Genomic DNA, 57,671 nt, shown 5'->3' on the forward strand with positions numbered 1-57,671 from the left:
TTATTTAATGATATTTCTAAAGTATTTATAAATGGTGTAGGTGTGTTAGTTCGGTTGACAATTTCTTTAATTTTATCACTTTCGTCAAATTCAGCAACATTAAAAAACAGTTTCATTCTTTTAAAAAATTCCTTTTGCGTTAATGTAGTGATTAATTTAGTTTCAAATAATGCCTTTGCAAGTTCTGTAAACTGTAAGGGTGTACCTTGCCAATGTAAAGTATTATCTTTCTGTATGGGTGTAGGTTCATTTATTGCATCCGAATTTTGGCCCTGTGCCGGAATCTTGGCAAATTGTGCAGGAATGATGGATGAAGTTATACGAAAGTCTGCACCTTCATTTTTTAAAGATTTGTTCGTTTTTTCCGTTAAAAAATAATCGTACATATTAAGTACTTCCTCGATATGTTCACAAGATTTTAAAAAAACCCCTTCTCTCTTTTCTTTTGGGTAATGAAAATCTAGTAGTTCGATAAATGCTAAATACAAACCAATTCTATCCGTTACTAATTCTGGGTTGCTTTTGAGTTCTTCCGATGCTGGATAATACTCGTAACGCAAAGAAAAATGATCTGTGATAGATAAATAGTTCTCGGCGTTTTCAATAAAAACCCCAAACTCAGTGAACAACAAATTAAAAAAATCTAATATTTCTGGCCTTCTTTTATCAGAACCTCCAAATTCTTTTAGTATTTTGATATTTATTTCGTCGTATAAAAATGCATCTATATTGTCTTGTGGTGTTTTTATTATATCCATTTTTTGCCTGTTACTTTATTTTTTTTAACATATCTCAAACCGTTAGGCATAATCAAATTATTTGATTTTTTAATTATACCTTACGGGTTTATCTAGTTGTTAATTGATTGACTTATTGAGATTAGATAGTAAATTTTCCTCTCTAAATATTTTGATTAATTTCTTCCTAGCACTATCGGTATAAACCGTATTATCAAGGCAATAAATTTGATCATCCGTTAAACCGGCAATCTCTTTGTTTATTACTGTAAATTGTTTTTTTAGTTTTTTCAATTGCTCAACGTTGGTAACTGTTTTTAAATACTCTTTTTGAATTTGGTTTAGATTTCTCAAGGTTTTGTGTTTTTTTAGGTTATGAATTATTATTGTTATTTCTTTTCTTGGCTGCTTTGTTTGCTCGATGTTCTCTTCTGTCTTGAATTATTTGCTCTGTCTTAGAAAGTTTCTTCGGTTTCGAAGTCGGAGCAACAATAAACTGTGTCGGTCCAATTTGAGCCAAAATTGATTTAAGAACTTCAACTTGCTGTTCGTTTAGGTCAATTGTATATTTCATTTCTTTTGTGCCTTAGTTTATTAGGGTTAATTTTTGTGTTTACAAATAGGGGGTATAGGTTATATACTGTTTTACGGGTGTTACTTTTTAAAACGAAAGTCTTTCTATTATGGGTGGGGGGTCTTTTTTTTGGTTTTTCTTTTCAAATTTATTTTAAATTCTCTTGTGCTTTAGTTAGATAGTCTTATACTGCCCTTATTTCTATAAATATAGATAACAATTGTTTAATAGTGGTACAATTTAGCCCAACTGCTTTTATTGAATTGATAATTAATTGTACAATGCAAACCGTTTATTTATTGCTTGTAGTATATAATCTTTATTCTTTATACTGTTGAGGTGTCTATACCCATTGTTCGCATCCGCCACCGTTGGGAAATAGTCTATAGTTTGTTTGATTTCGGTGTTTATTGTTTCAATGCGTTTTAGTTGTTAGTTCCGCTTTTTATTACTTTCATTTCAGGTTTTTTGTCTTTATGCATATCGTTGTAAAACTTCATAAACAAATCGGCGTTCTCGTCTGTGTCTTCCGGAGCCTGAATGTAAATTCTGAAAATAGACTCTTTGGAATGTCCGCTGATACCCATTAAAACCGGTGTTGGTATTTTTTTGTAATAGTTAGTACAAAAACTCCTTCTGAAGGAATGGGTTGTAATTAGTTTGTATTTCTCGTACGCGTTAAATACTTTTCGTCCTGTTTTTGCATCAAATATTTTGCCATCTGTCATTGCGTTTATTTTGGCAGTTTCACAGACCTTTTTAATATGTTCGTTTAGTTTTTGGGTTGTGATTTTATAAGGGAAACTATTTTCTATTATGTCAATAACGTGTGGGGCGATAATTCCAATGGTAACGGGATTCTTTGTTTTCTGTTGTATTAAGTCTAAATACATATTTCCGCCTTTGTATCTAACATTGTCCGGTGTGATATCGAGTAAATCCCCGCCACGCTGTCCAATCTCGCACCCTATCAATAACCATTTACGGGCGTTTTGGTGGGCTTCGCTTTTTATGTCTGCTTTCCTAATGTCGTGCAGTTCGGCAAAAGATAAAGTTTGTATGTATCGGTCGTCGTCGCTTTCCGATGCTATGATTATTTGTTTAGCATACGTATTAACTTGTATTCCTTTGTTCTCCGCTTCGATGCAAGCCGTTTTAATGTTCGCTATGTGTTTTGAGGCTGTGTTTACAGCGTACTTTTTGGTTTTGAGTAACCAATGTTCGAACTTATCAATTAATGCCTGATTTACGTCTGTAAAGTGTATTTGTTTCTTGCTTTTGCTTTGGTATTCTTTAAGGATATTTTTTGTTGCTATGTAACTGTTTTTTCTGCTTAACGAAAGTCCGTGTTTATAACCTCCTTTTACTTTTACTTTTCGAGTGTCGGCGGTGTCGATTATGTTTTGAATGTAATTTGTAATAATTCCCTCGTCGGTTTTTTGTACACGTTCAAAACAATTATTGATTTTTGATTCGAGCCAAAAGGAGTCTATTACTATTCCTTTGCCTAAATCTGTGTTGAGGTTTTCGAAAATGTAAGATTCTAACTTTTTAAGGTTGTTGAATATTATTTTATTTTCGGCGGTGTTTTGTTTGGGGCGGTCGGTGTCTTTGCTCCAATCTTTCGGGATAATAGAGAACCCCGAATTTAACTCAATGACGTTTCCACGTCCTGTGGACAAATAAACCTTTATAGAAACGTTTTTATTTGCCTTACTTCTTAATCTAAAATTTACGGTTGCCATGTTTTGAACTTTTGAACGGTTGAACAAATCAAAGATATACTATTTTGTAATACATTTCACAAACTTGCCAAACCGTTGCCAAACCGTTTTAAGATTATATTCAATTATATTCAATTTCGTTTCTATTGGTTAGGTAGGCTGTGAAGTCTTTTAAACCATTGAAATTATTGGGTTTGTGGTGCTTTTTTGTAATGATTTAGAGATGTGGTTAAAAATGTACGATTGAGGGGTTTCAATTCCGGCTCCGGGTACAAAAACCGCTTCGAAAGAAGCGGTTTTTTTGGTTTTAAATGTTTTTTTTCTCTAAAAACATTCATTTTAACAATGTTAATCACTTGATTATCCTTTCAGTGAAAGTGTTTTCATTTCCAAGTGTTTTTTTGTGATATTCAAAATGGAGTCAGAAAATTGTATCGATATCGCTATCTATATAATTTTATTTTCGTATCCTTGTAAGTGTAAATAAAACACTTAATCATGAGAAAAATAGTTCTAATAGCTTTCTTGGCGCTGTCCTTGACTTCATTTGTAAGCAAACCAATCGGCTATTCTTTTGTCAACTCCAACAAAACAATAAAAATTGAATTTAGTCTCAACTCAAAGAAAACGCCTTCTTACAAAGTTTTCTCCAAAAATAAATTGGTCATCAATACTTCTGATTTGGGGATTATTAGAGAAGATGCCAATTTTTATACCGATTTAAAAATTGTGGCCGTTTCTAAATCGAAACCCATTCAATCCAACTATTCGATGTTGCAGGGGAAACGAAAAAAAATCGCTTATTCAGCAAATCAATATACCGTTAGCTTGCAAAACAAAAAAGGGGAAGCAATGGATATTATTTTTCAAATATCCCATGATGGAATTGCGTTGCGATACCATTTTCCGGAAACTTCGACAACAATCAAAAAAATAGTCGAAGAGAAAACCACTTATAATTTTGACACAACCACAAAAGCGTGGTTGCAACCCATGTCTAAAGCGAAAACAGGTTGGAAAGAAACCAATCCTTCCTATGAAGAGCATTATGCGATGGGCGTTCCCGTAAATACAAAACCCTCGATTGGAGAAGGTTGGGTGTATCCGGCTTTGTTTCAAGCCAATGATACTTGGGTTTTGATTTCCGAAACAGGATTGCAAGCCAATTATTGCGGCAGCCGATTGGTATATAACGATACTGCCAAAGCAATGCAGGTAACTTTTCCTCAAAAAGAAGAAATTTTCCCTAACGGTGCTTTGAATCCTGAATCTGTTTTGCCGTGGTACACGCCTTGGCGCATCATTACTATTGGGTCACTCAAAACGATTACCGAAAGTACAATGGGAACAGATCTAGCCGATCCGTCAACGGTTGCCGACCCTTCGTTTATAAAAAGCGGTATTGCCTCTTGGAGCTGGGTTTTACTAAAAGATGAATCGGTTAATTACGAAACTACTCGTAAATTTATTGATTATGCCGCTGCTATGAATTGGCCGTATTGCTTGATAGATGCCGATTGGGATACCCGCATTGGTGATGAAAAGATGAAAGAATTGTCGGCTTACGCCAAAGGTAAAAAGGTGAAATTACTCGTTTGGTACAACTCATCAGGATCCTGGAACAGTACGGAATACCATCCAAAAAGTAAATTGATTACTCATGCTGACAGAGTTCGGGAGTTTACCAGACTTAACGAAATGGGAATAGCAGGAATCAAAGTTGATTTCTTTGGTGGCGACGGACAATCGATGATTGCGTATTACCATGATATGCTGACCGATGCTGCGGCGCATAAATTAGTGATTAATTTACACGGCGCAACTTTACCCAGAGGTTGGCAACGCACCTATCCAAATTTGCTGACGACTGAAGCGGTAAAAGGATATGAATACATTACTTTTTTCCAAGATATTGCTGATTTAGCCCCAACACATTGTGCCATGCTTCCTTTTGCCCGAAATGTTTTTGACCCAATGGATTTCACACCCATGGTTTTGGATTCTATTCCAAATATTACCCGAAAAACAACTCCAGCATTTGAATTAGCCCTGCCCGTTTTATTCTTATCCGGAATTCAACACATCGCCGAAACGCCTGACGGAATGGCTAAAATGCCTGCTTATGTAGTCGATTATTTAAAAGATATTCCAACCAATTGGGATGATTCTAAATTTATTGCGGGTTATCCGGGTAAGTACATTATTATGGCCAGAAAGAAAGATAATACTTGGCATATCGTTGGAATTAACGGGGAAACCACTGCCAAAGAAATAGAAATTGATTTATCTTTTGTAACTAATTCCAAAGGTTTTAGTATTGCTGAAGACGAAAACGGATTTCAGCAGAAAACAGTATCAAAAAGCACCAAACTAAAAGTCACTATGAAACCCCATGGTGGGTTTGTCGTGAAGATTTAGTTTTTTTAGGAGCTATTTCCCGCTTTACACTGCAATCTTTTTATAATGCTGTCAGGGTAAACCCTGACAGCATTATAAAAAGGATTTCCGTTGCAATCAGGGCTAGAGAATCCTGCAATGTCCAATACCTTTATTTCTAATCTAGATTTTAAGTAGTGTTAGTGTCAAATGACTCCAACACATGAAGAGGCTATTTTTATAATTTGTAAGAAAATTTTAATATATTTGAAAATAGATAAAGCGAAACAAACCTTCGTCAATCTACCCATTTTTGGGTGTACATGCGAAGGTTTGTTTCGTGTATATACAAGTTGGCAGTAATTTTACCAGAAATAATGCGAAAAAATGAAAGATTTTATAATTAACCTAATATGTGGTTCACTTGGCGGACTTGTAGTGTACTATATTCAAATAGCAAATGAAAAAAAGAAAAAGAAGAATCATATTAAAGAAAGAATAGAAGATAGTAAAAAAATAATTCCTCAAGATTTTATTTATTCAATCCATATTGGTATGTCAATGAATAAAATAGAAGAAATAATTGGATTACCTCTTTTCTCGCATACTATTGACGAAAATGAATTATTTGGTAATGACCTAATAATTAATATAAATGAGTATCGATTTGAAAATTGTTTTATAAAAATTATTCATCAAAATAACCAATTATCAGCAATCATTATTTCTAGCTATAATGATAGTAAAATAGAATTAATTAAACCCGATTCTGAACTTGAAAAACCGATAATTGGAAAATTTTGTGTAGATGGTACTTTTGACAATGAAAACGAAAGCAATGAAATAATTCACGAAATTAGTATGAGGGATAGTTGGTTTGGAATAATTGAATATCACGGAAGATTTGGAGGATACAACTACTATTGCTATTATGGAATATTACAAGGAATTGATGATTTGGAAAATTTAAAAATTGAACAATTTAAAGGCCAAATAATAGAAGCATTTGGTTTATCTTCAAATCCAGAATTATTTAAATATTATTCATCAACATTTTAAAAAAAAACTACTGCCAACACACGCTACAAGCAATTTGGGCAATAGGCTTAATTTGAAGTTGGTTTTGTATTTGGAAGATTTGGCAAATCCGAAAATAGGGCTTAATTTAGTCCCAAACTACTTGTAGCGCGGGGACGTTCAGGCTGTGAAAAAACTACTTCAAATTTAGAAAGTATTCGAAGGGCTACCAAAGAAAAATCTCAAATATGAGATTCTCAAGAGGTTCAATTTAGTTTTTTCACAGACTGAGGTTGTAGGCAATTTTTGAACTTCCGAACCAAAATCGAACAATATAGATGAATGAAAATAATAGTCAGAATGCCGTAAACGCCTTACTTGAAGAATATGTTAGGACAATTGGACAGCTTAAAGATGTTATTCGTCAAATTCCAAATTCTTATTTAATCAAAACTGTCGATTTTACAACTGAAAATTCTGATTGCAAATCCATACAGACTTTGCTTTCACATATTATTAATTCAGGATATGCATATTGCGTGTATATTCAAAAGTTAAAAAATGAGAATGCAGAAAGACCAAAAAAGCTTTTCCATTTAGCTATTGCGGATTACGAAACTGATCTTGATACATTAGTACAATATACTTATAAGACTTTTGAAAAAATATCGGATTTTGAGCTAGAAGAATTTGACGATGACAAAAAGATAATTACGTCTTGGGGACAAATATACGATATTGAACAAATGATGGAGCATGCAATTGTTCATGTGCTAAGACATAGACGTCAAATCGAAAAATTTTTAATCCTATTGGATAAATAATAAAAGTGCCTACAACACTGGCTAAGCTCCATTGCTGCATTTTGCAAACCGAGGACCTTATCTTTTCCAATAAACTTTCTAACTTGCAGAAAATACTCTGCTAAACAAGCCGCAACGCGAGCATAGCCGAGTGACGTTTGTAGGCAATGCTAACACCTGTTCAAGAACCTAACGCAATGTTTTATATTAAACTAAAATGAACATCAACCTTTCTTCTAACTTATTTCTTTGGTTACTATTAATAACTTTACCAGAAATGGTATTTTCTCAATCGGCTGACTTTACCATTCAAAATGTAAAGTTTGAAAGTCAGGGTATCACTCTTTCAGGCTCAATTTTAACGCCTAAAAAAATATTTGCAGCAGTTGTAATTGTTCATGGGTCTGATCCTGTAAAAAGAGAAATGGAATTTGCTAAACGTCTTGCCAAAGAAGGTATTGCGGTATTGACATATGATAAACGTGGAGTTGGAGAATCTGGTGGTGTGTATGTAGGACCATCTGTTGGCACGAATAATATTGACACTACCAATCTTAATTTATTATCTCAAGATGCAAATGCAGCAGTAAATATATTTCGAACTTATTTGAAAGATAAAAAAATACCTATTGGATTAGTTGGTTTCAGTCAAGCAGGATGGATAATACCAATTGCTGCAAGCAAAAATCCACAAATAGAATTCATGGTTTTATTTAGTTGCCCGACAATTACAACCCTAGAACAACTGCGATTTCAGTTTTACACCAACGGAAATAATAACTTTTGGGAAAATCATATGGAAGCAGAAGCTCGTGAACATATCAAAAATGATTCTGACAGGTATCAGTTTACAGCAACTGATCCGAAAAATTCTTTGAATACACTTTTAATTCCGGGGCTTTGGCTTTTTGGCGAGAAAGATATCCAAATTCCAGTAAAGTTATGTATTGAGCAACTAAATACATTCAAAGTTCAAGGCAAACCTTTCGAATATACCTTGTTTTCAACATTAGGTCACAATACTTCTTCTGTCGATATTACAGAAACTGTTGATATTTCCATTCAATGGATAAAACAGAAAGCTTTGAATATTAAGAAGTTTAAATCATCAAAATAAAGCACTGCTTACAACAGCTAGAATTTCGTTGCGTGCGTAGCGCGAACAATGAAATTCCTGTTGAACGGAACCGATTGAAGGTCCGTTAACACAATGGATTTTCCGTAAAATTATGATAGAGAATTTCAAGAGGATTTATTGTCCGCAAGCTAGCGCGAGCGTCCCGCTCGTGAACACTCTCAAAAGTAAATGGCTATAAATTTTAATAGGCACGGTCTGTAGGCTCTCATTTTTTATGGAGAAAGTCATTTAACCCAACACTAAAATAGCAGTTTAAAAATTGCCAAATGCCATAAAAAAACCCCGAAAGTTTTACTTTCGGGGTTACTAACTAGTTCCCTATTTAAACCAAACCAATCAACTTATTTATGGGATAGAAACTAATCTACACGTAGTTAGTAAATTTTATTTAACCGAGAATTTAAAGCTTGTTTTTGTTTTATAATTTTCACCTGGATTCAAGACCGTGGTTGGAAAATCTTTTTGATTTGGAGAATCCGGATAGTGTTGTGTCTCTAAACAAAAACCAGTTCTGCGAGCATACGTTCCGCCATTTCTCATGGGTAAAGTTCCGTCTAAGAAGTTCCCTGAATAGAACTGTATTCCCGGTTGGTCGGTGTACACTTCCAATAATCTTCCGCTTCCTGCATCATAAGCCGAGGCTGCAAAACGGTCTCCTTTGCCTTGATTGTTCAGTACCCAACAATGGTCGTAACCCAATCCGTTTTTCAATTGTTCGTCTTTCGCTTCGATTTGTGCACCTACTTTTTTTGGTTTTCTGAAATCAAAAGGTGTATTGGTTACATCGGTCAATTTTCCTGTTGGAATAAGTGTTGCTGCAACCGGAACTAATTTATCTGCATCAATAGTGATTTCATGATCTAAAATTGGTTTAGAAAAATTAGAAGACAGGTTAAAATACGAATGCTGTGTTAAGTTTACCACCGTTTTCTTATCTGTAGTCGCTTCATAAACCACGTCTAATGAGTTTTCATTGTTCAACGTGTAAGTAACAAAAACAGTTAAGTTTCCAGGATATCCTTCTTCCATATCTTTACTCACATACTTCAATTTTAGAGAGGCATTGTCTCCGGATTTTGCTTCTTCGGCAGTCCAAACCACTCTATGAAACCCTTCTGGTCCTCCATGCAAAGCATTAGGATCGTTGTTGACAGCCAAAGCATATTCTTTTCCGTCCAAAGCAAATTTTCCCTTTGCAATTCGGTTTCCGTATCTTCCGATAAGGGCTCCAAAATAAGGATTGGGTTTCATGTATTGTTCCAAAGAATTAAACCCAAGCACCACTTCTTCCGATTTTCCGGCTTTGTTTGGTACTTTCAAGGAAGAGATAATTCCACCATAAGTGATAATATCCACTTCCATTCCTTTTTGATTTTTCAGCTTGTAACTGTCAATTTTTTCGCCTTTTGGAGTCGTTCCATAAGCTGATTTTTCGATAGTTACCACAGCTGTAGCTTTTGCTTCTGTAGTAGTTTCTTCCACTTTTTTATCGCTTTTGCATTGAATATTCATACTGGCCAAACTTACTATGGAAATCCCATACAGGCAACGTTTTAATACATTCATAATTACTCGTTTTTTTAGTTAATATCGCAGTCAAAAGGTAAAGTTTTTTAAAGTCATAAAGTCTTAAAGTCGAAAGTCATAAAGTCTTAAAGTAAAAAGGAGTACTATGGTAAAAAGCATTTTAAAACCAGTCTGTTGCATCATTTTGTCTAATTAAAATACGACATTACACAATCGTTGTTACTTAGAACTGTGTTTTCCAACTTCCGACTTTATGACATTCGACTTTAAGACTTTCGACTTAAATTACATCCCGTGCTGAAACAAATGATAATAGGCTTCGTTTGCATTAATCTTATCCTTAAAATCTCTGATGGTTGTTTTCTCATCAATAACAAGCAATTCTATTCCTGCAATATCGGCAAAATCTTCCATATATTCAGTTGTCAAGACTTGGCTGTAAACCGTATGATGCGCACCACCGGCTAATATCCAGGTAGTTGCTGCGATATCAAGGTTAGGCTTGCAATCCCACAATACTCGTGCAACAGGAAGTTTAGGCAGGTCTGCCATAGGCGCTACTGCTTCTACTTCGTTTACAATTAATCGGAAACGGTTTCCCATGTCAATCAAGGAAGCATTAATGGCATTTCCTGCAGCTACATTAAATACCAAACGAACCGGATCTTCTTTTCCTCCAATTCCTAATGGATGTACTTCACAAGAAGGTTTTGCATCCGCAATAGAAGAACAAATTTCGAGCATATGAGAACCTAAAACATACGATTTTTCAGGAGTGAAATGATACGTATAATCTTCCATGAATGAAGTTCCGCCTTGGTTTTCAAGACCTACATTCATAACTTTCATTGCTCTAAGCATTGCCGCTGTTTTCCAGTCGCCTTCGCCACCAAAACCGTATCCATCAGCCATCAACCGTTGTACTGCAATACCAGGAAGTTGTTTTAAAGTACCCAAATTTTCGAAAGTATCGGTAAATGCTTTGAAACCACCTTCTTCCAGGAAAGCTCTAAGTCCTATTTCTATTTTAGCAGCTTCTATTAATGAATCTCTTTTTTCTCCTCCTTTTTGAAGGGCTGGAGCCAAAGTATACGAAGCTTCATATATTGCAACTAATGCATTCGTGTCAGCATCAGAAACCATGTCAATATGTTTTGTAACATCCGAAGAGTCGAAACCATTTACCGAAAAACCAAAACGGATTTGGGCTTCGACTTTATCTCCTTCGGTTACTGCAACTTCACGCATATTGTCTCCAATTCTTGCCACTTTTAAGTTTTGGAATTCATCCCAACCTAAAACCACTCTGGACCAAATAGCTAATTTTTTTTGGACACGTTCGTCTTCCCAATGTCCAACAACCACTTTGCGTTTTTTACGCATTCGAGACATGATGAAACCAAATTCTCTATCCCCGTGAGCCGATTGATTTAAGTTCATAAAATCCATATCCATAGAAGCCCATGGAATTTCAGCGTTGAATTGCGTATGTAAATGGCACAACGGTTTTTTAAGAATGCTTAAACCTCCAATCCACATTTTAGCGGGCGAAAAAGTATGCATCCAAGCAATAATACCAATACAGTTTTTGCTCGAATTAGCTTCTAAACAGATAGTAGTAATTTGAGCAGGTGATTTTACCACATCTTTATACACGATTTTTACGGGAATATGCGATGAGGCGTCTAAACCTTTTGCAATGTGTTGTGAATGTTCGGCTACTTTTCTAAGCGTCTCTTCGCCGTATAATTCTTGGCTGCCTACTACAAACCAAACTTCTTTTTGAGATATATCAATCATTATTTTATTATTTTATATAGTACTGAATAATATTATTTTATCTATTCTGGGAAATAACATTGAGTTATAAAATGATTTAAGATTTTTGATTTCAGAAGTTTGGACTCGTATAAAACGAGAAATCTAGTGCTGTAAAATCTGAAATCAAAAATCGTTAATCATCATTCAAAAATCTATTATTGTCCGTAATACGAATCTTTTCCGTGTTTACGTTCGTAATGTTTTTTTATTAAGGAATCTTTTAATCTTGGCGCGTTCGGGTTTATTTGCAAAGTCAAGTTTGCCATTTCGGCGATTACCTCTAAAACTTTACTGTTGTAAACTGCTTTTGCTGCGTTCTTTCCCCAAGCAAAAGGACCGTGATTGCCTATGAGAACCATTTCTACCTCTTCGTACGAAAGATTTTTTTCTTTGAAACAATCTAAAATTTGAATTCCGGTATTGTGTTCGTAATTCCCTTCGATAAGCGAGTCAGCCATTGGCGCAGCACAAGGAATATCGCTGGTTAAATGATCGGCATGGGTTGTCCCAAAGATTGGAATGTCTCTTTGTGCTTGTGCCCACGCCACAGAATAGGTAGCGTGAGTGTGTGCCACGCCGCCAATGTTTGGCCAGTTTTTATATAAATAGGCATGCGTTTTTGTATCCGATGAAGGACGCATGGTACCTTCGATAATGTTATTGTCAAAATCAACAATAACAATATCTTCCGGTTTTAAATCTTCGTAAGGAACACCGCTGGGTTTTATGGCAAAAACACCATTTTTCCTGTCTACGGCACTCACATTCCCAAAAGTATACACTACTAAATTCAGCGCATTCAATTGCATGTTTGCGTCGTAACATTCTTGTTTTAAAGCATTATACATACTGCTCATGGTGTAGTTTTTTAATAGATGGATCTGCAAAAGAACTTAATTGGTCATATGTCAAAAGCAATTTGTTATAAGCTGCTACTTTGTCTAACTGCGGGAAATATTCCCCATCAAAATCACTTCCCATTTTTTGACTGGCTTCAATTACATTCGGATAAATTCCGGCGGCAACTGCGGCATATATTGCAGCGCCCAAAGCTGGTGTTTGATCTGAAGCCGCAATTTTAATAGGCTTGTTCAAAACATTAGCCAAAGTTTGCATAATATAAGGCGATTTTCTCGCGACACCACCAATGCCGATGACACTATTTATTTTCACCCCTTCTTCTTCAAAACGGTCTACAATTTTTTTAGAACCAAAACAGATGGCGTTTACCAAAGATTTGAATAAATGTGGCGCTTTGGTTCCCAAAGACAAATTAGCGATAGCACTTTTAATTCCCTGATTGGCATCTGGAGTTCTTCTTCCATTAATCCAGTCTAAAGCGATGGGGATACTTTCGGATAAAGGAATTTTTTCTGCTTCGGCGGTCAATTGAACTATTAAATTGTCACTGATTTCAGCTTTCAATTGCTCTTTTTGGTCATTTGTCAAAAGGGTAGAAGTAGCCAACAAATGATCTGTTGGCCAAAGTAGCAACTCTTTGTACCAAGCTAATAAATCGCCAAAAGCAGATTGACCTGCTTCAAGACCTATATATCCTGGTAGTACCGAACCATCAACTTGTCCGCAGATGCCACGAACGGTTTTTGTTCCGATGGACTCTTTCGAAGCTACAATAATATCACAGGTTGAGGTTCCCATCACACGAACCAAAGTGTTTTCCTCGATTTTTGCTCCTACCGCTCCAGAGTGCGCGTCGAATGTTCCAACAGCAATTATGGTATCCGTTGTAAGACCTAATCGTGTTGCCCACTCTTGGCTTAAATTTCCGGCTACTAAATCAGACGTATAGGTTTCATCGTATAATCTTCCACGAAGAGTAGCAAGATAAGGATGTAGTTTTTCTAAAAATTCTTCTGGAGGCAAACCGTTCCAGTCTTCATGCCACATGGCTTTATGACCTGCGGCACAACGACTTCTTTTAAATGATTTTAAATCTTTATTATCGATCAATAAATACGTCATCAAATCGCAATGTTCCATCCAAGTATAGGCAGCGTTTTTTACAGCTTCATCTTGTTTTGCAATGTGTAAAATTTTTGCCCAAAACCATTCCGATGAATAAATCCCACCTACATATTTGGTGAAATTTTCTCCACCCCAGTTTTCGGCAAGTTCATTGATTTCATTTGCTTCATTGATAGCAGTATGATCTTTCCACAACACCATCATCGCGTTTGGATTATGTTCAAAACCTTCAGTCAAAGCCAAAGGAATTCCATCTTTAGTAACGGGTACTGGTGATGAACCGGTGGTGTCAATGCAAATGCTACGTATTAATGAAGGATCTGTATTGCTGTTTTGCACCACATATTTTATCGTAGCCTCTAGCCCTTCGATATGATCTAAAGGATGCTGGCGAAACTGATTTAGGGATGCGTTACAATATTCTTTGGTTGCCCATCGCTTGTATTGACACACATTTGATGCTATTTCTTGTCCATTTTCAGTGTCTATTAACATCGCTCGAACAGAATCTGTTCCATAGTCTAACCCTATTACATAATTTTTCATTCTAGATTCTTTTAATTGTAATGACAAATATAGTCTAAATAATTTATAAGTGTATAAAAAACACTTAATTTAATTTAACAGTGTAATTTTTATTAAAACTGCAGAAAAACAGCAGTTTGCAAATTGAATAAATAATTATTCGTTGCTATACATTTATTCTATTGCGATTATTTCATTTTTAACTTCATAACAGTCACAGAATAGGGTGGAAGGCTCGTTTGCGCTTTGTCCCCTTTTAAATTAAAGCTGTTCTCTGTCGGGCTTATTTTCTTTGGATTTGCAAACGAATTCTCGTCTTGTAAGTTTGGACTTGTAAGGGTTATGATAGTTCCTTTAGCTTGTAATTTGATTCCTTTTAAAGCTAGATTTACTTCTTGCGCAGTCGCAGCTGTGTTCACTAATTTTACAATTACTTCTTTAGAGTTTACATCTTTCACCGCTGATGCAAACAAATTGTTTTGTCCAGTTACTGCTTTTCCGTCTTTGGTAATTGCTATTAAATCGGTTCCTCTATTGGTGGCAAATAATTTTTGGACATAATAATTAGCAGAACCATAGGCTTCCAGATTGTTGAACCAAAGTAAATCCGGTGTCCATTGCCAGGCTTCTTCATGAGCCATCAAAGGTGCGTAAGAAGTTAAATTAACCACTTCAGCATTTCGTTCTAAACCAGTCATAAAAGCAGCTTCAGAGAAAGCACATTCCCAATTGTTTCTGTTGTCAGGACTTGCAATTGCTACACTTTGCGCCGCATATTCTCCTGCGAAAATTTTAGGACCTTTTCGGTCGTAACTGTCATAACGAGTAGCATTTTCTCTAAACCATTGTGGGCTTTTGTAATAATGCTCATCAACGATTTCAGCATTCAATTTTTTAAGTTCTTGCATGCCGTATTCAAAATAATCTCCTTCCGGGAATGGACCGCTTCCGGAAACAATAATCATTTTTGGATATTTCGCTTTAATTGCTTTTTCAAATACTTTGTATCTTTCGATGTAATCTGGTCCCCATTGCTCGTTTCCAACACCAATGTATTTTAGGTTGAACGGTTTTGGATGTCCCATTTCAGAGCGGACTCTTCCCCAAGGAGTTTCTGTGCCGCCATTTGCAAATTCAATTAAATCCAATGCATCCTGCACGTAAGGATCTAATTCTTCCATTGGAACTAATTCTCCTGTATTGAACTGACACGCCATTCCACAGCTTAAAATAGGCAACGGCTGCGCACCTAAATCTTCCGAAAGTTGGAAATATTCAAAGAATCCCAATCCAAAAGTCTGAAAATAATCCGGTGCCGGTTTGTGAGTGAATTCGGTGTTCCAGCGGTTTACCAAGGTTTCTCTTTGCTCCACATCGCCCACGGTTTTTTTCCATTGGTAACGTTGTGCCAAAGTTCTTCCCTCCACAATACAACCTCCAGGGAATCTCAAAAATCCAGGTTTCATATCATACAAAAGTTGCACAATGTCTTTACGCATTCCGTTTTTTCTGTTCATCCAAGTGTCTTCCGGAAACAGAGAAATCATGTCTAAATCGATGGTTCCATTTCCTTCGAAGGAGATTTTCAATTGTGCTTTTGCCTCGGTTTGAGTAGCAGTAAATTGAGCTGTATAACCTTTCCAGTCGTTTGATGTTGGAACAATGCTGGTTTCGCCTAATACTTTTTTGTTTTTATCAATAAATTGAATGATGATTTTTTTGATAGCGCCGTTGTGATTTGCCGCTTTTAGCGAAAGATTGTATTTGGCATCTTTCTTAATTCCCATACCACGGAATCCTTCGTTTATCATCGAAAACCCTTTGGCATCATTGATTAATACCCTGCAAAAACTGGGATTGGTTTTGTTTTCCATTGCCTTGACAGTTGTTGCAATTCCGGATGCAGTATTGAAAGAATGTTTGTCACTATTTGGTTGTTCCCAACCCATAAGCGGTGCTTCAAATTCAAATGAACGGTTTTTAATCATTTCGGCATACAAACCACCATCGGCAGCAAAGTTGATGTCTTCAAAAAACACACCGTACATCGTTGGTTGAATTTTAGTTACCGTAGTAGCGGTATTAACTTCCAGATTTGTTTTTTGTGCATTGGCATATAAGCCATTTAGTAAAAGCCCACAAAGGGTAATTTTGGTAATTAAATTGGGTTTCATTTTTATTCTTTTTTATGGTTTAAAGTTTAAAGTTGTTGGAATTGAACTTTATACTTTAATGATTCATCTGTTATCTTAATTTTTTTTTACTTTTTATAATCAATCCAAACTTTCATTTTCCCAACGCCTCTGTTTGACCAGGAATAATAGGGAATGGCTTTTAAATTTTGCGTTTGGATTGTATTTACGCCTTCTAAAATAATTTCCTCTTTTTTAACTTTAAAAGTATCGTTTGCACTGATAGTTATAGCGTCAAAATTAGTTGCGTTGTCCGCTTCTTCAATCGCATATACAATTGGTCCATATTCCAAAGCGACTTTTCCTTTGTTGCCTTCCACTTTAGTATTGGTCACCACTTGTTTTACTTCCATTGGGAAATTCAGGACAATTATTTCTCCTTTTTTCCATTTTTTGGTAATAGTGATATATCCTTTGTCTTCTTGGTATGCAAATGCTTTTCCGTTTATAGTAACAGTTGTTTTTGCAGTTGAGGTAGTTGCGTAAGTATATAAATCTCCAGGTAAAACTTGATTTCTAGCCCAACTTGGGATACGTAATTTTATAGTAAATTCATTTTCTTTTTTTGGAGAAACAGTAAGAGCAACTTTACCGTCCCAAGGATAATTGGTTTGTTGTGAAATTTGTAAATCGGTCTTATCCAATGTTATTTTTGCCGTATTCGAAGCGTATAAATTCACATAAAGCACGTCTTTACTTTTAGAATAAATCAATCCCGGAATCGAAGGAATAAACCGAATCAAATTTGTTGGACAACAAGAACAATCAAACCACGACTGACGGGTACATTCACCACGATTGAATTTATAAACACCATCCGATTCCAATGCATTTGGATAAAAGAATTTTTTTCCGTCCAATGACAATCCCGAAATCAATCCGTTGTATAAAGAGCGCTCAATTACATCAAAATAATCCGAACTTCCGGATAAACTATGCAGTCTGTGGTTCCAATACACATTGCCAATAGCAGCACAAGTTTCGTTGTAAGCGGTTAGATTTGGCAATTCGTAATTTTCTCCAAAGGCTTCTCCGTCGTGTTTAGCTCCGATGCCTCCTGTGATGTATGTTTTTTTGTTAACCATATTGCTCCACAAATGATTCACGGCATTTAGGTAAGATGCGTCATTTTTTAGAGCGGCAATGTCCGTCATTCCGGCATACATATAAACGGCTCTTACGGCATGACCCACCGCCTCTTTTTGTTGAATAACAGGAATGTCATCTTGAGAGTATGCGCCATATAAAGTGTGATTTTTTGGATTTCCGCGGTTGTCCAAAAAGTATTTTGCCAGATTTAGATAGGCTTTATTATTGGTAACGTGGTATAATTTTACTAAACCAGTTTCTACGATTTGATGTCCGGGAACACCATGAACTTGGTCTGCTCTGTCGCCAAAAGTACGCACTAACATATCCGCATTTTTGAGAGCAATAGTTAAGAAGTTTTTCTTTCCAGTAGCTTCGTAATGTACTACAGCTGCTTCAATTAAATGACCTGAATTGTATAATTCATGACTGATTTGTAAGGATTCCCAACGTTTTCCTTCGATTACAGGAACCCATGGAGCTGGCGGCTTGGCTGGGTTAATGGTTCTCCACGTGGTTAAGTACCCGTCTTTTTCCTGACCAATTTTTACAATGCTAATCAGTGAATCTAATAGTATTTCAAGTTTTGGATTGGGTTCACTAATTAATGTATTTGAAGCTCCTTCGATAAATTTATACACATCGGTATCGTCAAAAGGCATTTGTCCTTTTACGGTTCCTTTCATTTTACCACCTGCAATTAGGAAGTTGTCCATGCGACCTTCCTCTTGACATTTTTGAATGGCGTATTCGATGGTTTTTTCCTGTACCTTTTTTATTATTGGCAACCAGAACGCATCGGTAACTTTTACATTTTGAATGTTTACCGGAGTTATGTTATAGCCTGTTTTTTTGGTTGAATTCGATTTTTTGGAACGTTGTTGGCTTTGTCCATAAACGGACATCAAAATCGAAACGGCTAGTATTATGTTTTTTACAAAGTTCATTTGCCTACTATTAATCTGTTTTTAATTCAGTGGTGCTACAACAGGCCAGAAAGCAGCATCCCATTGCATCTCTTTTATTTTTAAAACAGGTTTTCCTTTTTGCTTGGAATCATAGGCATGAAAAATGATATAATCTTTCCCGTCAAAAGTATAAGCGCTGTTGTGGCCTGCTCCGTAATAGTTTTCGTTTCCTTGAATCAATAGCGTTCCGCCACCATCGTTTAGCGATTTTCCGTCTTTATCTACATAAGGTCCGGTGATATTTTTTGATCTTCCCACGACTACTTTGTAGGTGCTTTTCTCACCTCGACAACACAAATCCCAAGATAGGAACTGATAATAATAACCGTTCTTTTTGAAAATAAATGGAGCTTCGAGTGCGCCATCTCCGGGATCAGTATCTGCTAATTCGAAGGTTCTTTTGCGTTTTGAAATCGTGAACCATTCTTCAGGTTGTGCGACTGATTTTAAATCGGGATTTAATTTTACCATTTTCAAACCATTCCAAAAAGAACCAAAAGCCAACCAAGGCGTGTTATTTTCATCCAAAGTCAAATTGGGATCTATGGCATTCCATAAATCACGATTTGGAACGGATTGGATTACAATTCCGTGATCGACCCATTTATATGCTGGGTTTTTTGGGTCTAAAGTGGTATTGGTTGCTAATGCTATAGCCGAGGTATTTTTTGCGAAAGCGGAAACCGAGTAATACAAATAATAAATGTTGTTGTGGAATGAAATATCTGGTGCCCAAATGTGGTTTTCAAAATTAGGCACAACAGCGTCAACCCAAACTGGCTTTTCTTTGAAAATAGCGGGTTCCGGTTTCCAGTTTTTTAAATCTTTGGAACTAAAAACACTGATTCCTTTTCCTGTACAGTATAAATAATAGGTGTCTTTTTGCTTGATCATCACTGGGTCGTGGACAGAAATTTCTTGTGCCCAAGCGGAGGCGGTCATGATTAGTAAGAGAAGTAACGGTTGTATTTTTTGATATAATTTCATGCTTAATTTTTTTTATTTTTGAATGCCTTCTGTAGTCATAATTACGCGTTTCAGTGTTCCATCTTCATTGTAATATAAACGGTCGACACAAACAGATCTTCTGAAACTGCCACCGTTGGGTTGAGTTGCACCATTGTGATAAATGAAATAATCTTTTCCTTTGAACTCAATAATCGATTGATGGTTGGTATTCGAATTTCCCGCAATTTCATTTAGAATTCCTTTATATTCCCAAGGTCCGTTGATGGATTTACTCATAGCATAAGCGATTTTTTCAGGAAACTGATAGGCATACGACAAATAATACCAATCGTTTTTTTTATGAATCCAAGGTGCTTCGGTAAAATTTGGTAAAGTTATGGTTTGAATTGGACCGTCAAGTTCAACCATGTTTGCTTTTAATTTGGCATAATGACAAACGGTATTTCCCCAGAATAAATAAGCTTGCCCATCATCGTCTATCATAACAGTTGGGTCAATATCGTCCCAACTAATACTGGTTTTGGTGGTCATATCATTAGTAATAATGGCTTTTCCTAAGGCGTCTTTAAAAGGACCTGTTGGACTGTCAGAAACGGCCACTCCAATTGATTTTCCTGGAATAGTTCCGTGTTCAACGGTAACATACCAATAGAATTTTCCGTTCCGTTCAATGACCTGAGCCGCCCAAGCATCGGATTTTGCCCAAGCAAAATCGGTTACTTTTAGCGGTACTGGATGTTCTTGCCATTTCACCATATCCGATGAAGAATACACCAGCCATTGATTCATTTTATAAAAATTGAAATCATTTGGTGCTTCATCATGACCGGCATAGAGGTAGACTTTGTCTTTGTAAGCCAAAGCTGCAGGATCGCCGGTGTATTTATCTTTGATGATCGGATTGTTGATTTGCATGGATTGACTCTGATTTCCATCCTTGGCGGAAGCCGTAACACGATCTGTTTTTATCGTTTTGCAAGATGAAATAAGTGCCAGAAGCAATAAGGTTGTAATTGTATTTTTCATTTTGATTTTTTTCTGTAAAAGAATGAAAAGGGTGTTCTATTGGTAACTGATGCCTTTCTAGATTATTAAAAAAGGCATCAGTCTACTATTTATTAATCAATTTTTTTACCCCAAATAGGTACTCCAGCTGTTGTAAATCCTGAATAGGTGATGGTGACTTTTCTGGTGGCTCTTTCCCAATCCCAAGCATCGCTTACTTTACATTTTACGCCGTTGACAGTTAGTGTTTTATTAGTGCTGTCATACGACCAGCTTCCTGTAGCGCCACCACTTACTTTTTTGTCGGCGGTTAAGTATATAGTTGCTGATTTTTGAATGACTTTGTATTGGTAATTCATTGTGATTTGTTCCCAAGTTCCTATAAAAGAAGCTTCGGTAATGTTGGTTTTCGGTACTCCAGCATAGCGCTCTGGAGCTACTACTGGCCAACCGTCTTCGGTCCATTGAATTTCTCGAACGTGACCCATCATGACTGCATTAGACGCATTAATTCCGGGTACTCCCTCTGGTAAACGAGCTTGTGAGGCATAAAACCATTCTTTGGTTTCTGGATTTTGAAATATAGAACAATGTGAAAACCCAACCCATCCCGTATGATTGTTGAAGGAATAAGGATGTGTTAGCATTGGCCAAGCTTCGGCTCCATTAGTAACATCGGCTCCATTGATTCCCAGGTAAGGTCCCATAATATTTTTGGAACGGGCAACACGAGTATTGTAAGGTACATCAAGTCCGTCGTAAGCCAAAAATAAGTAGTAGTAACCCGTGTTTTCGTTGTATATAATCTCTGGTCCTTCTGACGCTTGCCAACGACTCGTTCTATTGCGAGTGGCGATGCGCGTTCCATAATCGCTCAATGTTTTTAATTGATCCGGTTTTCCGGTTGAGGGATTTAATTTTAAAGCCGCAATACCAGAATGCCAAGAGCCGTAGATTAAATAGTGTTCTCCTTGTGGAGTAATGGTAAAAGTAGGGTCGATGGCATTGAATTGAAAATACGCATTTTCCCAATTTCTGGTACCTGTAAAAGAATACGGTTTTACGCCATCAGGCTCAGAGCAAACGACCATTCCTTTATCTACCCACACATTGGTAGCTAAATCATCTGATTCTGCAAGACCAATGAAGGCTCTTTCTGACCATGAATAGGTGAAGTCAGCGCCTACAATTGGTTCATCTACCACTATACTGTAATACATTCGGTATTTGCTGCCTACTTTTTTGATGTAAGGCGCCCAATACCCATAACGTGGATTTGTAATAGCGGGTAAAGCGGGAACCATGCGGGCTCTTTTGTTGTTTAAAGAATCTTTTACCCAAGCTGGAGCTTGTGTCATTGCAGCACCCATGTATTCCCAAGTAATCAAATCTTTCGAACGTCGGTAAGGGAAATGTCCGTGCCCATCTGCGGCACCACCATAAGAGGCATCGGTTTGATACATATAATAATATTCGCCACACTTTTCAACTGAAGGATCATGCACGTTAGCCAAATTCCATTGCGAACGACTATTCCAAGAGGAAATAGAGGTGTAGTTGTCTAAATACGTTGGACCGGCAAAGCTAGTCGGTGTTGGCGTAGGGACAGGAGTCGGCGTTGGTGTTGGATCTGCAGCCGGATCATCGCTAGAACAACCGCTTATGGAAGCAACTATTAAAAATGGCATCAGATACAAAACTACTCTTGAAAGGAATTTTGAATTTTTCATTATTATGTTTTTTTATTTGGTTTCTAAAACCACTACAGAAAATGCAGGGATTGTGATTTCCAGTTTACCCTTTTTTGTTTCAAAGCCTTTGAAAACTGCAGGTTTGATTTTTGAAGGATTATCAAATGTGTTGTGGTCTTGTAATTTTGGCGAAGCCAAAATAGTTCCGTTAACATTTTTAATTCCAAGTTCCTGCATGTCGATTTCTATTTTATGTTCTTTTTTGGCATCGATATTTACTAATGAAATATGAATCATTCCGTTTTTATCTTTAGATGCCGAAGCGGATAAGGCAGGAAGTGATTCCCCATTATGTGTGTACAAGGGAGATTTTATAGCAATGGGCAATAATTTTGCGTCTTGATGTACACTGTACATCTGCATTACGTGATAGGTTGGCGTTAAAAGCATTTTAGTTTTATCAGTAAGAATAACAGCTTGCAATACGTTTACACATTGTGCTAGATTTGCGATGCGAACTCTTTCAGCATGATTGTTAAAAATATCGAGGGTTGCGCCCGCCAAAACAGCATCTCTCATCGTATTTTGTTGGTATAAAAACCCTGGATTAGACCCTTTTTCTACATCATACCAACCTCCCCATTCATCTACAACCAAAGCAATTTTTTTATTTGGATCATATTTGTCCATAATAGCGGAATGTCTGGTAACGAGTTCCTCCATTTTTAAGGCTTGCTGCATTGTTTTGAAATATAGGTCTTCGGTAAAATCGACAGCATCTCCTTTTTTCGCCCAATCAATCACGGAATAATGATGTAATGCTACTCCACCAAGCATATTACCTGGAATGTTTTTCATTAAGGTTTCAGTCCAATTGTAATCCCCACTGTTGGCTCCGGAAGCGATGCGCATCATACCGCCCTTGTTTTCCCAATCTGACATAAAGGTGGCATATTTGCGATATTCCCCTGAATAATAATCAGCTGTCATATTTCCACCACATCCCCAAGCTTCATTACCAACTCCCCACATTTTTACTTTCCATGGTTCTTTTCTTCCATTTTTAATACGCAAATCGCTCATTGGACTTTTGCCTCCAAAATTTACATATTGTACCCAATCTGCCAATTCCTGCACCGTTCCACTTCCCATATTTCCTGCTAAATACGGTTCTGTTTCTAGGAGTTCGCATAAGTTTAAAAAATCGTGGGTCCCAAAACTATTGTCTTCGGTAACACCGCCCCACCATTGGTTTACAATGGTAGGCCTGTTTTCTTTTGGTCCAATGCCATCCTTCCAATGGTATGTATCAGCAAAACATCCTCCGGGCCACCTCAGGTTTGGTATTTTTAAAGTTTTTAAAGCTGCAATCACGTCGTTTCGAACGCCATTAGTATTGGGTATTTTCGAAGTGTCACCCACAAAAAAGCCGTTATAAATTGATCGGCCTAAATGCTCCGCAAAATGACCATAAATGTTTTTGTTGATTATAGGTGCACTTTCATCATTTTTGAGGATCAATACTGTTGCTTCTTTTTGTGCACTGATTACTTGACTACAGAATGTAAAAATAAATAAGATTAATAGGGCTTTTTTCATGTTGTTTTTAAGTTATAAAATCATGTGGTACGCTTTTGTTAAGCGTGCCACATGACATTAAAATTCTAACTAAATCGAATAAATATTAATAACCGCTGTTTTGAATTGTTCCAGGATTGTTATCCATTTCCAATTGTGGTATTGGGAAAAATTCTCTTCCTGGGGCATAGGAGTTGAATTCAACATCTCTTGTTTTCAGCCAAGCTAATTTTGCGGGATCTTGTAACCATCCCCAACGACGAATATCATCAAAACGATGTCCTTCCAATGGAAATTCCAGAAATCTCTCATGTCCAATTTGCTCTCTCATTGCTGCTTGACTTAGTCCTGGTTTTGCTGTAGCTAAATTAGGTAAACCAACTCTGCTTCTCACCATTTGAATATAAGTGTAAGCACCCGCCGTATCACCTGTTTCATTCAAACATTCCGCATACATTAACAATACATCAGCATATCTCAACAAACGTTCGTTTATACCAGAACGCCAGTCGTATTCGTTTGCATAATTCCCATCAGAATTTTGGTATTTTCTACAAAATAAATCATTCAAATCTCCTGGGTTAGCAGCGTAAAAAGTAGCAAAATTTTGTCCGTAAAGTTTCATTCCACCTGGTTTGTTATAGAACATAGTGGCGTCTAAACGTGGATCTACTGCGCCCAAAGTTGTCAATTCATTATGAAATTCATTAAACAACGTCCTTGTTGGCTGTACGTCAGTCCATCCAAAAGCTCTAGGTCCATAAGTGATTGCTCTTGCAGATGTTTTTCCCCATCCAGAAGCCGGAGCACCACCCCAACCTAAATCCACTCCACCTGCATCTCTACTGAATTGTACTTCAAACAAAGATTCTGAATTGTTTTCGTTAGTGTCAGTAAAATTATTACGGTAATTAGCAACTAAAGAATAAACGCCTAAATCGATCACTTGTTTGAATGCGATTTTTGCATTAGGAAAATCTTTGGTAAACAAGTATGCTTTTCCTAAATAACCTAAAGCTGCGCCTTTAGTGGCACGCCCTTTTTGACCGGCATCTAAACCAGAAATGTTATCGTATGATGTCGGAAGCAATTCTGCGGCAGCTTTGAAATCAGCAATGACTTGTGCCCAACCTTCTTGGTTTGTTTTTTGCGGGTAGAAAGCGGCGATTTCAATTGGTAGCGGCACATTTTGAAACATGTTGACAGCATGAAATAAATACAATCCTCTTAAAAAATGTGCCTGACCAAGAATTCTGTTTTTAAGTGCGGTATCTGTTGTGTTTATCTTAGGCACATTAGTAAGCACTTGATTGGCACGGTAAACACCTTGATAGTAGGTTTCATAAGCCCAACCATAAATTGCTGCGTCTGACACATTCGAGTTAAAACGGCCCACATTGTACATAGAGCCCCACGGACTGTTACTTCTGGTGTCATCTCCTTTTAAGTCCAGTAACAATGGAGTACTTCGCATATAAGAACCATCAGTTAGTAAGCTTCCATAAGCTGCGTTCACCCCTTTTATTGCATCTTCATCTGTTTTCCAGAATGAATCTGCGGCGTCATTATTAGGGTCGAGTTGAATTAAGTCTTCATCGTTGACACAACTTGTTGTTACCACTGCCAGTGACAAGAAACCTGCTAGATAATTAAATATTTTATATTTCATTTGGATTCGTTTTAATTGGTTTGCTAATTTTAAAAATTGACTTCAAGGCCTAAAGAAATAGTTCTTGGATTCGGGAAAGAACCTCCGTCATATCCTCTTGAGAATGATCCGTCGTTACTATTAAAATCAGGATCGCTTCCTCTATATTTACTGATAATCAATAGATTTTGTCCGTTTACAAACAATTTTGCTTTTTGAATAAAACTTGTAGCGGCAAGTGGAATTTCATATCCAATTTCCATCGTTTGCAATTTTATGTAATCTCCATTTTCGATGAATCGGTTAGAATCTCTTCCGTTGGCATTAGGATCTCCAATAATGGGACGGGGTATGTCAGTATTTGTATTTGTAGGCGTCCAGTAATTAAGCATATCAGTGCTGTGGTTGCCATATTGTCCAGCCATCAAATTTCGGTATATGCTATTGAAAACTTTGTTTCCGCCACTTCCTTGCCAAAACATAGAGATATCCCAGTTTTTGTAAGAACCGTTAAAGTTTATACCATAACTGTATTTTGGAATCGTAACCCCTTGAAAGGTTCTGTCAAGATCACTAATCATTCCGTCTCCATTGATATCTTTGAATTTAATATCTCCAATTCCAGCATTGGTTTGTGTTGGAGCAGCAGCAATTTCAGCCGCATTTTGGAAAATTCCATCCGTTTCGTATGCGAAAATTTCACCCATGGATCGGCCAACTTCTGTTTTAGACGCTGCGCCGTAGATTGGATTTCCGTTGATACCAATTTGCAATACCTCATTTTCCAATGTTCCTAAATTAGCAGATATACTGTATTTGAACGCATTGTTATTGTTGTTGTAGGATGCAGAAAATTCCAATCCTTTATTTCTCATTGCACCAGCATTTGTTGTAATACTTGCTGGGAAAGCACCTGTAGAAAATGGCAATGGAACACCTACTAATAAATTAGAAGAGTTTTTTACAAAATACTCTGCTGTAAATTGTAAAGCATTATTAAACAATCCAAGCTCAATGGCAACATCGGTTGTTTTATTATCTTCCCATCGCACATTTGGATCTAAAGCAGCGACAACAGTTGTGCCCGGAGCCAATTCATTGTTAAAATTGTAACCTGCAAAACTGTTTATAGTTGTAGCGAAAAAATAGGCTGGAATTGTGTTATTCCCTAATTTACCATAACTAGCTCTAAGTTTGATTGTGTTCACCCATTCAGGCAAGTGGATGAATTTTTCGTTGCTCAATTTCCAAGCTCCTGAAAAAGAGTACGCATTGGTAGCGTTATAATTTTCACTGAATAGAGACGATTTGTCTTGTCTAAAGTTAGCTTGAAACAAATAGCGATCATCAAAAGAATAATTAATACGGCTAATGTACGAAGTACCTGTAATTGTAGCTTCAGACTCGCCCGTACTGTTATCATCAGCATATTGCAATTTGCTAATTTCACCAAAATCATATCCTACACCTCTTGACCAGTGGTTGTAAAAGTCTTTTCTTTCTTGTACCCAACCGCCTAAAACATCAAATTTATGTTTATTGATGTCTAATGAGTAGGTTAGTAGGTTGTTAAGAAAGGTTTTAGTTTCGTTTCCAGTTGAAACATCTAGAGAAGCTTCTTCTTTTGTGGTAATATAATACCATCCTAAATCACTTTGCGGAACAAATTTCCTGTTTTGATAATCTAAACGGTCAAAACTCGCGTCTAATTTATATTTTAATCCTTTTACAATTTCATATTCTCCCCAAATATTGCCAATAAAACGATTTCTTTTTCCGTTGTTCGAAATTAAATTATTAAACCCGATAACGTTGAGTGATATTGCTCTTTGCGTTAAATTATCAGTACCGCCGTATCCGCCTAATCTATTTGGATCGTATACCGGCATTGTTGGAATAGCACCTAACAAAGCAGCAATCGCTGATTCTCCTACATAACTGTTAAAATTTTCTTTATCTGATTGTGTGAATCCTATTTTGGTGCCGTATTTAAAATTTCCTTTTTTTCCGTTCAAATTCAAATTCATAGATAGCCTTTCGTAATCTTGAGGGGATTTGATATAGCTGCTGTTTTTAAAATAATCCATGTTCATGTTATAGGCTAAATCTTCCGTACCACCATTGAACGCTAACGAGTGATTTTCTATAATCCCAGTTTCATAAGCGGCATTTTGCCAATCGGTATTTACAGTACTGATATAATTGCTATTAGTAGGATCATTTCCTGGAGCAATGCTTAATCCAGCATTCAATTCTGCTGCACTGGTTATGTTTTGATAGCCTACTCTATCGGTTAAAGACCATTGTCTCGCTACGTTTTGAAAACCAACAAGAGATTTATATTTAATGTTCAATTTTCCCGCTTTCCCTTTTTTGGTAGTAATAATTACAACACCATTAGCACCACGAACTCCGTAAATAGCAGCCGAAGAGGCGTCTTTCAATACTTGCATCGATTCGATATCTCCCGGCGCAAAATCAAACGGCGAGTCTACAATCATTCCGTCTATTACAAAAAGAGGATTGTTATTGCTAAACGAGTTAAGACCTCTAATTTTTACATTTACAAATCCGCCCGGTTCGCCAGAGGATTGTACCGTTACGCCTACAACTTGTCCCTGAAGCATTTTTGCAGCGTCATAGGTTACCGTTTTTTTAGCAGCTTCTATATTGACAACGCCAACTGATCCAGAAAGATCTGACTTCCTTTGTGTCCCGTATCCAATGACAACAACTTCATCAAGCGCCGTAAGATCGTCTCTTAGCGCGATGTTAATTTGTGTTTTAGTACCAACTGTAATTTCTTGACTTACATAACTTATATAGGAAAAGATAAGAATATCACTAGGCGCCGCTTGTATAGAGTATTGCCCATCAAGATCAGTTGTCGTTACGGTGGAAGTTCCTTTTATTAAAATATTTACGCCGGGCGAAGGCATTTTGTCTTTTGCGGAGGTAACAATTCCGCTAACAGTTTGAGTGTTTTGAGCGGAAGTATTGATAGTCGCCATTAAAATAACTACTATTACTAGAAGCCATTCTTTTTTTGGTAATAAAAAATTACAATAAAAAAATAATCTGTGGTTGGTTTTCATTCAGTTTTTATTTAGGTTAATCATAAGTGTGTGTTTTACATTTGTAAATTTAATTAAAAAAAAAGCACAAAAACAAATTAATATGGTAAAAAAAATGGTAAAAATAAATGCATCAGATAAAATAAGTGTACAATCAACGTTTTAAAATTATGATTTTATAAAAAAAGCTTCTGTTTTTAGAAGTAATTTGTTTAAAATTTACAGTTTATGTGAAAAAATAAATATTTCTACAAAAAAATGCCCATGAAAATAATTTTACAAAACAGCCAAAAAATTGAATTTCACATCACTTATAAGGTAACAATGAACCTCATATTGTAAAAAAAGTCTTCACTTTGCCACATTGTTTTTTACAAAAAAATTAATTCCTACTACATTTAATGGTTATCGTACTTCGCAATCGATTGAAATTGAAGATAGATAATCGTTTTCGAGCTACTGTTTTGGAGTTTGATTGTAACAATTAATAAAATCACATCTTGTAAAAATTAAAGTTGTGAAATCATCTTTGATGCTTTATTAACTAAAAAAAAGCAGATTATTTAGCTGTTACGGACTAAGTGTGAAATCAACATTAATTAATTATGAAACCAGCTGAGAAGTTTATATATTTACCGTAAAAAGATATTATGTTAAATAGTTATAGTTCTGCTGATAAAGTTTTACTGGCAGTGGATTGTATCATTTTTGGATTTGATAATGAAGGATTAAAAATACTTTTGATTAAAAGAGATTTTGAACCTGAAAAAGGCAAGTGGTCTTTAATAGGTGGATTTCTAAAAAAAGATGAAGTATTAGATAGTGCTGCAATCAGAATATTAAATTCCTATACGGGGCTTCAGGAAATTTATATGGAACAGTTGCATGCCTATAGCGAGATTGACCGTGATCCTGTTGAAAGAACTATTTCAGTTGCTTATTTCGCATTGATTAATATTGAAAACCACAATGCAGAATTAATTAAAAATTACCATGCACAATGGTTTAGCATTGCTAATGCTCCGAAATTAATTTTTGACCACGATACGATGTTAAGACATGCCATAAGGAGATTGCGTTATAGAACGTCTATCAAACCTGTTGGATTTGAACTTTTACCGGAAAAATTCACCATGCGTCAACTTTTAGAATTGTACGAAGCGATTCTAAGTAAAGAATTGGATAAAAGAAATTTTATCAGCAAAATTAACTCCTTGGATATCTTGATAAAACTTGAAGAGAAAGATATGATGTCGTCCAGAAAAGGGTCGTATCTTTATACTTTTGACAAAGAAAAATACGATGCAAAACTCTTGAATGATTTTGTTTTAAACTTGTAAGTCATTCTTCAAAACCTTAAATACAAAAGGAAGTCTCACAATTGAGGCTTCCTTTTTTTATAGCAATTGTCAAAAAAACTATTCTTCATTTCTTTGATTGACTACAATTTCAATGAATTTCAGAATAGTTTTATATATGCGAACTACTCCTAAAGTGACAAAGTGCAGCTCAAATAAAATTTAAATTCTAAAGGTTTCCTTTATTATAATCGGCTAAGAAAGTAGCTAAACCACTGTCCGTAAGCGGATGTTTTAACAAACCCTCAATAGCGCTTAAAGGTCCGGTAATGACATCGGCACCAATTTTGGCACAATTTAAAATGTGCATTACATGACGAACGGATGCTGCCAGAATTTGCGTTTCATATCCATAATTATCATAAATCAACTTAATTTCGGCTATTAAAGCCATTCCATCTGTTGAAATATCATCTAATCTCCCTATGAATGGCGATACATAAGTAGCGCCGGCTTTGGCAGCGAGTAATGCTTGTCCTGCTGAAAACACCAATGTACAATTAGTTCTAATTCCTTTATTTGAAAAGTATTTTATCGCTTTTATTCCGTCTTTAATCATTGGAATTTTCACCACGATTTGAGGATGCAAAGCCGCCAGTTTCTCGCCTTCGGCAACCATACCGGCAAAGTCTGTCGAAATTACTTCGGCACTTACATCACCGTCAACCAGTTCACATATTTTTACATAATGAGCGATAATATTGTCTGCACCGGTGATTCCTTCTTTTGCCATTAGCGATGGATTTGTGGTTACACCGTCTAGAATTCCTAAATCATTGGCTTCTTTTATGTCTTTTAAATTTGCAGTGTCTATAAAAAATTTCATCTCTTTATTTATTTAAATGTTTATTTATTTTCTTCAATGTATTTTAAAATTGCTGTGCAAACGCTTTCGGTGGTAAATCCAAATTTTTGATCCAAAACACTGGCCGGTGCAGAATATCCAAAATGCTCCAATCCCACTATTTTTCCGCTGTCGCCAATTAAGCCTTCCAAGTTCACAGGAAGTCCTGCTGTTAGTCCGAACACTAATTTTCCTTTTGGGATAATGCTTTCCTGATAAGTTTTTGATTGCTGTTTGAATAATCCTTCGGATATAATCGAGGCAACGTTTATTGATAGATTTTTTTCTTTTTCTAAAAGTATAGCCGCGTCCAAAAGCGTAGCTACTTCTGATCCATTTGCGATTAAAGTGATATCCGGATTTGGCGTAGATTTTACTAAATAACCTCCTTTTTTGGATTCGGTAGCTTCTTCGTATCTTGATGTTCCGGTTGCAGGAATGTCTTTGATGTTTTGTCTCGAAAGAATCAATGCCGTTGGGGTAGTGGTGTTTTTCAAAGCCATATCCCACGCAACTGAAGTTTCCATAGCATCAGCAGGGCGGAGCGCTAATAAACTTTGATGCCCCGAATGATTTTTTATTTTTTCCAACAAACGCATTTGTGCTTCCTGCTCAATAGGTTGGTGTGTAGGTCCGTCTTCGCCCACCCGGAAAGAATCGTGTGTCAAGACATATTTTACCGGTAATTCCTGAATCGCGGCTAGTCGAATCGCGGGTTTCATATAATCCGAAAATACGAAAAAAGTCGCCACTACCGGGATAACACCTCCGTGAAGGGCAATACCGTTAGCGATGGAAGTCATGGTCAATTCAGCCACTCCGGCTTGTAGAAAGGCACCGCTAAAATCATTTTTTTGTAAAACAGAAGATTTTTTAAGAAAACCATCGGTCTTGTCACTGTTGGATAAATCAGCCGAAGAAACAATCATGTTTTCCAAATGTTCCGCCAGGTAAGCTAGAACTGCTGATGAAGCATCCCTTGTTGCCGCATTTGCTTTTTGGACTACAGCACTCAAATCTAGTTCGGGTAGTTTTCCAGATAGAAAGAAATCCATTTTTTGAGCCAGTTCTGGATTTTCTTTTTTCCAAGTGGCTACATGATACTTTTTGTGCGCAGCATCTTCAGATTTTTTGGCTTTTATTGTATCATAATGCATTGCCACATCGCCATAAATTGCAAAAGGATTTTCAGGATTTGCTCCAAGGTTTAGTAAGGTTTTTACATAATCAGCCTTAGTGTCACCAATGGGTTTTCCGTGCAATTCACATTCGCCTTCATACGTATCGCCATTGGCAGTAACACACCCTTTTCCCATAATGGTTTTTCCAATTATTAAGGTTGGTTTTTCTAATTCTTCATTGGCTTCGTTTAATGCTTTTCTAATTTGTTCATGGTCATGTCCATCAATCGTGATGACTTTCCAGCCCCAAGCTTCGTACTTCATAGCCGTATTTTCTGAAGTTACTTCCTCTGTCATGGACGAAAGCTGTACATCATTCGAATCATAAAACATAATGAAATTGTTCAAGCCTAAATGTCCGGCAATTCTGCCCGCTCCTTGAGAAATTTCTTCCTGAACACCGCCGTCGGTAATGAAACCGTATATTTTATGATTGAAAATACCGTTGAATCTGGCATCTAGAAATTTAGCTGCGATAGCTGCACCAACACCCATTGTATGCCCTTGTCCTAATGGTCCTGAGGTGTTTTCTATTCCTCTTAGTACAGCTACTTCCGGGTGACCTGGAGTTGTAGATCCCCATTGTCTAAAGCTTTGTAAATCTTCTTCTTTGTAATTTCCTAACAAATAGTATTGGGAATACATCAATGCAGATAGGTGTCCTGCATCCATAAAGAAACGGTCCCTGAATGACCAATCCATTTCTGTTGGGTCAAATTTTAAGTACTCGCTATATAAAATGTGCAAAAAATCAGCACCTCCCATAGCGCCTCCAGGATGGCCTGAATTTGCTTTTTCTACCATCGAAATGGCTAAAGCCCTAATATTGTCAGCAGCTAAATTGTCAATTTTTTTATTCATGTTTAAATTATAAATAGTAAGTAAGTTTCGATTTGTTTTAATATTAATGGGCTAAAATTTATCTGATCTGTAGCAAATTTTATTTTTTCTTTATAAAAAGTAAAACGTACAAAATATATTCATACTAGTGCCAAAACCACAGTTGTGAAATAAAATGTTTGTACGTTAGGACCTGTAGCACGTGATTAACTACTTGTTCTTTAGCGATTATAACAAAAACATTAATAAGTGTATAAATTACATTTACAAATGTAAACAAATTTTTTTTACCAAAACAAATAATTTTTATTTCTTGCTTATTTTAAATACGGATCATATTTTATTAGCTGATAAAAAATGATATTCATTTTTTTTTAAAATAATAAGATCATGCCGTGACTAAATTGCTACAACGAATTTCGAATTATTAACGTGCATTTGTTTTCTGTTTGTTCTTTCGTGCCCTTTAAAATCATCTGCGCCAAAATTTTTCCCATCGCTTCAAAATTCGTTGAAATAGTTGTAATTCCGTTTTCAACTACTTTTTTCAAAGGCGTTTCATTATAGGAAATAATGCCAAAATCACTGCCTAGATTTAAGTTTTGAAGCTTTGATTTTTCAATTACACGCACTAAATCCCTGTCACTTGGAATGATGTAAACTTCCCCTTTGTTAATTTTTCGATTTTTAAACTCGGTGATGATTTCATAATCGAAAGCAAAGTCTTTGCAAAAATTCTCGAAGCCAATTCTCATTCCCAAAGGTTCTCGAAACCCCGGAAAAATCATAATTAATTTTTCGTATTTATTTAGTCTGGATTTTCCTTCCTGCAAGCGGTCATATATGTCTTTTACGAAATTTTGATACACTGCCGGGAAGTCTTTTAGATCAGGATTGGTTTGGTCTAATATATAGACATCATTAACTGGTAGGGTTTTTATAACTGATGCCGCCTTAACTAAATTGGTAGGCATGATAATGTATTTTGTGTAGTTTCCATTACTGTCATTTATTAGTTTTTGGAAAACTTGAATGTTAAAGTGATGGAAGAAAATATCAACCTGAACATCACCTCCTATGGTTTCCAGGAATGAATTGTAAATGTCTTCTTTGAAAATATTTAACTCATCAAAAAGTAAAAATATCCTTTGTTTTATTCTTACTTCAGTGCTTTTTACATAGTATCCTTTACCAAGAATAGCATAGATTATTCCTCTCTTTTTCAACTCTTCATAAGCCTGTAAAACTGTGTCTCGAGATAGTGAAAATTCAAGACATACTTTGTTTATTGAGGGGAGTTTGCTTTCTTTTATTAAAAGACCTTTTTCAATCGTTTTTTCTATGGAGAAAATAATTTGTTTGTATTTTGGGATACCCTGATTATTTTGAATGTTGATGATTTTCATGAAAAAGCTTTTTGCAAATATATAAAAACTGGTAGGTACCGGTATGTTAAAATAAAGTTTTATTATATTTTTGGTTTTAATATTTCTTAAAAAATTAATTTAAAAAAAACATGTACAATAATTTAAACCTATTATGTTTAATACATTGTTCGATTTTGAGGTTAATGCTAAGAGTATTTGTTTTTTGGAATTAGCTACTTAAAATGGAATTAATGGACATTGATTGTCACAGCCATTATTTTACTGAAAACGTAATTGTGAATTAGAAAAGCGGTTGGTAAGATTTTAAATTTTAAAATTTTACCTATTAAATTTTTTTATTTAGAAAGTGCACTTCGTTTTGATAAAGTGTAAACCAACAGCAATCATTTGTATTGCTTTTTCAAAAAAAATATAACCGAAGGAAATTACATTTGGACTTATATCTTCAAAAATATTTTTATGTGGCATTGTTGTACAATGCAACAGTAAAAATTCGCGATCGGTATCGAAACGACATGGCATCTGATACAGTGTAAAGACTTATTTGTAATTAAACAATAAATAGTAATAATTTCAAATAAAATGATTTTTAGTTCAATTTCAATTTTGTCTTTGACAAGGAAAGCTATAAATCTTTTGTTTTTTTTTAAAAGTATAATCAAATAAAAAAAATATAAACCAACCAATTTTTTAAAACCATGAATTTATGAAAAATGTTAAGACCGTAAATCAGTTATTAAGGATTAAAGCATTCTTAACATCTAAACTGACTTTGGCAATAGTCATTATGGCGTCGTGTATTAGTTTGCAGGGTCAAAATATTATAACAGGGTCGATTGTAGATCAAAAAACATTCCAAACTGTTATTGGCGCTTCTGTAGTCGTCAAAGGAACGACAAATGCAACAATGACTGACAGTGATGGGAATTACAAATTAAATGTATCTGATCCTAATGCTACATTAGTTTTCTCCTATATTGGATATGTAACAGTGGAAGAAGCAATTGGAGGTAGAAATGTGATCAATGTTACACTCAATGAAGAAAATAATACATTAGATGAAGTTGTGGTAATTGGATATGGTAGTGTTAGAAAAAGTGACTTGACTGGAGCCGTTGCAGGATTAAAAGCTGCACAATTAGATTCTCAAAGTAATACAAATTTAGGGAGTGCAATACAAGGTAAAATTGCTGGTGTCACGGTAGAGTCTGCAGGGGGCGCTCCTGGTTCTGGAACCAGAATTCAGATTAGAGGTGCCGGATCCTTAAACAATAATAATCCTTTAATATTAGTTGATGATATTGCTGTAGCATCAATGAACAACCTGAATCCAAGTGACATCGAATCAATTCAAGTTTTGAAAGATGCTTCTGCAGCTGCAATTTATGGTTCAAGAGCTGCAAACGGTGTAATTTTGATCACTACAAAAAGCGGAAAGAGGGGAGAAATGAAAGTTACCTTTGATTCTTTTTATGGTGTTGCCAGTGTAACTAAAAAACTAGATTTATTAAATCATAAACAATGGACAAAAGTAAGTAATGCTGCATATAGTGCAGCAGGAAAAACACCATTAGACATAGGATTAAATCCACAGGTTCCTGGTGCGGGAATTAATTGGCAAAATGAAATATTTAGAGATGCTCCAACACAAAATTATTCATTAGGTCTCTCTGGAGGATCGGATAATTTAAAATATAATATGTCATTAAGCTACTTTAACCAAGAAGGAGTTATAAAAGAAACTAATTATGACCGTATCAACTTAAGGGTTAAATCAGACTATAAAAAAGGGATTTTTAAGATTGGAGAGACAGTAATGTTGACTAAAGAAAAAAGAAATGATTTGCCAGGCATACCGGGTCAAGGAAGAAATATTCTTGGAGCTGCTATATCTATGATTCCTGGATTTGCAATTTATAATGAGGATGCGACAGGCGGATATGGTGGTGCATCAGGCGCGGTTACCGATATCTTTAATCCAGTAGCAGCGTTGAATCTTTTTGATGTAAAAAATGATTACTACCAAGCATTGATTAATACTTACGCTGAAGCAAGTTTCTTTGATGGCTTTAAATATAAATTAAATGTTGGGGTAACACTGTCGGAGCATAAGAGTTATAACTACACGCCTCGTTATGAAGTGGGTGGATTTTTCAAGAATTTAAAAAATACGTTAGCAGAGGGAAGTGATTTAAACCAATATTTTCAAATTGAAAACACTCTAAATTATTCAAAAAAATTCGGGAAACATTCTGTAAATTTATTAGCAGGACACACTGTTTATCAAAATAATTTTCGTTCTATTTTAGGTTCTGTACAAGGAATGCCAGATGGTATATTTGTTCTTGCTGGTGCAGAACAACCAGCTATTTCTGGGTTTGCTACTGAAAGTAAATTGACTTCTTATCTTGGACGTGCGATATATTCTTACGATAATAAATACATCCTTACGGCAACTTTTAGACGTGATGGTTCCTCTCGGTTTAGTCCAGAAAACAAATGGGGAAATTTCCCGTCAATTTCTGCAGCATGGGGAATAGGAAAAGAAGATTTTTTCAAAAACCTAGACTTGCCTGTATCTGAATTCAAGTTACGTACAAGTTATGGTATATTAGGAAATCAAGAAATTGGAGATTACCAATACCTTGGATCAATTACATCAGGAATAAGTTATGGTACAGGAGAACCAAATACACTTTGGATCGGTAATATTCAAACAGAATATCCTGCGATTGGATTAAAATGGGAATCAACAACGACTGCCAATGTTGGTTTTGATTTAGGTTTATGGAATGGTAAATTAGATTATACTTTCGATTACTTTCAAAAAAACACATCAGATTTACTTTTGCGTGTGCCAATTCCTTTGTCAGTGGGGTCTAGTAATGATCCTTATACAAATGCCGGTGAGGTTTCAAATAAAGGTTTTGAGATGGGTTTGACACTTAATCAAAAAGTAGGAGAAGTTAATTTCTCTATAAATTCTAATATTTCAAGTGTAAAAAATCGTGTTGAAGGATTGAGCACAGGAAGTCAGATTCTTGCGGGTTCTAGTGGATCATTTCATGGATCAGCTGTGACTTACAGTAAAGTTGGATACCCTATTTATTCTTTTTTTCTTGTTAAGACAGATGGGTTGTTTAGATCACAACAAGAACTGGATGCACATAATGTGAATGGAAGTCCTATTCAACCAAGAGCAGCAATAGGAGACATAAGATATATTGATTTTAACGGAGATGGAAAAATTGATGCTGAAGACAGACAATTTAGAGGGAGTGCTTTTCCTGATTTTGAATATGGATTACGTATTCAAGCAGATTGGAAAGGAATTGATTTGACCGTTGCCGCTCAAGGTGTTCAAGGTAATGAGATATATAATGGAAATAATACGGACTTAGCAACAGTAAAAGCAAATACAAATTATGCTACTTCAACTTTAGATTCATTTACTTTTAATCCAAACTCTAATTTTCCAAGATTGAATATTGATGATCCAAATGATAATGGCGCTGATTATTCAGATCGTTTCCTTGAAGATGGTTCTTATCTGAGGATAAAAACGATACAAGTAGGATATACGTTACCTAATGACTTAAGTAAAAAAATAGCAATTGACAGATGTCGATTCTATGTTGCAGGAGATAATCTTTTTACTTCTACTAAATATACAGGATACAATCCCGATGTTTCGGCTAATGGACTTGGAGGTAGAGGAATAGATTATAAATCGTATCCATTAAGCAAAACTATTATTTTTGGTATGCAACTTAACTTTTAAATTAAATAAAAATGAAAAAGAAATTAATTTTATTATATTTTGCGGGAGGTCTAGCTTTGTTAAGTTCTTGTTCTGATAACTTAGAATTACAAAACCCTAGTAAAGTAACAACCAGTTCTTTCTGGCAAACTCCTGAGGATTTGGAGTCTGGATTAGCGACTGTTTACAATGTTTTAGTAGATAATAATAACGCAGGTTACTGGGAAATACAAGCAATGCAGTTGAAGGAAAACAGAACAGAAAATTTTGTTGCCAGAAATGATGTTCCGGGGCGTTATGCAGTTTCTACTTATAAGAATACACCTAGTACAAATGAAACTACTGGAATGTATAAAGCAATGTACATTGGTATATTTCGTGCAAATCAAGTAATCAATTATGCTCCTCAAATCAAAAATATTGATGAAACAAAAAGAGCACAGTTAGTTGCTGAAGCTACATTTCTTAGAGGATTGAATTATTTTAATTTAGTGAATGAATTTGGGAGTGTTCCAATTTTTACAGATCTAGTAAAAGAATCAGCAGATTATTTTAAAGAAAAATCAACAGAAGAGGAAGTATGGAAACGAGTTATTGCTGATTTTGAGTCTGCAGCAACAAGTCCACTACCTGAAATCTATCCTTCAGCTTTAAAAGGCAGAGTAACCAAAAATACGGCAATTGCTTACCTTGGAAAATCGTATTTATATTTAAAAAATTGGGCGAAAGCCGAAGAGCAATTTTCTAAACTGGTAAATAACGAAACTGCAAATGGGTTTGGTCTTTTAAATGACTATGCACAATTATTTGATGGCAAACACGAAAACAGTAAGGAATCAGTGTTTGAAATTCAATTCAGCAGACAAGGTGGTGCTACTATTTGGGGTGGAACTCCATCCGAAAGATCAAGGGCAACTACCATGGCACAAGAATTGGCGCCAGGAGAAGTTGGCGGATGGTTTGAGCTGTTGCCTACAAAAAAATTATTAATGGCTATTACAAAAGAGAAAACGACGGATGGTAGTTTTGATCCGAGAGCACTTGCAACTTTGGCGTGGGATTATCCAGGTTGTGTGTATTACAATTCTAATTTTTCATCTAAGTTTAAGACGACTGATATATGGATAAGAAAAAATCAAAACTGGTGGAATAATGATGAAGGAGATTGGAAATCAGAATTGAATGAATACGCAATGCGTTATGCTGATGTTCTTTTGATGCTTGCTGAAGCAAAAACTATGCAAGGAAAAGTTGATCAAGCAATACCTTTAGTTAAAAGAATTAGAGACAGAGCGAAGTTAGCAACTGTTACAATGACAGGGTGGAGTCAAACCCAAATGATGGATGAGATTATGCACCAAAGAAATGTTGAATTTGCTCGTGAAGGAATTCACTGGTATGATTTAAGAAGATGGGGTACTTTAGAAAAAGTAATCAAAGAAAGTCAAGTTGGTGGTTATCTTAATTACTCGGCGAAATACAACTACTTTCCTATTCCGGAAAGTGAATTGAATAACAACCCAAAAATGACACAAAATGCCAATTGGTAATTAGGGTTTATGCAATTTAATTAATAAAAAGTTAAATTAAGAATTTGACAAATGGTCAATAAGCTATATCATAGTGAATTAATCATTTGTCATCTCTTATATAAAATATCCGATATGTTTAAATTTATCAGATAAAAGTATTTCGATCTTAAAAATTCATTATAAATGAAAAACGAAACAATTTTAGCCTGCATTTTTACCGTTATTTCTTTGGTTGTGTTCTCACAAGAAAAGCCAATGACTAATGATTGGGAAAATCCAGCAATATTTCAGATTAATAGAGAACCTGCAAGAGCTGCATTTTTACCTTATGCTGATGAATCATCTGCTATTGCTGATGATTACACTCGTTCTCCTTGGTTTCTTACCTTAAACGGGAAATGGAAATTTAATTGGGCACCAACACCCGATCAGCGTCCTAAAGATTTTTTTAAAACAGATTTTAATACAACCAACTGGAAAGAAATTTCTGTGCCTTCAAACTGGGAATTAAACGGATATGGAATTCCTATTTATACTAACATTACCTATCCATTTGTCAAAAATCCACCATTTATTGATCATGCAGATAATCCAGTGGGATCTTACCGACGTGCTTTCGAGTTGCCAAAAAACTGGAACGGACGTCGTGTTTACCTTCATTTTGAAGCAGGAACTTCGGCGATGTATATTTGGTTAAATGGAGAAAAAGTAGGGTATAGTGAAAACACGAAAAGTCCTACGGAATTTGACATTACTAAATATGTAAAATCCGGTAAAAACCAGGTTGCTGTTGAGGTTTATCGTTGGAGTGATGGATCGTATTTAGAAGATCAAGATTTTTGGCGTTTGTCAGGAATAGATCGTGACGTTTATCTTTACAGTACGGCTAACACTCGTATTGCAGACTTCTTTGCACGTCCTGATCTTGACAATTCTTATAAAAACGGAAGTCTCTCTGTTGATGTTAAACTTAAGAACATGAATAAGGTTGAAAAAAATAATCAAACTGTAGAAGCTAAATTGGTGGATGCAACAGGAAAGAAAGTTTTTGCAAAAACGATTAAAATAAATTTAAAAGCAAATTCAACGGAATCAGTTAGCTTTAATGAAAAAGTAGATTCGCCACTTTTATGGAACAATGAAAGTCCTTATTTATATACTCTATTGCTTACACTTAAAGATGATACTGGAAAGTCCGTGGAAACCGTTACTACTCAAATCGGTTTCCGAAAAGTAGAATTAAAGAACGGACAGTTATTAGTTAACGGCATCCGAATCATGGTGCATGGTGTAAATATACATGAACACAATCCTAAAACGGGTCATTATCAAACTAAAGAAACCATGATGAAGGACATTCGGATGATGAAGCAATTAAATATCAATGCGGTGCGAAGCAGTCATTATCCGTCTAACCTTGAATGGGTGAAGTTGTGTAATCAATATGGTTTGTTCTTGGTAGACGAGGCTAATATTGAAACTCATGGTATGGGTGCTGAATCGCAAGGTTCCTTCGATAAAACGAAACATCCTGCTTATCTGCCCGAATGGAAAGCAGCTCACATGGATCGCATTTACAGTTTGGTAGAACGAGATAAAAATCAACCTTCTGTAATTCTTTGGTCTTTGGGTAATGAGTGTGGAAACGGACCTGTTTTTCAAGAGGCTTATAATTGGATAAAAAACAGAGATAAAACTCGATTGGTTCAATTTGAGCAAGCTGGTGAAGAGGAAAACACCGATATAGTTTGTCCCATGTATCCTAGTATGGATTATATGAGGGAGTATGCTAAACGTAAAGAGGTGAAACGTCCGTTTATTATGTGTGAATACTCACATGCTATGGGGAACAGTAGTGGTAATTTTCAGGAATATTGGGATATTATTCGCAGCAGTAATAATATGCAGGGGGGATTTATCTGGGATTGGGTCGATCAGGGATTTGAAATGACAGATGAAGTAGGACGTAAATATTGGTCGTATGGTGGAGATATGGGAAGCCAAAATTACACCAACGATGAAAATTTCTGTCATAACGGATTAGTTTGGCCCGATCGTACACCACATCCAGGTGCTTTTGAAGTAAAAAAAGTGTATCAGGATGTTCTTTTCACAGCAGTTGATTTAAAACAAGGAATTATTCAGGTAGAAAACGGATTTGGTTATACAAATTTAGATAAATACCTTTTCAAATATGAGATTTTAGAAAACGGGTTGGTCATAAAGACAGGTGCTGTTGACATAAGTCTTGTGCCACAATCCAAGAAACAAATACAACTTCCATTGCCAAAATTAGAATCACTAAACGGAGTCGAATATCTTTTAAATATTTTTGCCTATACAAAAGAAGGTACGGAAGTGTTGCCTCAAAATTATGAAATAGCACGTGAACAGTTTTCAATTGGAGAGCCTAAGTACTTTGTTAAAGCAGCTGGTGATAGTACAAATTCTACATTTAAAGATGGACAAGACACCGTAACTCTCAGTGCAGCTGGAGTAGAAGTCGCCATAAATAAGAAAACAGGTTTGATGCAACAGTACAAATCTAATGGAGACTATTTTTTTAATCAAATGCCAGTTCCTAATTTTTGGCGTGCCCCAACGGATAACGATTTTGGAAATAGCATGCAAGTTAGCAGTAATGTATGGAGAACTGTAGGTAGATTTAGTAGTTTGGATACCATGGAGGTAAAAGAAGTAGGAAGTAAAATAATAGTAGTAACTCGCCTTTTCTTAAAAGATGTAGCGTCTTATTATACCATTACTTACACAATGGACTCTGACGGTAGTTTAACAGTACAGAATTCATTCAAAGCAGGAAAAAATCCATTGGCCGAAATGCCTCGTTTTGGAATGTTGTTCTCTCTCAAAAAAGAGTTTGATAATTTTAGTTATTACGGAAGAGGACCTTGGGAGAATTATCAAGATAGAAACACATCATCTCTGAAAGGAATTTACGAAAGTAAGGTTGCTGATCAATATGTTCCTTACACACGTCCTCAAGAGAATGGATATAAAACGGATGTTCGTTGGTTAACACTTACAAATAATTTGGGAAATGGAATTGAAATAGAAGGTTTACAGCCATTAGGAGTTAGTGCACTACATAATTATCCTGAAGATTTTGATCCAGGTTTGACAAAAAAATACCGTCACACAAATGACATTACACCACGAAATGAAGTAGTGATTTGTGTTGATTTAGCGCAAAGAGGCTTAGGCGGAGACAATAGTTGGGGTGCTATGCCACACGAACAATACCAATTGAAAGACAAAGAGTACAGTTATGGCTTTGTTATTAAACCTAAAAAGAAATAAAAAAATTGAAATTTCACTTCTTTTTAATATTTATGAATTGGAGTGAAATAAATTGAGCGGATACAAATGAAGCTGTTAAAATTAATTATTATGAAAGAAAAACTAAAATTCTTTTTCAATAAAAATGGTCTTTTTACAATGTTTTTCATGTTTTGTGTAGTCAGTTTATAGGCGCAAAAAGTTATAATACCTATTGCAAACAGCTAAAAAATAAGAGTTAGATTTGAAATTTGGATTGAACCTGAAATGGTAAATCCTAAAAGTAAGTTATATGAAAAGCACTTGGATTGGGTAATTCGTCAACCGGAAAAACCAGAAGTGTATTATAGAAATCAATTAGTGCTTGATTTGTCAAATCTAGAAGTACAAGATTTTGTATTGTAGACTACCTTTTTATTAAAAATCCTGAATTTGCATTTATAAAATAGGATTGTAATGTTTATTTACAACGCGTATTCAGCCTATCATAACAAAAAAGGCATTCCATAATCTAATTTATATGTTGATTATATAAGAGGTTTGTAAAAAGTATAAGAAAGAATTCGTGTTAAATATCCGAAAGTTCCAATGATGTTATACGCAGGTGGACGTAGAGATTATGAATTACTGAAATACTTTACAGAATTCTGGCAGAGTGATAATATGAAAATGATATTTCTGCATTAATGTATGTTGATTAAGACATGAGTAAGGCGGTTGTCTTTAATTATTTGATAAATAATCGATTTATGTTGCCAGCAACAACATTTCCTGTAGTTTTGAAAGGATTAGATCCATTAAAAAATATGCGATAAAAGAATTAAACCTATATCCGGGAACTAATTCGACAATACCACCTGAAAATATTTTTTTAGGTGGTTTTCTTATGAAAGTAGGGGTGAACCCGAATGTAAATTTAATGAGAACTAATGTAGTATTTATAATTACAGAGGTGGTAAGATAAAAATATGTTGTGCGTAGAAAGGTTTCGTTTTACTTACAAATATAAATGTAGTAAACATTGTTGATTTTTTGTAAGATACAAAAACTGGTAGGTACTGGTATGTTATTCTAAATTATTATTTTACTTTTGGTTTTCATATTTCTTAAGTAAATCATGAAAATAAAACGTTTATCGCATTTTAAAGCTAATTCTGTAATTGAATTATTTGGTTTTACATCAGAAGGTGACGATGTTTCTCTTTATGAATTAAGTAATAAAAACGGAATGCAATTGAAGGTTACTAATTTTGGCGCCACTATTACCGCTTTGAAAATGCCGCTAAAAAGAGGTGAAATGGTAGACGTAGTATTGGGTTTTGATACGTTAGAGTCTTATATTAAATCATTTGATATGGAAAATGCACCTTACTTTGGAGCGACTATTGGAAGGTTTGCGGGTAGAATTAACAACAGCGAATTTGCTTTAAATGGCACATCAATTCATTTAAAAAAGAATCATAAGAATCATTCTATACATGGTGGAAATGGCGGTTTCAGCCAAAAAATATGGAAGGTAAAAAATGTAAATAACGGTAAGAATCCTTCTATAACGTTATCTTATTTTAGTTCTGATCAAGAAGAAAATTTCCTCGGCGATTTAACCGTCGAATTGACTTATACTTTATCGGATGCAAATGAATTAATGATTACTTACACGGCATCAACGACAAAAGATACCGTTGTGAATTTAACACATCACAGTTATTTTAATCTTGACGGACACAAATCCAGTGTTTCTGAGCAAGAACTAATGGTTAACTCGCATAGATTGTTAGAAACAACCAATGACAATATTCCAACAGGAAGATTTTTGAATTTAGTAAATAATCCTTTTGATTTTAGTCAGCCAAAACAATGTCCTTCAAAAATTGATAATACGTTTATTTTAGAAAAAGAAGATGAATTTTCGGCATCACTCTTTAGTAGAAAGAACTTGCTGAAAATGTCAGTTTATACGAATCAACCTGCAGTACATATTTATATAGGAGGCAATTGTTTCCATAAAATAAAAGGCAAAGAAAATGCGGATTATCATTCAACAAGCGGAATTTGTTTTGAAACCCAAAACTTTCCCGATGCACCAAATCATGAACACTTTCCAAATTCTTTTTTGAAAAAAGGAGAAGTATATTATCATAAAACCATTTACAAATTTCAATCTTTTTAATATGAAAAATACTAAACTTATAGTGCTGTTGGTGTCATTTTTGTTTTTTATGTCATGTAATTCACAAATAAATGTAGGACAGTCATCTCGACCAATGCCAACCTCCCCTGATTTTGCAAAAGGAGCCGATGTAGGATGGTTGCCCCAAATGGAGGCCACTGGATATAAATTTTATGACACTGATGGCTCTGAAAAGGACTGTTTACAACTGCTGAAAGACAGAGGAATGAATACCGTTCGTTTGCGTGTTTGGGTAAATCCAAATGATGATAAAGCCAGTGGACATTGCAGCAAAGAGGAAACGGTTGTAGCGGCTTTACGAGCTCAAAAAATGGGAATGCGTATTATGATCGATTTTCATTACAGCGATTCGTGGGCAGATCCTGGTAAACAATTCAAACCAAAAGCATGGGAAAACCATACTTTTCCAGAATTAATGATGGATGTTTACAACCATACTTTTGATGTTTTAAGCGCATTAAAATCGGCTGGAGTTACGCCGGAATGGGTTCAAGTAGGGAATGAAATCCCCGGAGGAATGATGTGGCCACAAGGGAGTACTAAAAATTGGAATCAATTAGCACAATTACTCAACAAAGGCTATGAAGCTACAAAAGCTATTGATCCTAAAATTAAAGTAATCGTTCATCTTGACGAAGGAAATAATAATGAAAAATTCAGATTATTTTTTGATAATGCTACAGCAAATAAGGTAAAATACGACATGATTGGAATGTCCTATTATCCTTTTTGGATCAAGAAAGACTATACCAAAACTATTGCGGATTTAGCGAATAATCTGAATGACATGGTTGCCAGATATGACAAAGAAGTGATGGTTGTAGAAGTAGGAGGGGAATACGACAAAGTTCAAAATACCTTTGATATGCTCGCAGCGACAATTAAAGCGGTCGAAGCAGTACCAAATAACAAAGGACTTGGCGTAATTTATTGGGAACCACAAGGAGAAAAAAGTTGGAGCGGTTATTCCCTGAGCACTTGGCAGCCTGACGGGAAACCATCAATGGCGCTGGACGCATTCAAAGAATAGTTTTGATTAATAAAATTTTAAAAAAGGTTTGAAAATGAAGAAAGTAATACACGTTCTGTTTGTATGTTTCACTTTTACTCAATTGGCTGTATCTCAAACACGAGCCGTTAAAGTGTTAGATACCAATTGGAAATTTCAAAAAGGCGATTTTGAAGAGGCTTTTAAAGTAAATTTTAATGATTCGAAATGGGAATCCGTAACCGTCCCACATGACTGGGCAATTTACGGGCCTTTTGATAAAAATGTAGATATACAAAAAGTTGCCATCGTTCAAAACGGAGAAAAAATAGCTACCGAAAAAACGGGACGAACAGGCGCGCTACCTCATGTTGGAACAGCGTGGTACCGCAATACATTTACATTGCCTAAAAATTCAAAAGGGAAAAAAATAATTTTACTTTTTGAAGGTGCAATGAGCGAACCGCAGGTGTATTTAAACGGAAAAAAAGTGGGAGAATGGGCGTATGGCTATAGTTATTTTTATTTTGATGTTTCCCAATTTATACAAGAAGGAGCCAACACATTATCAGTAAAATTAACCAATAAAGAATTTGCTTCCCGCTGGTATCCTGGTGCCGGTTTGTATCGAAAGGTAAGTGTCATTGTAAAAAATAACGAAAGCATTGACCAATGGGGGCAGTTTATAACGACACCTTTTATCAGTGAAGGAAGTGCCAAAGTAAATATTAAGACAAAAATTTCCGGCAAAAATAGCCGTTTAGTTACCACTATTTTTGATGCTGAAGGACATAAACTGAGCTCAGAGGAGTCGGCTATACCATTCGGAAATGAGTTCGATCAAAATATAAAGGTAGAAAAACCAAAATTGTGGAGTCCCGAAACGCCTTATTTGTATACAGCGGTTTCCCAATTGTATGTTGGAAAAGAACTAAAAGATGAGATTTCAACTCGTTTTGGCATTCGAGAAATAAAATACGAGCCCAATAAAGGTTTTAGTCTGAATGGAAAGATAACCAAATTTAAAGGCGTTTGTCTGCACCACGATCTTGGTCCCCTCGGAGTTGCAGTGAATAAATCCGCGTTGCGCAGGCAAATGAAGATATTAAAAGAGATGGGTTGTAATGCGATACGCAGTTCGCACAATATGCCCTCTTTTGAGCAACTCGAGTTGGCAGATGAAATGGGTTTTATGTTTTTAGCAGAGAGTTTTGATGAATGGGCAAAGCCAAAAGTAGAAAATGGGTACCATCGTTTTTTTGAAGAATATGCCGAAAAAGATATCGTAAATTTAGTGCAGGCAACAAGAAATCATCCTTCTATTGTGATGTGGAGTTCTGGAAATGAAGTGCCTGATCAATGGGGAGAAGCTGGTGTAAAACGAGCCAAATGGTTGCAGGAAATATTTCATAGAGAAGACCCAACACGTCCGGTAACTGTTGGTATGGATCAGGTAAAAGCGACTATGGAATCTGGTTTTGGAGCTTTGCTGGATGTTCCAGGATTGAATTATCGGGTGCATTTATATGATGAGGCATTTGCAAAATTTCCGCAAGGGTTTATTTTAGGTTCAGAAACAGCTTCAACAGTTAGCTCCAGAGGGATTTATAAATTTCCTGTGGTTCAGGAAAAAATGAAACAATATCCTGATTTTCAGTCCTCCTCTTACGATTTGGAAGCGTGTAGTTGGTCTAATGTACCTGATGAAGATTTTGTGCTTCAAGATGATAAACCTTGGGTAATTGGCGAGTTTGTTTGGACTGGTTTTGATTATTTAGGAGAACCGACGCCTTATGATGAAAGCTGGCCGTCCCGAAGTTCTTATTTTGGAATTAACGATTTAGCGGGTTTACCTAAAGACCGTTATTATTTATACCGAAGCCGTTGGAATACAAAGGAATCCACTCTTCATATTTTACCCCATTGGAACTGGGAAGGCCGTGAAGGAGAGATAACTCCTGTTTTTGTATATACGAGCTACAACAGCGCCGAACTTTTTATAAATGGCGAAAGTATGGGAGTGCAGAAAAAAAACAAAAGTACACCACAGAATCGCTATCGTCTGATGTGGATGGATGTGAAATATGAGCCGGGAACGGTAAAAGTTGTGGCTTTTGATGACAATGGTAAAGCTGTTGCTCAAGAAGAAGTGCATACTGCTGGCAAGCCGTACCAAATTGTTTTAGATGCTGACAGGAAAACAATCACTGCCGATGGCGAGGATATATCTTTTGTAACCGTATCTGTAGTGGATAAAAATGGAATTCTTTGTCCTACGGCGACTAATCAATTAAAATTTAAGGTTTCAGGGGCGGGTACTTACAGGGCTGCCTGCAATGGTGATGCTACTTCACTCGAAATGTTTCATAAAGATACTATGAAAGTTTTTAGCGGAAAATTGGTAGTGCTTGTAAAATCGACAACAACTGCGGGTGCTATAAAATTGGAGGTAAATGGCGCTGGGCTTAAGAGTGGTAAATTGACCTTGGTGTCTGAGAAATAAATAAAAAAGGTAAGTAAGTAGTGTAACACTACTTTTAAAAACAAAAGATTTAAAAAAATAAAATTGTGGTTCAAGTAATAAGTACGGCTTTTAAATCGGATACTTTAACAATTTTAAAATAACAGTAATTTAAAGAAAATGAACGATTTACTAATAAAAAACACCACTGCTTTCTTTGAAAAGAGCTTTGGAACTGAACCACAAAAAATTGTGCTTTCTCCGGGAAGAATTAATATCATTGGAGAACATATTGATTATAATGACGGCTATGTTTTGCCGGCAGCAATTGACAAAATTATCTGTTTTGCTTTCGAAAAAAATAAATCTGATACATCAAAGATTATTGCGATTGACCTTGACGATTCTTTTGAAGTGGATCTTTCAACTGATATGAAATTGAGTGAAAGTGTTTGGACTAATTACATTCGAGGTGTCATTCATCAGCTGAAAATTAAAGGTTTTAAATTTGATGGATTCAACTGTGTTTTTAGCAGTAATATTCCCGTAGGTTCTGGTTTGTCTTCTTCGGCAGCATTGGAATGTGGCTTTTTGTTTGGAATCAACGAACTTTTTGACTTAAAAATAAAACCGGTTGATATTGCCTTAATGGGTCAAAGTGCTGAACATTGGGTAGGAATCAATTGCGGAATTATGGATCAGTTTTCGAGTGTCATGGGAAAAGAAAACAAAGTCATAAAAATTGATTGTAAGACCTTAGAATATGAATATCACAATGCTGATTTTATTGATTATTCTTTGGTTTTATTCGATTCGAATGTAAAACATTCCTTAATGACATCGGCTTATAATGAAAGAAGAGAGCAATGTGAAGAAGGGATTGCGATTATAAAAAATAATTTTCCTGAGATAACTAGTTTTAGAGATTGTAGCGAGCAACATGTTTTAGGATTGCAACATGTAATGCGTGCCAATGTTTTTAAAAGGTGTCTTTTTGTTGTACAGGAAATCAATCGGGTAAAACTAGCTTGTGAAGCATTAGATCATGGAAAGATTGAAGTTTTAGGGAAATTAATGTTCGAAACGCACGAAGGATTGTCCGTTGATTATGAAGTGAGTTGTGCTGAATTAGACATGATTGTGAATACGCTTAAAAAAGAAGAAGCCGTAGTGGGTTCCCGATTAATGGGTGGTGGTTTTGGAGGTTGCACCATCAACTTGATCAAAAAAGGGCATGAAGAACGAATTAAACAGCAACTATCAGCGCTCTATTTTGATGCTTTTGGAATAGAATTAAAAATTTATGATGTTAAAATCGGAAACGGAACATCACTTTATAACAATAATTAGAATGAAAAACTTTGATATCAACGAAGATCCGCACAGACGCTTTAATCCGTTAATTAACGAATGGGTATTGGTTTCTCCCCATCGTTCGAAACGTCCTTGGCAAGGTCAAAACGAAAACGTTCACTCCGATGCACTGCCAGAATATGATTTGACATGTTACTTATGTCCTGGGAATGTTCGAGCGAATGGCATGGTAAATCCGGATTATGAAAATTCTTTTGTTTTTGAAAATGATTTTGCCGCTTTAAAGCAAGACGAAATTGCTTTTGAAGAAAATAAGAAGGAGACTTTTTTTAAAGCTATACCGGAAAGAGGAATTTCTCGTGTGGTGTGCTTTTCGCCAAAACATAATTTGACCTTGCCTGAAATGCCTGCAGAAGCGATTGAAAATATCATTCATACTTGGCAAAAAGAATACTCGGATTTAGGTAATGTGGACTACATCAATCATGTGCAGATTTTTGAAAATAAAGGAAGTGTGATGGGGTGCAGTAATCCACATCCGCACGGACAAATTTGGGCGCAATCGTCTTTGCCAACCGAAGTGGAAAAAACGCAAAATAATCTAAAAGCGTATTTTGATAAACACAACAGAACGCTTTTTCAGGATTACTTACAAGAAGAAATGAAACTGGACGAGCGCATTGTTGTTGAGAATGACCATTTCGTGGCATTAGTTCCTTTTTGGGCGATTTGGCCCTATGAAACTATGATTGTCAGCAAACGAAATGTGAATAAAATAACTGATTTCACGGAAAACGAAGTGAGGGATTTTGCGAATATTTTAAAACAATTAACAACCAAATACGATAACCTTTTTGAAACTTCTTTTCCGTATTCATCAGGAATTCATCAATCGCCTACAGATGGTGAAATGCATCCGGAATGGCATTTTCACATGCATTTTTATCCACCGTTGTTGCGGTCTGCAACCGTTAAAAAATTTATGGTTGGGTATGAAATGATGGGTGAATCGCAAAGGGACATCACGGCGGAGAAAAGTGCAGCCTTTTTAAGAGCGCAATCGAATGTACATTATAAAAATAAGTCATGAAAATAGTTGTTACCGGAGGTCTGGGATTTATTGGTTCGCATACCGTAGTCGAATTGCAAAACGAAAACTATGAAGTAATAGTCATTGATAATTTGTCTAATTCATCAATTGACGTTTTGGATGGCATCAAGAGAATTACTGGTAAGAAGCCGCTTTTTGAACAAATAGATTTGAGAGATAAAGCAGCAGTTCACGCTTTTTTTAAGAAGCATGATGATGTGGAAGGTGTAATTCATTTTGCAGCCTCCAAAGCTGTTGGCGAAAGCGTGAAAGAACCTTTGTTGTATTATGAAAACAATGTGGCTTCATTAGTTTATATTTTGCAGGAATTACAGAAAAAACCAGAAGCTAATTTTATTTTTAGTTCTTCTTGTACCGTTTATGGTCAAGCCGAAGTGATGCCAATTGCTGAAACGACACCAATTCAAACGGCAATGTCACCGTATGGTAATACCAAGCAAATAGGAGAGGAGATTATTGCGGATGTTACGAAAGTAAGTACTATCAATGCTATTTTGTTGCGCTATTTTAATCCTATCGGTGCGCATCCGTCAGCTGAAATTGGAGAACTGCCTATGGGTGTGCCACAAAATTTGGTTCCTTTTATTACACAAACCGGAATGGGTTTGCGTGCTTCATTATCCGTGTATGGGAATGATTACCCAACGGTTGACGGCACCTGTGTTCGCGATTATATACACGTAGTCGATTTGGCGAAAGCCCATGTGATAGCTTTGCAACGATTAGTAAACAAAAAGAATGCTGAGAAATTAGAAGTTTTTAATCTGGGAACCGGAACGGGAAGCTCAGTGCTGGAAGTGATTATGGCTTTCGAGAAAGTTAGTGGAGTAAAATTGCCTTACACCATTGTTCCAAGGAGGGAAGGAGATGTGACTTCGGTTTACGCCAATACGGATAAAGCGAATACTATTTTGGGTTGGAAAACACAATCAACGCTCGAAGAAGCGATTGCCAGTGCGTGGAAATGGGAGCAGAAGGTTAGAAATAATACTTAAATTTTTATGAATCAATATTTATTGTGAAATAAGTATAAAATATTGTTTGCGTAAATGATTAAGAATTCTTTTTTTAAGATTTAACTTACATTGTAATTATAAATGTAAAAAATACATTTATAATGATGTAAATAACTATTTTTAATTTACATTTGACTTTCATAATTCTTAAAAAAATAATAAAATTAAAATACATATCACATTTTACAATCAATTCTATGATGGAATTATGCGCTTTTAAGCTAATCTAAATGTAATTTGTAAAAAAAAACAGTATAATTACACTCCATAAAAGTATTACATAATGCAAAACAATAATCTCGTTTATTTATATTAATTTCTATAACACAAATTACTCATGAACCAAAACCTAGCTTTTGCTGATTACGCAGTATTTATTATCTATTTTATCGTGGTATCCACTTACGGATATACCGTTTATCGCAAACGTGAGAAAAACGAACATGATGCCAAAGCTTATTTCCTTGCTGAGGGAACATTGACTTGGTGGGCTATTGGAGCTTCACTAATTGCATCTAATATTTCAGCTGAACAGTTTATTGGAATGAGTGGGGAAGGATTCTTTTTAGGAATTGCAGTTGCTGCTTATGAGTGGATTGCCGCAATCGCTTTAATTATTGTAGCCGTTTGGTTTATTCCAGTTTATTTGAAAAACAAGATTTACACCATGCCACAATTTTTAAAAACAAGGTATAACGAATCAACTGCTTTAATAATGGCAGTATTCTGGTTGTTTTTATATGTATTTGTAAATCTTACTTCTATTTTATATTTAGGTGCTGTTGCCATTAATGGATTAGCCGGCGGCGAATATTTACACGCTATTATGATTGGGCTTGCCGTTTTTGCTTTAATAATCTCCTTGGGAGGTATGAAAGTGGTGGCCTACACTGATGTGATTCAAGTTGCTGTTTTAATTATCGGTGGGTTGGTTACGTCATATATTGCTTTGACTACCGTTGGACAATATTTTGGAGTTGGAGAAAATGCAATTGCAGGATTTAAGGTATTAATGAGAGAAGCTCCGGAGCATTTCAAAATGATTATTCCAGAACCAACAGCGACTTCGTCTCAAAATGATATTAATAAATATCTTACTTTCCCTGGAATGATGTCGTATTTGGCGGGTATCTGGATTATTAATCTTAATTATTGGGGTTGTAACCAATACATTACGCAGAGGGCTTTGGGTGCCGATTTACAAACGGCGCGTACAGGTATTTTGTTTGCAGGTATTTTGAAATTATTAATGCCGCTTATTGTTATGTTGCCAGGTATTGCGGCTTATGTTTTGTATGAGAATGGACATTTGCCTCAATTAGTAGGTGGAAAAGATGGTGCGTATTCTGCTGTGTTAACGTTTTTACCAACAGGTTTAAAAGGATTGTCTGTAGCTGCTTTAACAGCTGCTATTGTTGCGTCATTGGCGGGAAAAGTGAATAGTATTTCTACTATTTATACTTTAGATGTGCATAAAAAATACATTCAAAAAGATGCGAGTGATCGAAGCCAGGTCAACATAGGAAGATATGCTGTTTTTGCAGCCATGCTTTTGGCTGTCGTATTTACTTGGAATGATATCTTAGGAATTGGTGGTGTAGGTGGGTTTACTTATATCCAAAAATATACAGGGTTTATCAGTCCGGGGGTTTTTGCTATGTTTTTCCTTGGAATGTTCTGGAAAAGAACTACGGGTACTGCGGCGATAATAGGGGTGATTTCAGGTTTCTTGTTGTCGGTTTTATTTAACGAATTTGCGCCGGAATTGTTTGGAAATGAAACATTATTATACACTGCCTACACCAATGGGAAAGGCGGATATGAAATACCATTTCATATTTGTATGGGATTGTCATTTATGTTCACCATGCTAATTATGATAGCAGTGAGTTTTGCTGGACCGAAAGTGAATCCAAAAGCTTTTGAATTAGATGCTCAAATGTTTAAGGTGAAACCTCAAACAACAGTATTAATCGTCATTATTTTATTGATTATTTTTGCTTTGTACGCAAAATTCTGGTAGTTGTATAACAAGTAGTTTAGCATAGAGGAATAAAGTCATTGCCGTTTAGTTAAGAAATATTGGTTCAACCAAATGATCTTAACTAAACGGTATTTGATTTTAAATACATGTTGAAATATTACCAATAGAATTAAAATCGGTGCCTATGAAAGATTGGCTGAACCACTCAAAATAAATTGAGATTAAGTAAGACCATGTATTGTTCCAACAGATATACAGTATCTTGTGCGGTTCGTTGTGGTTCGGTGTGGTTTGAGCCATTTAGCCGATTAGTATTGTGGAGTTCTAAAGAGAATTTAAACAATAATGGGTACTGAGTATGTAGAAAATAGCAGATATAAAAAAAGCTTCCAAAATGATTGGAAGCTTTTTTTAGTATGTTAAAAAATGCCTTTTAGTCTCTGATAACCAATGCTTCTTGTTTCCAAGTTTTTACGGAAGCAATTCTACTGTTAGAATAATCTACTTCGTTTAGGTTATTGCCATTCCAAAAAAGCCATTTTCCAGTTTTCTGTCCATTTTCATAAATAGCAACAGATAATTTGTTACCGTTTGTATCGTAAGCAGTCCAAATTCCTTCCAGTTTTCCGTTTTTAAAGAAACCTTCTTGTTGTACTTTTCCATTTTCAAAGTAGTAAGTTGTTTTTACTAAATCACCGACAGCTTCTAATTTCGGATCGTTTTCTTGAGCAAATGCTATACCTGAGAAGATTAATGCGGTTAAGATTATATATTTTTTCATGTCGATTGGTTTTTTAAATTCATATTAGCTTAACAAATATATAAAACATTTTACAATAAAAAAACTTTAAGTTAACAATTTAGTAACATTGGAATAAAATTTAACATTGGCAATAAAGTTTACGAATAAACCAGTCACTAAAATTTCTTATTTCTCAATTCATTATTCATAATTAGTCCTAAATTTGCACCCGTCTCCAAAGGGGAAAATAATCTAAAATTTGAATCATGTATAGAAGTCATAATTGTGGCGAATTAAATGCCACTCATATTAATACAGAAGTTACCCTTGCGGGATGGGTTCAAAAATCGCGTGATAAAGGATTTATGAACTGGGTTGATTTACGAGACCGTTATGGAATTACACAATTAATTTTTGACGAAGGTCGTTCAGAAAAATCAGTTTTTGAATTGGCTAAAACTCTTGGTCGCGAATTTGTAATTCAGGTGAAAGGAACTGTTATTGAGCGTGAAGCCAAAAATAAAAATATTGCAACTGGGGATATTGAAATTTTAGTTACTCAACTTACAATTCTTAACGCTTCGCTTACGCCTCCTTTTACAATTGAAGATGAAACGGATGGTGGAGAAGATATCAGAATGAAATACCGCTATCTCGACATTCGAAGAAATCCGGTAAAAAACAGTTTGATGTTTCGTCATAAAGTAACCATGGAAGTTAGAAAATATCTTTCTGATTTGGATTTTTGTGAAATAGAAACGCCTTATTTGATTAAATCTACTCCCGAAGGCGCTAGGGATTTTGTGGTGCCTTCTCGAATGAATGAAGGACAGTTTTATGCGTTACCTCAGTCGCCGCAAACTTTCAAGCAATTATTGATGGTAGGCGGAATGGATAAATATTTCCAAATCGTGAAATGTTTCCGTGACGAGGATTTACGTGCAGACAGACAGCCAGAATTCACGCAAATTGATTGTGAAATGGCTTTTGTGGAACAAGAAGATATTTTAAATGTTTTTGAAGGATTGACAAGGCATTTATTAAAAGAAATAAAAGGTCTCGAAGTAGATAAATTCCCAAGAATTACCTACGATTACGCGATGAAAACATATGGAAATGACAAACCGGACATCCGTTTCGGAATGGAGTTTGGCGAGTTAAACGCAGGAGCTAAAAGAAGAAAAGGAGCAGGAAGTGATATTGCTACATTTAAAGAATTTAATGAGTTTTTAATTTTTGAAGAAGCTGAATTAGTAGTTGGAATAGCAGTTCCCGGAGCAGGAAATTATACGCGTAAAGAAATTGATGGACTAATTGACTGGGTAAAACGTCCACAAGTTGGCGCAAGCGGAATGGTTTATGTAAAATGTAATGAAGACGGAACTTTCAAATCATCTGTAGATAAATTCTACGACCAAGACGATTTAACGCAATGGGCAAAAATTACCGGTGCAAAAGCTGGAGACATGATTTTTGTGCTTTCGGGTCCAACCGATAAAACGCGTACTCAATTAAGCGCATTACGTATGGAATTAGCAACACGATTGGGCTTGAGAAACCCAGCCGAATTTGCGCCGCTGTGGGTAGTTGATTTTCCTTTATTGGAGTTTGACGAAGAAAGCGGTCGCTTCCATGCCATGCATCATCCTTTTACATCGCCAAAGCCCGAAGACATGCACTTACTGGAAACTAGTCCGGGTAAAGTTCGTGCTAACGCATATGATATGGTTTTGAACGGAAACGAAATTGGTGGTGGATCCATTCGTATTCATGATAAAGCAACACAACAACTAATGTTTAACTATTTAGGTTTTACAGAAGAAGAAGCTAAAGCACAATTTGGTTTCTTAATGGATGCCTTTCAGTTTGGTGCACCACCACACGGGGGTTTAGCTTTTGGATTGGATCGATTAGTTGCGATTTTAGGCGGTCAGGAAACGATTCGGGACTTTATTGCTTTTCCAAAAAACAATTCAGGAAGAGATGTTATGATTGATGCTCCATCTACAATAGCCGAATCGCAGTTAAAAGAGCTGCATATAAAATTGGCGTAGTTGCCGTTTATCGATTAAATTTGTCAGAAAACGTTGAATATCAATATTTTTCAAAATAAAAAGAGAAGAATGACTTTCGTATTATATTAAATATTACATTTGCTCCATTATAAATTATTATTACTATTACAATGCGTACAGGTACAGTTAAATTTTTCAATGAATCTAAAGGTTACGGATTCATTACAGACGAAGAAACAGGAAAAGACATTTTTGTTCATGCATCAGGAATCAACGCGGAAGAATTGCGCGAAGGTGACAGAGTTAGCTATGAAGAAGAAGAAGGAAGAAAAGGAAAAGTTGCTGCGAAAGTAGCAGTTATCTAAGCAGAAAAAATTATTTTTTTGCCTACGAATGTTTAAAACGTTCCGATTTAGTTCGGAACGTTTTTTTGTTTTAAACATTTAATAGTTTTCAACATCAATGATCCTTCTTTTTACGATTGTTACTTTTTATAAACGTTAAACACTTCCCAAGATTAAAAACTTTCCTTATTTATAATTAATAAAAATTGTAAATTTACAACGATATAGTTCAGATGTATTTTTAAGTTTTAATTGTTATTTAATAATTTGAAAGGTATCTTTGTCGCTCATTCTCATTCAAAAAATACGTGCTATGCAATCCGATCAATTAAATTATATCCCTATTTTAATGCAGTTCATTTTAGCTGTAGGATTTGTTGTAGGAACAATATTCATTTCTGGAAAATTAGGTCCAAAAAGAACTTCTGAAATCAAAAATAAGAACTTCGAATGCGGTATTGAATCCGTTGGTAACGCAAGAATTCCATTTTCAGTAAAATATTTTGTAGTTGCCATATTATTCGTTTTGTTCGACGTTGAGGTAATTTTCTTGTACCCATGGGCTGTTAATTTTAAGGAGTTGGGAATGGAAGGAATGGTTAAAATGGTAATTTTTATGCTTCTGCTTTTGGTGGGGTTTTTCTACATCATCAAAAAGAAAGCTTTGGAGTGGGAATAAAGATTTATTTTAAAGGCTGAATTCTAAATTTTAAATGGTTTCATTATAATTTATAATTCAAAATTTATAATTCAAAATAATAAAAAATGAGTGATTCAAATATAAATATGGTTGCCCCTCCAGAAGGTGTTGTTGGTGAAGGTTTCTTTGCTACAAAACTGAATGATGTTGTGGGGATGGCTCG

General features: G+C 35.6%; 40 protein-coding genes (2 of these 40 only partly in view). 20 read left to right on the top strand and 20 right to left on the bottom strand.

Going from position 1 to position 57,671, the window contains the following annotated elements; all coding sequences use genetic code 11:
• The 4 genes from ACNQGJ_RS02390 to ACNQGJ_RS02405 all read right to left on the bottom strand — a co-directional run.
• Positions 1-758, bottom strand: partial view of an RteC domain-containing protein gene (locus ACNQGJ_RS02390; RefSeq protein WP_417970439.1) — the 5' portion only. 40 nt of this gene lie to the left of the window's left edge; only the first 758 of its 798 coding nucleotides appear in the window; its start codon is at positions 756-758; the stop codon falls past the left edge of the window.
• A 99-nt stretch (positions 759-857) separates the two neighbouring features.
• Positions 858-1,091 (bottom strand): hypothetical protein, encoded by a 234-nt coding sequence (locus ACNQGJ_RS02395; protein ID WP_417970437.1) that lies wholly within the window; start codon positions 1,089-1,091, stop codon positions 858-860.
• A gap of 19 nt (positions 1,092-1,110) precedes the next feature.
• Positions 1,111-1,311, bottom strand: coding sequence for a hypothetical protein (locus tag ACNQGJ_RS02400; RefSeq protein ID WP_417970435.1), 201 nt, complete (start codon positions 1,309-1,311; stop codon positions 1,111-1,113).
• 425 nt (positions 1,312-1,736) lie between these two features.
• Positions 1,737-3,056: a phage integrase SAM-like domain-containing protein gene (locus tag ACNQGJ_RS02405; RefSeq protein WP_417970433.1), complete on the bottom strand. Its 1,320-nt coding sequence runs from the start codon at positions 3,054-3,056 to the stop codon at positions 1,737-1,739.
• A gap of 477 nt (positions 3,057-3,533) precedes the next feature.
• Here ACNQGJ_RS02405 and ACNQGJ_RS02410 point away from each other — a divergent pair, with 477 nt between their 5' ends.
• The 4 genes from ACNQGJ_RS02410 to ACNQGJ_RS02425 all read left to right on the top strand — a co-directional run bounded on the left by ACNQGJ_RS02410 (position 3,534) and on the right by ACNQGJ_RS02425 (position 8,348).
• Positions 3,534-5,453 (top strand): glycoside hydrolase family 97 protein, encoded by a 1,920-nt coding sequence (locus tag ACNQGJ_RS02410; RefSeq protein ID WP_417970431.1) that lies wholly within the window; start codon positions 3,534-3,536, stop codon positions 5,451-5,453.
• A 345-nt stretch (positions 5,454-5,798) separates the two neighbouring features.
• The gene (locus ACNQGJ_RS02415) at positions 5,799-6,470 is read left to right on the top strand and encodes a hypothetical protein (protein WP_417970429.1); all 672 of its coding nucleotides are present in this window, start codon (positions 5,799-5,801) and stop codon (positions 6,468-6,470) included.
• A 296-nt stretch (positions 6,471-6,766) separates the two neighbouring features.
• Positions 6,767-7,252 (top strand): DinB family protein, encoded by a 486-nt coding sequence (locus ACNQGJ_RS02420; RefSeq protein WP_417970427.1) that lies wholly within the window; start codon positions 6,767-6,769, stop codon positions 7,250-7,252.
• Between the two features lie 196 nt (positions 7,253-7,448).
• On the top strand, positions 7,449-8,348 hold the full coding sequence (locus ACNQGJ_RS02425) for an alpha/beta hydrolase family protein (protein WP_417970425.1): 900 nt from the start codon (positions 7,449-7,451) through the stop codon (positions 8,346-8,348).
• 405 nt (positions 8,349-8,753) lie between these two features.
• Here the strand turns inward: ACNQGJ_RS02425 and ACNQGJ_RS02430 are convergent, their stop codons facing one another.
• The 12 genes from ACNQGJ_RS02430 to ACNQGJ_RS02485 all read right to left on the bottom strand — a co-directional run bounded on the left by ACNQGJ_RS02430 (position 8,754) and on the right by ACNQGJ_RS02485 (position 28,463).
• A complete protein-coding gene (locus ACNQGJ_RS02430) occupies positions 8,754-9,935 on the bottom strand; it encodes an aldose epimerase family protein (RefSeq protein WP_417970423.1) in 1,182 nt (393 codons plus the stop codon).
• Positions 9,936-10,181: 246 nt separating this feature from the next.
• On the bottom strand, positions 10,182-11,696 hold the full coding sequence (araA, locus tag ACNQGJ_RS02435) for an L-arabinose isomerase (RefSeq protein WP_417970421.1): 1,515 nt from the start codon (positions 11,694-11,696) through the stop codon (positions 10,182-10,184).
• A gap of 176 nt (positions 11,697-11,872) precedes the next feature.
• Complete coding sequence (locus tag ACNQGJ_RS02440; RefSeq protein WP_417970419.1) at positions 11,873-12,574, bottom strand: L-ribulose-5-phosphate 4-epimerase; 702 nt, start codon at positions 12,572-12,574, stop codon at positions 11,873-11,875.
• Positions 12,558-14,249, bottom strand: coding sequence for a ribulokinase (locus ACNQGJ_RS02445; RefSeq protein ID WP_417970417.1), 1,692 nt, complete (start codon positions 14,247-14,249; stop codon positions 12,558-12,560). Before ACNQGJ_RS02445 ends, ACNQGJ_RS02440 begins: the two co-directional genes overlap by 17 nt.
• Before the next feature lie 167 nt (positions 14,250-14,416).
• A complete protein-coding gene (locus ACNQGJ_RS02450; protein WP_417970415.1) occupies positions 14,417-16,402 on the bottom strand; it encodes an alpha-L-arabinofuranosidase C-terminal domain-containing protein in 1,986 nt (661 codons plus the stop codon).
• Between the two features lie 86 nt (positions 16,403-16,488).
• Complete coding sequence (locus ACNQGJ_RS02455; protein ID WP_417970413.1) at positions 16,489-18,456, bottom strand: glycoside hydrolase family 127 protein; 1,968 nt, start codon at positions 18,454-18,456, stop codon at positions 16,489-16,491.
• 21 nt (positions 18,457-18,477) lie between these two features.
• Entirely contained in the window at positions 18,478-19,464 is a 987-nt protein-coding gene (locus ACNQGJ_RS02460) for an arabinan endo-1,5-alpha-L-arabinosidase (protein WP_417970411.1), read from the bottom strand.
• Between the two features lie 12 nt (positions 19,465-19,476).
• Entirely contained in the window at positions 19,477-20,472 is a 996-nt protein-coding gene (locus ACNQGJ_RS02465; RefSeq protein WP_417970409.1) for a glycoside hydrolase family 43 protein, read from the bottom strand.
• A 92-nt stretch (positions 20,473-20,564) separates the two neighbouring features.
• Positions 20,565-22,181, bottom strand: a complete 1,617-nt coding sequence (locus ACNQGJ_RS02470) for an arabinan endo-1,5-alpha-L-arabinosidase (RefSeq protein WP_417970407.1) — start codon at positions 22,179-22,181, stop codon at positions 20,565-20,567.
• A 12-nt stretch (positions 22,182-22,193) separates the two neighbouring features.
• A complete protein-coding gene (locus tag ACNQGJ_RS02475; protein ID WP_417970405.1) occupies positions 22,194-23,741 on the bottom strand; it encodes an alpha-N-arabinofuranosidase in 1,548 nt (515 codons plus the stop codon).
• An 85-nt stretch (positions 23,742-23,826) separates the two neighbouring features.
• A complete protein-coding gene (locus ACNQGJ_RS02480) occupies positions 23,827-25,389 on the bottom strand; it encodes a RagB/SusD family nutrient uptake outer membrane protein (RefSeq protein ID WP_417970403.1) in 1,563 nt (520 codons plus the stop codon).
• Between the two features lie 29 nt (positions 25,390-25,418).
• Positions 25,419-28,463 carry a SusC/RagA family TonB-linked outer membrane protein gene (locus ACNQGJ_RS02485; RefSeq protein WP_417970401.1) on the bottom strand — a complete coding sequence of 1,015 codons (3,045 nt, stop codon included), beginning with the start codon at positions 28,461-28,463 and terminating at the stop codon, positions 25,419-25,421.
• 629 nt (positions 28,464-29,092) lie between these two features.
• On the opposite strand from ACNQGJ_RS02485, the gene ACNQGJ_RS02490 reads away from it, so the two are divergent.
• On the top strand, positions 29,093-29,782 hold the full coding sequence (locus tag ACNQGJ_RS02490; protein WP_417970399.1) for an NUDIX hydrolase: 690 nt from the start codon (positions 29,093-29,095) through the stop codon (positions 29,780-29,782).
• A 187-nt stretch (positions 29,783-29,969) separates the two neighbouring features.
• Here the strand turns inward: ACNQGJ_RS02490 and fsa are convergent, their stop codons facing one another.
• The 3 genes from fsa to ACNQGJ_RS02505 form a co-directional block, all read right to left on the bottom strand.
• Positions 29,970-30,626 (bottom strand): fructose-6-phosphate aldolase, encoded by a 657-nt coding sequence (gene fsa, locus ACNQGJ_RS02495; protein ID WP_417970397.1) that lies wholly within the window; start codon positions 30,624-30,626, stop codon positions 29,970-29,972.
• Between the two features lie 20 nt (positions 30,627-30,646).
• Positions 30,647-32,686: a transketolase family protein gene (locus ACNQGJ_RS02500; protein WP_417970395.1), complete on the bottom strand. Its 2,040-nt coding sequence runs from the start codon at positions 32,684-32,686 to the stop codon at positions 30,647-30,649.
• 386 nt (positions 32,687-33,072) lie between these two features.
• Entirely contained in the window at positions 33,073-34,071 is a 999-nt protein-coding gene (locus ACNQGJ_RS02505; protein WP_417970393.1) for a GntR family transcriptional regulator, read from the bottom strand.
• 688 nt (positions 34,072-34,759) lie between these two features.
• Between ACNQGJ_RS02505 and ACNQGJ_RS02510 the strand changes: the two genes are divergently transcribed.
• From ACNQGJ_RS02510 to ACNQGJ_RS02560, 11 genes are all read left to right on the top strand, one after another.
• On the top strand, positions 34,760-37,834 hold the full coding sequence (locus ACNQGJ_RS02510) for a SusC/RagA family TonB-linked outer membrane protein (RefSeq protein ID WP_417970390.1): 3,075 nt from the start codon (positions 34,760-34,762) through the stop codon (positions 37,832-37,834).
• An 11-nt stretch (positions 37,835-37,845) separates the two neighbouring features.
• The gene (locus tag ACNQGJ_RS02515) at positions 37,846-39,363 is read left to right on the top strand and encodes a RagB/SusD family nutrient uptake outer membrane protein (protein WP_417970388.1); all 1,518 of its coding nucleotides are present in this window, start codon (positions 37,846-37,848) and stop codon (positions 39,361-39,363) included.
• 165 nt (positions 39,364-39,528) lie between these two features.
• On the top strand, positions 39,529-42,663 hold the full coding sequence (lacZ, locus tag ACNQGJ_RS02520; RefSeq protein ID WP_417970386.1) for a beta-galactosidase, LacZ type: 3,135 nt from the start codon (positions 39,529-39,531) through the stop codon (positions 42,661-42,663).
• 246 nt (positions 42,664-42,909) lie between these two features.
• Entirely contained in the window at positions 42,910-43,047 is a 138-nt protein-coding gene (locus ACNQGJ_RS02525; protein ID WP_417970384.1) for an alpha-galactosidase, read from the top strand.
• 712 nt (positions 43,048-43,759) lie between these two features.
• On the top strand, positions 43,760-44,812 hold the full coding sequence (locus ACNQGJ_RS02530; RefSeq protein WP_417970382.1) for an aldose epimerase family protein: 1,053 nt from the start codon (positions 43,760-43,762) through the stop codon (positions 44,810-44,812).
• A 1-nt stretch (position 44,813) separates the two neighbouring features.
• On the top strand, positions 44,814-45,863 hold the full coding sequence (locus ACNQGJ_RS02535; protein WP_417970380.1) for a glycoside hydrolase family 53 protein: 1,050 nt from the start codon (positions 44,814-44,816) through the stop codon (positions 45,861-45,863).
• A gap of 34 nt (positions 45,864-45,897) precedes the next feature.
• Entirely contained in the window at positions 45,898-48,324 is a 2,427-nt protein-coding gene (locus ACNQGJ_RS02540) for a DUF4982 domain-containing protein (RefSeq protein ID WP_417970378.1), read from the top strand.
• A gap of 138 nt (positions 48,325-48,462) precedes the next feature.
• On the top strand, positions 48,463-49,632 hold the full coding sequence (gene galK / locus ACNQGJ_RS02545) for a galactokinase (RefSeq protein ID WP_417970376.1): 1,170 nt from the start codon (positions 48,463-48,465) through the stop codon (positions 49,630-49,632).
• 1 nt (position 49,633) lies between these two features.
• Positions 49,634-50,686 carry a UDP-glucose--hexose-1-phosphate uridylyltransferase gene (locus ACNQGJ_RS02550; RefSeq protein WP_417970374.1) on the top strand — a complete coding sequence of 351 codons (1,053 nt, stop codon included), beginning with the start codon at positions 49,634-49,636 and terminating at the stop codon, positions 50,684-50,686.
• Positions 50,683-51,702 carry a UDP-glucose 4-epimerase GalE gene (galE, locus tag ACNQGJ_RS02555; RefSeq protein ID WP_417970372.1) on the top strand — a complete coding sequence of 340 codons (1,020 nt, stop codon included), beginning with the start codon at positions 50,683-50,685 and terminating at the stop codon, positions 51,700-51,702. Before ACNQGJ_RS02550 ends, galE begins: the two co-directional genes overlap by 4 nt.
• A gap of 358 nt (positions 51,703-52,060) precedes the next feature.
• Positions 52,061-53,746, top strand: a complete 1,686-nt coding sequence (locus ACNQGJ_RS02560) for a sodium/sugar symporter (protein WP_417970370.1) — start codon at positions 52,061-52,063, stop codon at positions 53,744-53,746.
• 394 nt (positions 53,747-54,140) lie between these two features.
• Here ACNQGJ_RS02560 and ACNQGJ_RS02565 read toward each other — a convergent pair whose 3' ends face one another.
• Positions 54,141-54,488: a toxin-antitoxin system YwqK family antitoxin gene (locus ACNQGJ_RS02565; protein ID WP_417970368.1), complete on the bottom strand. Its 348-nt coding sequence runs from the start codon at positions 54,486-54,488 to the stop codon at positions 54,141-54,143.
• A gap of 227 nt (positions 54,489-54,715) precedes the next feature.
• Between ACNQGJ_RS02565 and aspS the strand changes: the two genes are divergently transcribed.
• The 4 genes from aspS to ACNQGJ_RS02585 all read left to right on the top strand — a co-directional run.
• Positions 54,716-56,503, top strand: a complete 1,788-nt coding sequence (gene aspS / locus ACNQGJ_RS02570; protein ID WP_417970366.1) for an aspartate--tRNA ligase — start codon at positions 54,716-54,718, stop codon at positions 56,501-56,503.
• A gap of 131 nt (positions 56,504-56,634) precedes the next feature.
• Positions 56,635-56,829, top strand: coding sequence for a cold-shock protein (locus tag ACNQGJ_RS02575; RefSeq protein WP_007137066.1), 195 nt, complete (start codon positions 56,635-56,637; stop codon positions 56,827-56,829).
• Positions 56,830-57,121: 292 nt separating this feature from the next.
• Entirely contained in the window at positions 57,122-57,487 is a 366-nt protein-coding gene (locus ACNQGJ_RS02580; RefSeq protein WP_417970364.1) for an NADH-quinone oxidoreductase subunit A, read from the top strand.
• Between the two features lie 86 nt (positions 57,488-57,573).
• Positions 57,574-57,671, top strand: the beginning of a protein-coding gene (locus tag ACNQGJ_RS02585; protein ID WP_417970363.1) for an NADH-quinone oxidoreductase subunit B. The gene runs 451 nt beyond the window's last position; the window shows 98 of its 549 coding nt (coding positions 1-98); the start codon lies at positions 57,574-57,576; its stop codon lies beyond the right edge, outside the window.

Source organism: Flavobacterium cryophilum, assembly GCF_048286555.1.
In the GTDB taxonomy this organism is placed as follows: Bacteria; Bacteroidota; Bacteroidia; order Flavobacteriales; family Flavobacteriaceae; genus Flavobacterium.

Bases quoted from the DNA above. Each gene is read 5' to 3' on its own strand.
- ACNQGJ_RS02500 (WP_417970395.1), bottom strand. From the start codon at position 32,686: ATGAATAAAAAAATTGACAATTTAGCTGCTGACAATATTAGGGCTTTA.
- ACNQGJ_RS02420 (WP_417970427.1), top strand. From the start codon at position 6,767: ATGAATGAAAATAATAGTCAGAATGCCGTAAACGCCTTACTTGAAGAA.
- ACNQGJ_RS02480 (WP_417970403.1), bottom strand. From the start codon at position 25,389: ATGAAATATAAAATATTTAATTATCTAGCAGGTTTCTTGTCACTGGCA.
- ACNQGJ_RS02560 (WP_417970370.1), top strand. From the start codon at position 52,061: ATGAACCAAAACCTAGCTTTTGCTGATTACGCAGTATTTATTATCTAT.
- galE (WP_417970372.1), top strand. From the start codon at position 50,683: ATGAAAATAGTTGTTACCGGAGGTCTGGGATTTATTGGTTCGCATACC.
- ACNQGJ_RS02540 (WP_417970378.1), top strand. From the start codon at position 45,898: ATGAAGAAAGTAATACACGTTCTGTTTGTATGTTTCACTTTTACTCAA.
- ACNQGJ_RS02460 (WP_417970411.1), bottom strand. From the start codon at position 19,464: ATGAAATTATATCAAAAAATACAACCGTTACTTCTCTTACTAATCATG.
- lacZ (WP_417970386.1), top strand. From the start codon at position 39,529: ATGAAAAACGAAACAATTTTAGCCTGCATTTTTACCGTTATTTCTTTG.
- ACNQGJ_RS02445 (WP_417970417.1), bottom strand. From the start codon at position 14,249: ATGAAAAATTATGTAATAGGGTTAGACTATGGAACAGATTCTGTTCGA.
- ACNQGJ_RS02415 (WP_417970429.1), top strand. From the start codon at position 5,799: ATGAAAGATTTTATAATTAACCTAATATGTGGTTCACTTGGCGGACTT.
- ACNQGJ_RS02515 (WP_417970388.1), top strand. From the start codon at position 37,846: ATGAAAAAGAAATTAATTTTATTATATTTTGCGGGAGGTCTAGCTTTG.
- ACNQGJ_RS02405 (WP_417970433.1), bottom strand. From the start codon at position 3,056: ATGGCAACCGTAAATTTTAGATTAAGAAGTAAGGCAAATAAAAACGTT.
- ACNQGJ_RS02510 (WP_417970390.1), top strand. From the start codon at position 34,760: ATGAAAAATGTTAAGACCGTAAATCAGTTATTAAGGATTAAAGCATTC.
- ACNQGJ_RS02400 (WP_417970435.1), bottom strand. From the start codon at position 1,311: ATGAAATATACAATTGACCTAAACGAACAGCAAGTTGAAGTTCTTAAA.
- ACNQGJ_RS02525 (WP_417970384.1), top strand. From the start codon at position 42,910: ATGGTAAATCCTAAAAGTAAGTTATATGAAAAGCACTTGGATTGGGTA.
- ACNQGJ_RS02580 (WP_417970364.1), top strand. From the start codon at position 57,122: ATGCAATCCGATCAATTAAATTATATCCCTATTTTAATGCAGTTCATT.
- ACNQGJ_RS02505 (WP_417970393.1), bottom strand. From the start codon at position 34,071: ATGAAAATCATCAACATTCAAAATAATCAGGGTATCCCAAAATACAAA.
- ACNQGJ_RS02575 (WP_007137066.1), top strand. From the start codon at position 56,635: ATGCGTACAGGTACAGTTAAATTTTTCAATGAATCTAAAGGTTACGGA.
- ACNQGJ_RS02470 (WP_417970407.1), bottom strand. From the start codon at position 22,181: ATGAAAAATTCAAAATTCCTTTCAAGAGTAGTTTTGTATCTGATGCCA.
- ACNQGJ_RS02535 (WP_417970380.1), top strand. From the start codon at position 44,814: ATGAAAAATACTAAACTTATAGTGCTGTTGGTGTCATTTTTGTTTTTT.
- ACNQGJ_RS02410 (WP_417970431.1), top strand. From the start codon at position 3,534: ATGAGAAAAATAGTTCTAATAGCTTTCTTGGCGCTGTCCTTGACTTCA.
- galK (WP_417970376.1), top strand. From the start codon at position 48,463: ATGAACGATTTACTAATAAAAAACACCACTGCTTTCTTTGAAAAGAGC.
- araA (WP_417970421.1), bottom strand. From the start codon at position 11,696: ATGATTGATATATCTCAAAAAGAAGTTTGGTTTGTAGTAGGCAGCCAA.
- ACNQGJ_RS02425 (WP_417970425.1), top strand. From the start codon at position 7,449: ATGAACATCAACCTTTCTTCTAACTTATTTCTTTGGTTACTATTAATA.
- ACNQGJ_RS02450 (WP_417970415.1), bottom strand. From the start codon at position 16,402: ATGAAACCCAATTTAATTACCAAAATTACCCTTTGTGGGCTTTTACTA.
- ACNQGJ_RS02455 (WP_417970413.1), bottom strand. From the start codon at position 18,456: ATGAACTTTGTAAAAAACATAATACTAGCCGTTTCGATTTTGATGTCC.
- ACNQGJ_RS02475 (WP_417970405.1), bottom strand. From the start codon at position 23,741: ATGAAAAAAGCCCTATTAATCTTATTTATTTTTACATTCTGTAGTCAA.
- ACNQGJ_RS02565 (WP_417970368.1), bottom strand. From the start codon at position 54,488: ATGAAAAAATATATAATCTTAACCGCATTAATCTTCTCAGGTATAGCA.
- ACNQGJ_RS02485 (WP_417970401.1), bottom strand. From the start codon at position 28,463: ATGAAAACCAACCACAGATTATTTTTTTATTGTAATTTTTTATTACCA.
- ACNQGJ_RS02430 (WP_417970423.1), bottom strand. From the start codon at position 9,935: ATGAATGTATTAAAACGTTGCCTGTATGGGATTTCCATAGTAAGTTTG.
- ACNQGJ_RS02550 (WP_417970374.1), top strand. From the start codon at position 49,634: ATGAAAAACTTTGATATCAACGAAGATCCGCACAGACGCTTTAATCCG.
- ACNQGJ_RS02465 (WP_417970409.1), bottom strand. From the start codon at position 20,472: ATGAAAAATACAATTACAACCTTATTGCTTCTGGCACTTATTTCATCT.
- ACNQGJ_RS02530 (WP_417970382.1), top strand. From the start codon at position 43,760: ATGAAAATAAAACGTTTATCGCATTTTAAAGCTAATTCTGTAATTGAA.
- ACNQGJ_RS02490 (WP_417970399.1), top strand. From the start codon at position 29,093: ATGTTAAATAGTTATAGTTCTGCTGATAAAGTTTTACTGGCAGTGGAT.
- aspS (WP_417970366.1), top strand. From the start codon at position 54,716: ATGTATAGAAGTCATAATTGTGGCGAATTAAATGCCACTCATATTAAT.
- ACNQGJ_RS02440 (WP_417970419.1), bottom strand. From the start codon at position 12,574: ATGAGCAGTATGTATAATGCTTTAAAACAAGAATGTTACGACGCAAAC.
- fsa (WP_417970397.1), bottom strand. From the start codon at position 30,626: ATGAAATTTTTTATAGACACTGCAAATTTAAAAGACATAAAAGAAGCC.